Source organism: Streptomyces sp. 2131.1, assembly GCF_900105515.1.
Classification (GTDB): domain Bacteria; phylum Actinomycetota; class Actinomycetes; order Streptomycetales; family Streptomycetaceae; genus Streptomyces; species Streptomyces drozdowiczii.
On sequence record NZ_FNSY01000001.1, the window covers coordinates 2,228,053 to 2,283,801 of the forward strand.

General features: G+C 69.4%; 55 protein-coding genes, 1 pseudogene and 1 riboswitch (1 of these 57 only partly in view). Of the genes and pseudogenes, 25 read left to right on the forward strand and 31 right to left on the reverse strand.

Translation table 11 applies throughout. The annotated features are described in order from the left end of the window. Positions 1-717, reverse strand: partial view of a tyrosine-type recombinase/integrase gene (locus BLW14_RS09755; protein WP_093706282.1) — the 5' portion only. Its footprint begins 438 nt before the window's first position; 717 of the gene's 1,155 nt are visible here — the first part of the coding sequence; it begins with the start codon at positions 715-717; its stop codon lies off the left edge, out of view. A gap of 24 nt (positions 718-741) precedes the next feature. Further along, the gene (locus tag BLW14_RS09760; RefSeq protein WP_093706284.1) at positions 742-1,242 is read right to left on the reverse strand and encodes a helix-turn-helix transcriptional regulator; all 501 of its coding nucleotides are present in this window, start codon (positions 1,240-1,242) and stop codon (positions 742-744) included. A 124-nt stretch (positions 1,243-1,366) separates the two neighbouring features. Here BLW14_RS09760 and BLW14_RS09765 point away from each other — a divergent pair, with 124 nt between their 5' ends. The 4 genes from BLW14_RS09765 to BLW14_RS09780 all read left to right on the forward strand — a co-directional run bounded on the left by BLW14_RS09765 (position 1,367) and on the right by BLW14_RS09780 (position 5,938). Continuing rightward, positions 1,367-1,561: a helix-turn-helix transcriptional regulator gene (locus BLW14_RS09765; protein WP_093706286.1), complete on the forward strand. Its 195-nt coding sequence runs from the start codon at positions 1,367-1,369 to the stop codon at positions 1,559-1,561. Between the two features lie 539 nt (positions 1,562-2,100). Further along, positions 2,101-3,360 carry a DUF3631 domain-containing protein gene (locus tag BLW14_RS09770; protein WP_093706288.1) on the forward strand — a complete coding sequence of 420 codons (1,260 nt, stop codon included), beginning with the start codon at positions 2,101-2,103 and terminating at the stop codon, positions 3,358-3,360. Positions 3,361-3,675: 315 nt separating this feature from the next. After that, a complete protein-coding gene (locus BLW14_RS09775; RefSeq protein WP_093706290.1) occupies positions 3,676-4,251 on the forward strand; it encodes a MobC domain-containing protein in 576 nt (191 codons plus the stop codon). Next, positions 4,241-5,938: a relaxase/mobilization nuclease domain-containing protein gene (locus BLW14_RS09780; RefSeq protein WP_093706292.1), complete on the forward strand. Its 1,698-nt coding sequence runs from the start codon at positions 4,241-4,243 to the stop codon at positions 5,936-5,938. The genes BLW14_RS09775 and BLW14_RS09780 overlap by 11 nt, the downstream gene beginning before the upstream one ends. A gap of 125 nt (positions 5,939-6,063) precedes the next feature. On the opposite strand, the gene hemC (BLW14_RS09785) is transcribed toward BLW14_RS09780, so the two are convergent. Beyond that, positions 6,064-6,978 (reverse strand): hydroxymethylbilane synthase, encoded by a 915-nt coding sequence (hemC, locus tag BLW14_RS09785; RefSeq protein ID WP_093706294.1) that lies wholly within the window; start codon positions 6,976-6,978, stop codon positions 6,064-6,066. A 98-nt stretch (positions 6,979-7,076) separates the two neighbouring features. Between hemC (BLW14_RS09785) and hemC (BLW14_RS09790) the strand changes: the two genes are divergently transcribed. Beyond that, entirely contained in the window at positions 7,077-8,009 is a 933-nt protein-coding gene (gene hemC / locus BLW14_RS09790; RefSeq protein WP_093706296.1) for a hydroxymethylbilane synthase, read from the forward strand. On the opposite strand, the gene BLW14_RS09795 is transcribed toward hemC (BLW14_RS09790), so the two are convergent. From BLW14_RS09795 to BLW14_RS09805, 3 genes are all read right to left on the reverse strand, one after another. Further along, positions 7,996-9,015 carry a hypothetical protein gene (locus BLW14_RS09795; RefSeq protein WP_093706298.1) on the reverse strand — a complete coding sequence of 340 codons (1,020 nt, stop codon included), beginning with the start codon at positions 9,013-9,015 and terminating at the stop codon, positions 7,996-7,998. The genes hemC (BLW14_RS09790) and BLW14_RS09795 overlap by 14 nt on opposite strands. Before the next feature lie 72 nt (positions 9,016-9,087). Next, positions 9,088-9,534: a DUF6082 family protein gene (locus tag BLW14_RS09800; RefSeq protein ID WP_093706300.1), complete on the reverse strand. Its 447-nt coding sequence runs from the start codon at positions 9,532-9,534 to the stop codon at positions 9,088-9,090. Between the two features lie 429 nt (positions 9,535-9,963). Further along, on the reverse strand, positions 9,964-10,494 hold the full coding sequence (locus tag BLW14_RS09805; RefSeq protein WP_093706302.1) for a hypothetical protein: 531 nt from the start codon (positions 10,492-10,494) through the stop codon (positions 9,964-9,966). Between the two features lie 164 nt (positions 10,495-10,658). Here BLW14_RS09805 and BLW14_RS34210 point away from each other — a divergent pair, with 164 nt between their 5' ends. From BLW14_RS34210 to BLW14_RS09825, 4 genes are all read left to right on the forward strand, one after another. Beyond that, a complete protein-coding gene (locus BLW14_RS34210) occupies positions 10,659-10,964 on the forward strand; it encodes a hypothetical protein (protein WP_143051999.1) in 306 nt (101 codons plus the stop codon). A gap of 185 nt (positions 10,965-11,149) precedes the next feature. Next, positions 11,150-11,956, forward strand: a complete 807-nt coding sequence (locus BLW14_RS09815; protein ID WP_256332722.1) for a helix-turn-helix domain-containing protein — start codon at positions 11,150-11,152, stop codon at positions 11,954-11,956. Further along, positions 11,953-12,135 carry a DUF397 domain-containing protein gene (locus BLW14_RS09820; protein WP_093706308.1) on the forward strand — a complete coding sequence of 61 codons (183 nt, stop codon included), beginning with the start codon at positions 11,953-11,955 and terminating at the stop codon, positions 12,133-12,135. Before BLW14_RS09815 ends, BLW14_RS09820 begins: the two co-directional genes overlap by 4 nt. Positions 12,136-12,773: 638 nt before the next feature. Continuing rightward, positions 12,774-14,957, forward strand: a complete 2,184-nt coding sequence (locus BLW14_RS09825; protein ID WP_143052000.1) for an ATP-dependent nuclease — start codon at positions 12,774-12,776, stop codon at positions 14,955-14,957. A 215-nt stretch (positions 14,958-15,172) separates the two neighbouring features. On the opposite strand, the gene BLW14_RS09830 is transcribed toward BLW14_RS09825, so the two are convergent. The 6 genes from BLW14_RS09830 to BLW14_RS09855 all read right to left on the reverse strand — a co-directional run bounded on the left by BLW14_RS09830 (position 15,173) and on the right by BLW14_RS09855 (position 21,341). After that, on the reverse strand, positions 15,173-15,541 hold the full coding sequence (locus BLW14_RS09830; RefSeq protein ID WP_093706311.1) for a TIM barrel protein: 369 nt from the start codon (positions 15,539-15,541) through the stop codon (positions 15,173-15,175). A gap of 89 nt (positions 15,542-15,630) precedes the next feature. Next, positions 15,631-16,548 carry a myo-inosose-2 dehydratase gene (iolE, locus tag BLW14_RS09835; protein ID WP_256332723.1) on the reverse strand — a complete coding sequence of 306 codons (918 nt, stop codon included), beginning with the start codon at positions 16,546-16,548 and terminating at the stop codon, positions 15,631-15,633. A gap of 14 nt (positions 16,549-16,562) precedes the next feature. Continuing rightward, entirely contained in the window at positions 16,563-17,111 is a 549-nt protein-coding gene (locus tag BLW14_RS09840; RefSeq protein WP_218137683.1) for a hypothetical protein, read from the reverse strand. 21 nt (positions 17,112-17,132) lie between these two features. Continuing rightward, positions 17,133-18,275 carry a ferritin-like domain-containing protein gene (locus BLW14_RS09845; RefSeq protein WP_093706313.1) on the reverse strand — a complete coding sequence of 381 codons (1,143 nt, stop codon included), beginning with the start codon at positions 18,273-18,275 and terminating at the stop codon, positions 17,133-17,135. Between the two features lie 84 nt (positions 18,276-18,359). Then, entirely contained in the window at positions 18,360-20,273 is a 1,914-nt protein-coding gene (locus tag BLW14_RS09850) for a GMC family oxidoreductase (RefSeq protein ID WP_093706315.1), read from the reverse strand. A gap of 426 nt (positions 20,274-20,699) precedes the next feature. Further along, a complete protein-coding gene (locus BLW14_RS09855) occupies positions 20,700-21,341 on the reverse strand; it encodes a hypothetical protein (RefSeq protein WP_256332724.1) in 642 nt (213 codons plus the stop codon). Positions 21,342-21,640: 299 nt separating this feature from the next. On the opposite strand from BLW14_RS09855, the pseudogene BLW14_RS09860 reads away from it, so the two are divergent. After that, positions 21,641-21,922 (forward strand): annotated as a pseudogene (locus tag BLW14_RS09860) (LuxR family transcriptional regulator); the annotation flags it as partial. Positions 21,923-21,955: 33 nt separating this feature from the next. Here the strand turns inward: BLW14_RS09860 and BLW14_RS09865 are convergent. Beyond that, positions 21,956-23,410, reverse strand: a complete 1,455-nt coding sequence (locus BLW14_RS09865) for an MFS transporter (protein ID WP_093706317.1) — start codon at positions 23,408-23,410, stop codon at positions 21,956-21,958. Between the two features lie 100 nt (positions 23,411-23,510). On the opposite strand from BLW14_RS09865, the gene BLW14_RS09870 reads away from it, so the two are divergent. Beyond that, positions 23,511-24,122, forward strand: a complete 612-nt coding sequence (locus tag BLW14_RS09870; protein ID WP_093706319.1) for a TetR/AcrR family transcriptional regulator — start codon at positions 23,511-23,513, stop codon at positions 24,120-24,122. Positions 24,123-24,144: 22 nt separating this feature from the next. On the opposite strand, the gene BLW14_RS09875 is transcribed toward BLW14_RS09870, so the two are convergent. The 5 genes from BLW14_RS09875 to BLW14_RS09895 all read right to left on the reverse strand — a co-directional run bounded on the left by BLW14_RS09875 (position 24,145) and on the right by BLW14_RS09895 (position 28,176). After that, positions 24,145-24,768, reverse strand: a complete 624-nt coding sequence (locus tag BLW14_RS09875; RefSeq protein ID WP_093706321.1) for a nucleotidyltransferase domain-containing protein — start codon at positions 24,766-24,768, stop codon at positions 24,145-24,147. A 5-nt stretch (positions 24,769-24,773) separates the two neighbouring features. Then, the gene (locus tag BLW14_RS09880) at positions 24,774-25,709 is read right to left on the reverse strand and encodes an SDR family oxidoreductase (RefSeq protein ID WP_093706323.1); all 936 of its coding nucleotides are present in this window, start codon (positions 25,707-25,709) and stop codon (positions 24,774-24,776) included. After that, a complete protein-coding gene (locus BLW14_RS09885) occupies positions 25,706-26,062 on the reverse strand; it encodes a DUF952 domain-containing protein (RefSeq protein WP_093706325.1) in 357 nt (118 codons plus the stop codon). Before BLW14_RS09885 ends, BLW14_RS09880 begins: the two co-directional genes overlap by 4 nt. Positions 26,063-26,140: 78 nt before the next feature. After that, on the reverse strand, positions 26,141-27,124 hold the full coding sequence (locus BLW14_RS09890) for an NAD-dependent epimerase/dehydratase family protein (RefSeq protein ID WP_093706327.1): 984 nt from the start codon (positions 27,122-27,124) through the stop codon (positions 26,141-26,143). Between the two features lie 8 nt (positions 27,125-27,132). Next, a complete protein-coding gene (locus BLW14_RS09895) occupies positions 27,133-28,176 on the reverse strand; it encodes a LysR family transcriptional regulator (protein WP_256332726.1) in 1,044 nt (347 codons plus the stop codon). Positions 28,177-28,433: 257 nt separating this feature from the next. Between BLW14_RS09895 and snpA the strand changes: the two genes are divergently transcribed. Further along, complete coding sequence (snpA, locus tag BLW14_RS09900; protein ID WP_256332727.1) at positions 28,434-29,093, forward strand: snapalysin; 660 nt, start codon at positions 28,434-28,436, stop codon at positions 29,091-29,093. Between the two features lie 127 nt (positions 29,094-29,220). Here the strand turns inward: snpA and BLW14_RS09905 are convergent, their stop codons facing one another. The 5 genes from BLW14_RS09905 to BLW14_RS09925 all read right to left on the reverse strand — a co-directional run bounded on the left by BLW14_RS09905 (position 29,221) and on the right by BLW14_RS09925 (position 34,049). Beyond that, positions 29,221-29,580 carry a GntR family transcriptional regulator gene (locus BLW14_RS09905; protein WP_018521052.1) on the reverse strand — a complete coding sequence of 120 codons (360 nt, stop codon included), beginning with the start codon at positions 29,578-29,580 and terminating at the stop codon, positions 29,221-29,223. 2 nt (positions 29,581-29,582) lie between these two features. Beyond that, positions 29,583-30,566, reverse strand: coding sequence for a DUF1648 domain-containing protein (locus BLW14_RS09910; protein ID WP_093706333.1), 984 nt, complete (start codon positions 30,564-30,566; stop codon positions 29,583-29,585). A gap of 120 nt (positions 30,567-30,686) precedes the next feature. Continuing rightward, a complete protein-coding gene (locus tag BLW14_RS09915) occupies positions 30,687-31,367 on the reverse strand; it encodes a DUF6304 family protein (RefSeq protein ID WP_093706335.1) in 681 nt (226 codons plus the stop codon). Positions 31,368-31,462: 95 nt separating this feature from the next. Then, positions 31,463-32,506, reverse strand: a complete 1,044-nt coding sequence (locus BLW14_RS09920; protein WP_093706337.1) for a family 2 encapsulin nanocompartment cargo protein polyprenyl transferase — start codon at positions 32,504-32,506, stop codon at positions 31,463-31,465. A 136-nt stretch (positions 32,507-32,642) separates the two neighbouring features. After that, the gene (locus BLW14_RS09925) at positions 32,643-34,049 is read right to left on the reverse strand and encodes a family 2B encapsulin nanocompartment shell protein (protein WP_093706339.1); all 1,407 of its coding nucleotides are present in this window, start codon (positions 34,047-34,049) and stop codon (positions 32,643-32,645) included. Positions 34,050-34,229: 180 nt separating this feature from the next. Between BLW14_RS09925 and BLW14_RS09930 the strand changes: the two genes are divergently transcribed. From BLW14_RS09930 to BLW14_RS09945, 4 genes are all read left to right on the forward strand, one after another. Further along, on the forward strand, positions 34,230-34,679 hold the full coding sequence (locus tag BLW14_RS09930; protein WP_093706341.1) for an RrF2 family transcriptional regulator: 450 nt from the start codon (positions 34,230-34,232) through the stop codon (positions 34,677-34,679). Between the two features lie 89 nt (positions 34,680-34,768). Further along, positions 34,769-35,962, forward strand: coding sequence for a globin domain-containing protein (locus tag BLW14_RS09935; RefSeq protein WP_093706343.1), 1,194 nt, complete (start codon positions 34,769-34,771; stop codon positions 35,960-35,962). A gap of 144 nt (positions 35,963-36,106) precedes the next feature. Further along, a complete protein-coding gene (locus BLW14_RS09940) occupies positions 36,107-36,700 on the forward strand; it encodes an N-acetylmuramoyl-L-alanine amidase (RefSeq protein WP_093706345.1) in 594 nt (197 codons plus the stop codon). Between the two features lie 34 nt (positions 36,701-36,734). After that, positions 36,735-37,643, forward strand: a complete 909-nt coding sequence (locus BLW14_RS09945; protein ID WP_093706347.1) for a 1-aminocyclopropane-1-carboxylate deaminase/D-cysteine desulfhydrase — start codon at positions 36,735-36,737, stop codon at positions 37,641-37,643. Here BLW14_RS09945 and BLW14_RS09950 read toward each other — a convergent pair. Beyond that, positions 37,640-39,238 carry a Na+/H+ antiporter gene (locus BLW14_RS09950; RefSeq protein ID WP_093706349.1) on the reverse strand — a complete coding sequence of 533 codons (1,599 nt, stop codon included), beginning with the start codon at positions 39,236-39,238 and terminating at the stop codon, positions 37,640-37,642. The two genes, BLW14_RS09945 and BLW14_RS09950, sit on opposite strands and share 4 nt — an antisense overlap. A 35-nt stretch (positions 39,239-39,273) precedes the next feature. Between BLW14_RS09950 and BLW14_RS09955 the strand changes: the two genes are divergently transcribed. The 3 genes from BLW14_RS09955 (at position 39,274) to BLW14_RS09965 (ending at position 41,156) form a co-directional block, all read left to right on the forward strand. Further along, positions 39,274-39,534, forward strand: coding sequence for a UBP-type zinc finger domain-containing protein (locus tag BLW14_RS09955; RefSeq protein WP_026242526.1), 261 nt, complete (start codon positions 39,274-39,276; stop codon positions 39,532-39,534). A 231-nt stretch (positions 39,535-39,765) separates the two neighbouring features. Beyond that, entirely contained in the window at positions 39,766-40,179 is a 414-nt protein-coding gene (locus BLW14_RS09960; RefSeq protein ID WP_018105584.1) for an ATP-binding protein, read from the forward strand. After that, complete coding sequence (locus BLW14_RS09965; protein WP_371128060.1) at positions 40,176-41,156, forward strand: RNA polymerase sigma factor SigF; 981 nt, start codon at positions 40,176-40,178, stop codon at positions 41,154-41,156. Before BLW14_RS09960 ends, BLW14_RS09965 begins: the two co-directional genes overlap by 4 nt. 67 nt (positions 41,157-41,223) lie before the next feature. Here BLW14_RS09965 and BLW14_RS09970 read toward each other — a convergent pair whose 3' ends face one another. Further along, entirely contained in the window at positions 41,224-41,616 is a 393-nt protein-coding gene (locus BLW14_RS09970; protein WP_093706353.1) for a hypothetical protein, read from the reverse strand. Positions 41,617-41,828: 212 nt separating this feature from the next. Between BLW14_RS09970 and BLW14_RS09975 the strand changes: the two genes are divergently transcribed. Next, positions 41,829-42,797 carry a diacylglycerol/lipid kinase family protein gene (locus BLW14_RS09975; protein WP_093706355.1) on the forward strand — a complete coding sequence of 323 codons (969 nt, stop codon included), beginning with the start codon at positions 41,829-41,831 and terminating at the stop codon, positions 42,795-42,797. Positions 42,798-43,116: 319 nt separating this feature from the next. After that, positions 43,117-43,374 (forward strand): WhiB family transcriptional regulator, encoded by a 258-nt coding sequence (locus BLW14_RS09980; RefSeq protein WP_003953983.1) that lies wholly within the window; start codon positions 43,117-43,119, stop codon positions 43,372-43,374. Between the two features lie 161 nt (positions 43,375-43,535). On the opposite strand, the gene BLW14_RS09985 is transcribed toward BLW14_RS09980, so the two are convergent. Both BLW14_RS09985 and BLW14_RS09990 read right to left on the reverse strand, forming a co-directional pair. Beyond that, the gene (locus BLW14_RS09985; RefSeq protein ID WP_093706357.1) at positions 43,536-45,002 is read right to left on the reverse strand and encodes a sensor histidine kinase; all 1,467 of its coding nucleotides are present in this window, start codon (positions 45,000-45,002) and stop codon (positions 43,536-43,538) included. A gap of 356 nt (positions 45,003-45,358) precedes the next feature. Next, positions 45,359-46,426: an SIS domain-containing protein gene (locus tag BLW14_RS09990; protein WP_093706359.1), complete on the reverse strand. Its 1,068-nt coding sequence runs from the start codon at positions 46,424-46,426 to the stop codon at positions 45,359-45,361. A 217-nt stretch (positions 46,427-46,643) separates the two neighbouring features. Between BLW14_RS09990 and nagB the strand changes: the two genes are divergently transcribed. Continuing rightward, a complete protein-coding gene (gene nagB, locus BLW14_RS09995) occupies positions 46,644-47,429 on the forward strand; it encodes a glucosamine-6-phosphate deaminase (RefSeq protein ID WP_093706361.1) in 786 nt (261 codons plus the stop codon). A gap of 61 nt (positions 47,430-47,490) precedes the next feature. Here nagB and BLW14_RS10000 read toward each other — a convergent pair whose 3' ends face one another. The 4 genes from BLW14_RS10000 to BLW14_RS10015 all read right to left on the reverse strand — a co-directional run bounded on the left by BLW14_RS10000 (position 47,491) and on the right by BLW14_RS10015 (position 52,316). Beyond that, positions 47,491-49,026, reverse strand: coding sequence for a glycoside hydrolase family 3 protein (locus BLW14_RS10000; RefSeq protein ID WP_093706363.1), 1,536 nt, complete (start codon positions 49,024-49,026; stop codon positions 47,491-47,493). A 7-nt stretch (positions 49,027-49,033) separates the two neighbouring features. Next, positions 49,034-49,891: a carbohydrate ABC transporter permease gene (locus BLW14_RS10005; protein ID WP_093706365.1), complete on the reverse strand. Its 858-nt coding sequence runs from the start codon at positions 49,889-49,891 to the stop codon at positions 49,034-49,036. Further along, positions 49,888-50,880, reverse strand: coding sequence for a carbohydrate ABC transporter permease (locus BLW14_RS10010; RefSeq protein WP_093706367.1), 993 nt, complete (start codon positions 50,878-50,880; stop codon positions 49,888-49,890). Before BLW14_RS10010 ends, BLW14_RS10005 begins: the two co-directional genes overlap by 4 nt. A 134-nt stretch (positions 50,881-51,014) precedes the next feature. Further along, positions 51,015-52,316 (reverse strand): sugar ABC transporter substrate-binding protein, encoded by a 1,302-nt coding sequence (locus tag BLW14_RS10015; protein WP_093706369.1) that lies wholly within the window; start codon positions 52,314-52,316, stop codon positions 51,015-51,017. A gap of 281 nt (positions 52,317-52,597) precedes the next feature. On the opposite strand from BLW14_RS10015, the gene BLW14_RS10020 reads away from it, so the two are divergent. The 3 genes from BLW14_RS10020 (at position 52,598) to mctP (ending at position 55,477) form a co-directional block, all read left to right on the forward strand. Further along, the gene (locus BLW14_RS10020; RefSeq protein ID WP_093706371.1) at positions 52,598-53,368 is read left to right on the forward strand and encodes a GntR family transcriptional regulator; all 771 of its coding nucleotides are present in this window, start codon (positions 52,598-52,600) and stop codon (positions 53,366-53,368) included. A gap of 241 nt (positions 53,369-53,609) precedes the next feature. Continuing rightward, positions 53,610-53,864: a DUF3311 domain-containing protein gene (locus BLW14_RS10025; protein WP_093706373.1), complete on the forward strand. Its 255-nt coding sequence runs from the start codon at positions 53,610-53,612 to the stop codon at positions 53,862-53,864. Next, positions 53,861-55,477, forward strand: coding sequence for a monocarboxylate uptake permease MctP (gene mctP, locus BLW14_RS10030; RefSeq protein ID WP_093706375.1), 1,617 nt, complete (start codon positions 53,861-53,863; stop codon positions 55,475-55,477). The genes BLW14_RS10025 and mctP overlap by 4 nt, the downstream gene beginning before the upstream one ends. 57 nt (positions 55,478-55,534) lie before the next feature. Continuing rightward, positions 55,535-55,667: riboswitch (cobalamin riboswitch) on the forward strand. Positions 55,668-55,749: the final 82 nt, after the last annotated feature.

The following is a 55,749-nucleotide window of genomic DNA, read 5'->3' on the forward strand; positions in this document are numbered from 1 at the left end:
TTCCCCGACCGGAACCGTACGCCGGGACTTCGCGGTCTTCGGCGGGCCGACCTTCCCCGACTGGAGCCGCTGCCGCTCCACGCGAATGTTGCCGACCTTGAAGTCGACGTCCGCCACCTTCAGGCCCAGCAGCTCACCTATGCGCAAGCCTGACCCTGCGAGCACGACGACGGCTGCCCGGATGTACGGCGGCATCACGCGTGCCATGTCCTCCACCTGGGCGACGGTGGGCGGAGTGACCTCCTCGTCCGGCATGACCGGAAGGGTGATCCGGCGGCACGGAGTGGATGCGATGACCTTGTCGTCCACGGCCGCGGTCATGACGCGCACGAGGACGTCGTGGACGTTCCGGACGCTGCCGGGGCCGAGCTGGTCGGACAGGTGCTTGAAGAGCACCTGTATGTCGTTGCGGCGTATCGCCGCCATAGAGCGGGCGCCGAGCGCGGGCACGAGGTGGAGCCGTAGCGCGTTGTCGGTGATGCGCTCACCCGCCTCACTCGCAATGAGCGAGCCCTGCCACCTCTCGGCGTACTTCTCGAAGGTGACGCGGCCCGCGCGGGGGTCGACGTACTGGCCGGTGACCATGCTGGTCGTGACCTCGTCGAGCCAGCGCTGGGCATCGAGCTTCCGCTCGAAGTGGCGGGCGTGTTCCTTGCCGTCAAGGTCGCGGTATCGGGCGCGCCATTTGCCGTTGGGGCGCTTCTGTACGTTCGCCAAGTGGCTTCTCCTCTGTGCTGGTTGTCAGTAGTGGCCCCCGTCCTCGATGTCGCCGCTGAGGACGCGGGCGTCTCGCTCGTCCCCCATGAGGCGGAGGCACTGCTCGTGGATCGCCCGCGAGCTGTCCGGGTGTGCCTTGATGTGGTCGGCGACGGCGACCACGGCGCGGTGCAGGCGGTCACGGGCGTCACGGGTTTCGTAGAACGCTTCGACGGCTTCCTGGACGAGCCGTCGGCTGTCGACGTCGAGCCCTTCGAGGGGCGGCGACATCAGCTCTTCGAGGGGCAGCTCGAAGACGCGGGAGAAGGCGAGCGCTTCATCGAGGTTGATCCGCCTGCGGGGTGATCCGTTCTCGATGCGCCAGACAGCCGTCTGGTTCATCTTCACGCCCGCTCTCGTCACCCGCTCGGCCAGCTCGGTCGTGCTCCACCCTCTGACCTCGCGCTCCAGAGCCACACGGCCGGCCACGTTGCCTTCGCTGTAGAGCAGCGGCACCTCGCCACCCTCGACCATCTCGCCTGCCATCGAACCTCCATCTCCACCGTCATAGCTATCCCAATTGAAACATGAGCTTCCCGATTTGGGTAACCGCCAATCCTGGGGTACAACTTTATGCAGATCGAATCGCCATCTAGTCGAATGGGAATGCATGCGATACCTGACCACCGCCGAGGTCGCCGAGCGCTACCGCACAGCCGAGAGCACCGTCCGTTACTGGCGCCAGCTCAAGAAGGGGCCGCGCGGCATCAAGGTCGGCAAGCGGGTGCTCTACCCCGAGACCGAACTGCTGCGCTACGAGCGCGCGCTGGCCGACGGCGGAGACGAGTGGGGCCTGGCCTCATGAGCCGCAGGCAGTTCCGGACACAGCAACGGCCCCCGGCGCGCCAACGCCGAGGGCCGGAGATTCCCCTGCACATCGCCCATCCCTGAACGATCGAACCGGTGGGGGCGAGACCTTGCCCGTCTCGCCCCCACCCGAGAGGAACAGCTATGGGAGACCCTACGTCCCCCGCCACCTCGAACACATCCCACAAGGTCGTCTGGCCTGCCGCTGCGGTCCCCGGACAGGGCATCCCGTGGCACCGTCCGGACCGAGCGGACAGCCAGTCCCCCTCTCCGGGGACCGGCGACCGACCGGTCCGTGCCGCTGGTCCGGTCGGTCCGGAACCAGACCGGTCCGCGACCGAAACCCGGACCGAGGTTCCGGTCAACCCGGACCAGGTACCCGGACCGACAGAGAACGTACAGGTCAGCGGCCCATCGGACCGGACCGGGAACCCGGACCATGGACCCGGTCCGGAAGCCGAGGACCGGGCGGAGAGTTCCGGCCGGTCGGCTGGCGAACCCGGACCAACGGTCCTGGCGGACCACGGTGATCCGGGGATGGTCCGCGAACCCGGACCGGGGACCGGGGGCCGTGAGGGTGCCGGACTCACGGCAGGCGGGGACCAGGAAGGGACCGTCGTACTGGACGATCTGCGGGCGGCGATCGGCCGGTATGTGGTGCTGCCGAGCGAGGAGGCGCTGTCGGCGGTCACGTTGTGGGTGGCGGCTTCCCATATTCAGCCCGCTCTTCAGCATGCGCCGCGTCTGGCGGTGGTGGGGCCGACGAAGGGTTGCGGCAAGTCCCGTGTCCTGGACGTGCTCCACGAGACCGTGCATCAGCCGATGATGACGGTGAACACCTCGCCTGCGGTGGTCTTCCGTGTGATCGGCAAGAACCCTCCGACGCTGCTGGTGGACGAGGCCGACACCATCTTCGGTCCCAAGGCGGGGGACAAGGAGGACCTGCGCGGTCTACTGAACGCCGGGCACCAGCGCAACCGGCCGGCCTGGCGGATCTCTGGTCCGGAGCACAAGCCGACGGCGTTTCCCACTTTCGCCATGGCAGCGCTGGCGGGGATCGGTGACCTGCCGGACACGATCATGGACCGGGCGGTCGTGCTCCGTATGCAGAAGCGCAAGCCGGGCGAGCGCATCGCCGCGTTTCGCTCGCGGTACTCGGTTCCGGAGCTGAACGCGCTGCGGGACCGGCTGACCGCCTGGCTGGCTCCGCTGCGGAGCACCGCTGGGGGCCTGGTTCCTCAGATGCCGGTCGAGGACCGCGCTGCCGATACGTGGGAGCCGCTAGTGATCGTCGCCGATCTGGCCGGCGGGCACTGGCCTTCCCGGGCCCGTTCCGCCTGCCTGGCGATGGCCAGGAACGAGGTGATGCAGGACGAGCAGACGACGCTGAAGACCCGGTTGCTCCGGGATATCCGCCGCGTGTTCGAGCAGCAGGGCGGCATAGGGGCGCTGCGCAGCCACGACCTGCTCGCCGCTCTCGTCCAGGACGCCGAGGCACCGTGGGCCGAGTACGGCACCAAGGGCCTGAACGCCTACCACCTGGCCAACCTGCTGCGCGACTTCGGCGTCGCCCCGGCCAACCACCGCTTCGAGAACGGCAGGCAGGCCAAGGCGTACGCCCGCAACCAGTTCCTCGACGCCTGGGCCCGCTACTGCCCCGACCCCGCCCCACCGGCACCCGCAGCCAGCGACGCCGCGCCCGCACGTCGGGCCCAGGGCAGGCCACCGATCCCACCGACCGGCACGCCGCCCGTTGGACCGCCCGGAGGGCCTACCGGCCCCCGGCGTACTCGCTGACCCCGGCTCCGTATCCATCCGTCGCATCCGTCCCCGCGCAGGTCAGCGCGGGGACGGAGTTCCTTGCCGATACGGATCACTCCGTACCTGCAACGGTCTCCGTACCTGTTCTGACCAGCAACGGGACGGATGCGACGGACGTGACGAAGCCCCACCGCACACGACCACCGGAGCACCACCATGCCCGAACCGAGCACCGAGAACGCCCCCATCCACCGCATCAGGGGGTTGCTCGGCCTGACCCGCCGATCAGCAGCAAGCTGGAGCGAACGAGCCTCTAACGAGGCTTCGTCCGCGCTTGCCCCCGCCCCAGGGGTGGCGGAGGAGAAGGCCGGGCGCCAAGGGCCGCCCGAGCCGGAGGAGGCTGCCGCCGAGACCATCTGCCCGCCGGCAGTCGACTCCGTCGCCCCGCGCACTCAGCCGTCGACCGACGTCCCGCCAGCCGTCGAGCAGCCCTCCTGGCGGGATCTCGATGCCCCCGTCCTGCCTGCGCTGATGAACCGCAAGCGCACGGTGGAGAAGCGCGACCAGGAGAAGACCATCCGCTTCACGCGGACAGCGGTGAGCGTGATCAGCGCCGCCGCTCACCAGCGCGGTCAGAAGTTCGCCGGCTTCGTCGGTGACGCCGCCCTTGCCGTCGCCCAGGGCAAGGCCGGGCTGGTCGGCAGCCCGGAGGACGATCCCCTCCGCCCTCTGATCGAGGCTGTCGAGGCACATACCGTCGCGCTCGACCGCATCGGCAGGAACCTCAACCAGATCACTGTGGCCATCCACCGAGGGACCGTGCCCCAGCGCGCCGAGGCGGTGCTGGACCGCGTCGAGCAAGCCGCCGAGAACAGCTACCGACTGATCGACCAGCTCCTGACGTCAGGCACCACGCATGGTTCCTGACGTCTCCACCGGCTCCGACACCCGCGGGCTGATCGCCTACCTCTTCGGCCCCGGCCGACGCGACGAACACACCGACCCTCACATCGTCGCCGCCTGGGACATGGCCGGCGCGCCCGACCCAGGCCGCAACCCCGAAGCCACCTACACCCAGCTCGCCAAGCGCCTCGACGCCCACGTCGACCTGCGCACCCGCGAGCTGGGCGGCAAGAAACCATCCCAGCACGTCTGGCACTGCCCTGTCCGTACCGCGCCTGGCGATCGCTACCTCACCGACGCGGACTGGGCCGAGGTCGCCCGTCGCATCGTTCACGCCACCGGCATAGCCCCCGAAGGTGACGAGAAGGCGTGCCGGTGGATCGCGGTTCGCCATGCCGACGACCACATCCACATCATGGCCACCACCGTCCGCGCCGACGGACGCCGCCCACGCACCCACCGCGACGGCCAGCGGGCCCAGGCGGAGTGCCGCAAGATCGAGACCGAGTTCGGCCTGCGCCGTCTGAAGTCCGGCGACCTCACCGCGCCCCGAACCCCCGCCGGCGCCGAACGCGCCAAGGCCGAGCGCCAGGGCCAGACGGTCACCGCACGGCACTGGCTGCGCGAGCGGGCGTACGCGGTGGCCGCCGCCGTACACAACGAAGCCGACTACTTCACCGTGCTGCAGTCCCTCGGCATCAAGGTCAAAACCCGCATCGGCCCCGAAACCGGCGACATCATCGGCTACAGCATCGCCGCCCCCGGCGACACCAACGCGGCCGGCGAACCCGTCTGGTACGGCGGCTCCAAACTCGCCCCCGACCTCTCCATCAACCGCCTACGCGAACGCCTCCCCGACCAGGAAGTGGCGGACCGCCCCCGGCACGTGGCGGACTCCACCGCCCCATGGCGGCACACCACCACCGCCATACACGCGGCGCACACCATCCTCGACTCCGGCGACGATGCCGCCGCCCAGGGCCACCTGGCCGCCTTCGGCGACGCCCTGTACAACATCGCCAGCGCCACGACCAGCCCACACCGGACAGAACTACGAGCGGCGGCAATGGAGTTCAACCGCGCCCGCCGCTCCACCATCCGTGCCGACCACCAGGCCGCCACCGCCGTGCGCGAGGCCGCCAAGGAACTCGCCTACGCCTCCAACCAGCCGGGCGGCCTCGCCATCGCCCTGCTCTTCGCCACCGTGCACCTGGCCCGCGCCGCCGCCAAGTGGCACGAACAGCGAGGCCACGAACAGCAGGCCGCTGCGGCCGAAGAAGCCCTCCGCCACCTCCAGACGGTCTACCAGCAGGCCGCCGCCCCCGTCCTGGCTGACCTGGCCCGCCGCGCACCACGAGCCACAACCACCCGCCGCTACGAGCAAGACGTGCGCGCGGCCCTCCCCAACCACGCCAACCGGATCCTCACCGACCCCAACTGGACCGCCCTCACCACCACCCTCGCCCACGCCGAAACCGCCGGCCACAACCCCCGACGCCTCCTGGCCGAAGTGGCCGCCCAGCGTGAGCTCGACAGCGCAGAGCACCCCGCCGAAGTCCTCACCTGGCGCATCACCGCTCAACCGAACCGACGGACGCAGGCGGCCCGCAGCCGAAGCACGATCAGCGGCACGCCGCCCATGTCCGCCACACCACATCCTCCAGCCGCGCTGGTGGCCACAAAGCCAGAAGGGAACGGTCGGCGCCGTTAACGACCCGAGCGGTGGGTAAGGACGTGGCCAGGCCGTCCTCCTCTCAGCGCCGGCCGAGGTGTTCTAGCTGGATTGCGGACTTGGAGGCCCGGACAAGGTAGCTGTCCGGGCCCCGAGTACTTCCTTCAAGACCTGGCGGTCACGGTCTGGGCTCCGAGCCGCGTCAGCTCGTGGCTGACGGCCAGGGCCGCCTTCCTGGCGTCACCGCTGGTGCGGCGAACATCGACCGAAGAACCACCGTCCACCGTGAAGGATCTGGCGCGGACCGTGTAGGTGGCGGCGTCCTGTCCCCCGTTCGTTCGGCAGTACCCAGCCAGCGGGGCATTGCAGAAGCCGCCCAGCCGGCGGAGTACCAGGCGCTCGGCTTCCGCCTCCGTAGCGGTAGCCGGGTCGTGGAGGAAGTTGATGGCCTCGCTCGTGGCCTTGTCATCCTCGCGTGTCTGGAAGGCGATGATCGCGGCGCCGAGCGGAGGACAGATCACCTCCGGGCTGATCCGTTCGGTGATCAGGTGGGGCAGGCCGAGGCGTTCCATGGAGCATGTGGCGACGACCAGCGCGTCGATCCGACTGTCGGGCTCGTGCAGCGCTCGGAGGCGTTCGTCCACCGGCCCTCGTAGCGGCACGACGTTGATGTCTGGGCGATGGATGCGCAGAGCGGCGGTTCGGCGTAGGGACGCAGTGGCTACCTTCGCCCCGGCGGGGAGGGTGGCCAGCGTGACATCGGGATCGCGGGCGACCAGGCAGTCCCGGATGTCGTCGCGCCGCAGGTAAGCGGACATCGTCAGGCCGGGAGTGTCGATGGTCGGCGCGTCCTTGAGGCAGTGGACAGCGACGTCGATCTCGCCCGCCAGCAGGGCGGATTCGATCTCTTCGGAGAAGACCCCGTCCACCTCCAGCGCGGCCCGATTCACCGACCGATCCCCACCCGCCTCGGTGAAGGGGTGCAGGATGGTGGGGCCAGCGGCTGAGAGAGCGGATAAGACCGGGGCCGTCTGCATGAGGGACATCTTCGAGGCGCGAGCGCCCACGCGAAGGGTCACAAGTTTCTCCTTTAGTGACAAAGTGTCGGAATCTGCATGGTTCTGGTGCAAGTACGATTGCGAATCAACGGGACTGCTATCGCGAGGAGTTGACCTGAATGGGCGACGTGGTGCGCATCGGCTCCAGGGCTAGCAAGCTGGCGAGGACGCAGGTCAGCGAATGGCTGGCACCTCTGGTCGGGCAGTTCCCGGAAGTCGCCTTCAAGCGCGAGGTCATCCTCGAAGGCGGCGACCAGGACCGCGTCACGCCCACGCTTGCCGAGGTCGCGAAGACAGCCGGCGGGTCCGCCTTCTCCACCAACCAAGAGGCAGCCTTGGTCACGGGGAAAGTCGACGTGATCGTGCACTCCTTGAAAGACCTCCCTACGGCCGTTACCGAAGGAACGACCCTGCTGACCACGCCTGGCCCGCGTGAAGACGTACACGACGTGCTCTGCGGGGCGACCCTGGCCGATCTCCCCGAAGGGGCGACCGTGGGCACAGGGGCGCCCCGCCGCGTGGCCCAGCTCCTCGCACTCCGCCCCGACCTCAACGTCGTACCGATCCGGGGAAACGTGCCAGGGCGGCTTGCCCGCACCACCAAGGGCGCGCTCGACGCGGTGGTTCTCGCCGCTGCCGGACTGAATCGACTCAAGCTGACGCCCGAGATCCACGAGGTTCTGGACCCGCGTCTCTTCCTCCCGTCACCCGGGCAAGGCGCACTCGGAATCCAGGTCCGTACAGACTCGCTGGCCGCACGACTGCTCGCTGCGACCGGGGACAGCAACGTTGATGCCTGCGTACGGGCGGAGCGCGCCTTGCTTGCCGACCTGCATGGCGGATGCTCCGTCCCCGTCGGCGCATGGGGGCGGGTGGAGCAGGACGGACTGCTGCACTTGTCGGCCGCCGTAACGTCCACCGATGGGACTCAGCAGGTAACCGCAGAAGCCACTGGGCCGGCGGACGAGCCGGAGAAGCTTGGCTTCACCGTTGCGGCAGACCTGCTGAACCAGGGCGCCGCCGACATCCTCTCGGCGATCAGGAGCCTTTGAGCCTGCGAGCGATTTCCATCGCACCGTACGTAATGATCCGATCGGCGCCAGCCCGTTTGAGGACGGTGTACGCCTCGACCAGGCCGCTCACGTCGAGTTCCCCGTCCGGCTGGCGGTCCGTGAGGCGCAGGTACTCTCCCGACACGGAGAACGGAACCACAGGCACGGGAACCTTGTCCTTGAGGCGGACGAGGGTGTCGACGGTGTGCAGCGCAGGTTCCGTAAGGATCATGTCCGCGCCCTCACGAACCATCTCAAGGGCGAAGTGCACAGCCGCCTCCGGCTGCCGCGGATTGATCTGGAAGGCCCGCGTCCCGGACTGAGGGGTGGCCCCCATCGTTGCCCGGTAGCCCTGGTAGAGCCCGGACTCGAAGATGAGGTGCGGCATGATCGCCACGTCACGGTGCCCGGAATCGTCCAGGGCTTCGCGGACGGCCTGAACTGAGCCCGGGATCATCGCCGCGGGTCCAACGATGTCGGCGCCGGCCTCGGCTTGCATCACTGCCTGGGCCGCCAGGACCTCGGTAGTCCTCACGAGGTCCATGCCGCCGTCACGCTCGTTGGCGAGCCAGCACTCACCCGAGTCGGTGTGGGAGCACACGCAGGTCTCGGTCATGACCGCGAGCCCAGGCGCGGCCTTCTTTACGGCCACGATCGTACGGGCCATGAGCCCCGTGGGAGAGGTGGCCTGCGAGGCGTGGCCGTCCCGGAGACGCGAGCCCGCGAACACCTTGACGGACCGCATGCCCAGGTCCTGGATCATCTGCGCGTCTTCGACGGCCTCTCCCACCGTGCGCGTGGGCATTGAGGTGACTGGCCTGTCGTCGCCTTCGCGCATCAGGAAGACCATCGTGAGGTCCTGGGGGGTGAGTGCCGGCCCGCCGAGGTAGTTCCGGACCGATAAGCGTGGGGTGCGCAATGCTCCTCCTGTGGTCTGCGGGGTGTGCGGTGATGTGGGAGGGCCAGTGGTGAGGGCCCCCACCAGGTCGTGCGGTTCGAATGACATCGGCGTTTTTCTGGCTTGGGCGAGCCCGCCCGGCCGCGACCGTCAAGCAGCAGCCGGGCGGGAGATCGAGGGTCAGGCCGCGTCGGCGCGGGCCTCGTGATACGCCTCGTTCATGAGGCTGTTGAAGGCCGCGTCGTGCTTGTCGCGCGCCGTGATGCGGCGATGGTCACGAGCCTGTTCCCAAAATTGGCGGCCCACAGGGCTCCTCATGAACTCTGTGGCCACCTGACGCATGCTGTTGGGCGGCATGAAGCGCAGACGGAGCATCGTGCTCCAGAGGCTGACCCACCTGTTGGTGTGAATGAGCCTCGCGCGAGTCGGGTCGTCCAGGTCCTCCAGGTCGGGGTAGTTCGTGATCTGGTTGAACTCCGGGTTCGCGGCCGTGTCCCGGATCAGCTCGCCATGCATCTGCGCCAGCCCGAGATGCCGCACGTCGCGGTGGTGCCTGGCTGTGAGCACCAGGTGCGCAGCACCGACAGCCGTACCCAGGGCCAGGGCGAGGGGAATGGTGGACTTCATTCGTTCTTCCTTCGTGATTGGAGAGGGTGTCGGGGCCTCGGCCCGATCCGTCTGCCGCGTGGAGGAGGGGCGGACAGAGCGGGCCGAGGGCCGACTACCGCCTCCGGGGAGAGCTGTGCTCTCACCGGGACGGAGCCTTAACTTCGGCGGGCAGGACGCATCACGTCGAAGGTGCTGGGGAGCTTCCAGACGCCCGGCAGGCCGTTGATCACGGCAGCCCTTCCGCCGCGCCCGGTGCGGCGAAGATCCCGGATCGTTCGCCACGACCCCTCGCAGCGGACGAGGTCGCCGGCACGAACCTGCGCAGGGGTCACGGTGACAGTCGTAAGCACATGAGTGCCGTTCATCGGCTTGCCCGGATTCCGCCGACGAGCAGAACCGTGAGGCCCGCCAGAACGCTGAGGTAGATCCACTCGGGCGCCTGCCGGCTCACCGGGGCACCTCAGCGATAAGGGAATTGATCCGCGTGAACAGCTCAATGTCTGCGTGAGCCAGCGGCACCCACGTCTGAGGGGCGCCCGGAGCGAAGTGGCAGAGGCCGGCATGCGTGCGAAAGAGATACCGGGCCGCGACCCGCATGCGCTCACCGTCTTGAGCATCCGCGCGAGCCGCGTGAAGTTGAACAGGGTCTTCGCAACCCGGCTGAGTCCACAACTCATGAACTCCAAGGGCCCGTGCCAGCATCGAGGCAGCTTCAGCGAGGGTGTCCCACCCATCCTCGAACCGAGCCTCGGGGATCCTTACGGTGCCGCGCCCGGCCCCCAGCATCAGCACTTCCTGGTGCTCGTTGAGCACGATCGGGCTTGCCGTCACGATAGGACAGGTGCCCCGGTGGTGGCAGGTCCCCGCCTTCGCGTGCTGGGAGAGCGTCTGCCACAACGGGGCGAGCGTCAGGGTTTCCCCGGGGCGGCGGTGCATGTAGTCGCTGACCGCGCGAGCCACGGCGGCCGTGCCGATCACTGGTGCCCTCCCACCGAACGGTTCAGCCACTGCTGAGCACGCCGCATCTCCAGGACGGTAGGAACCCGGTAGGTGCCCCTGGGCCCCCCACTGCCTGGAGCTACCGCCGACGCTTCCCTCGGCTCTCGCCCCTCGCCGAGCCTCCGGTCGGTGTACTGGGCAACGTGCCGCCGCAGAACGCGGCCCAGCGCCCGCATGCGCGTCCACGTACGCCAGGCAACGTCATCCCCGGCGGGTACTTCATCGAGGAGCGGGAGGACTTCCTGGCGCTGCGCCTCGGCCTCCTCCTGGTCCTCGGGAAGACCGGCCTCGAAGAAGCAGCGGATCTGCGCCACCAGAAGTGCGACCTGGACTTGCATCGCGGGGAGCGTGGTGGTTCCGAGCTGGAGACGCAGCGTCTCGTCAGCGAGGGTGATCGCGGCTGCGGGATTCAGAGCTGGCGCCTGTTGGGCCTCGTTCGGGGGGTGTGACATAACTGCTCCTGGCTTCTCCTGTGTCCCGGCGATTCGTTGCCTTCCTTCGGCCCTCCCAAGATGCCGCCAGTAGCCCTACGATCACTAGGAGTTGAGTACCGGGCGGCGATCGGGATATCCGGCATATGACAAAGACGAGGGATGTAGACCCAAGCCAGGGGTTGGAGCAGTACATCGGGCGGATGGTTCAGGACGCCCGCCTGCGGCGACAGCAGGAGGCCAAGGAACGGGGCGACGCCAACGAGCTCAAGGCGCACCCCTGGAATCAGACCTACGTCGCCAAGCGCACGTACACGTCGCAGAGCCGGATCTCCGAGGTGGAGACGGGCGAGGTCCCGCCCGACACCGATCTGGCGCAGAAGCTCGAAGGAACCCTGGGCCTCGATCCTGATTCCCTCGTGAACCTGGTTCGCATCCTGAATCAGGAGAACGTCAACGACTACGCCAGGCCCTACATCCGTCGCCTCCCGGAGGCAACGATGCTCTACGACTTCGGCCTGATAGTCCCTGGCCTTCTCCAAACGCCGGGGTACGCCCGTGCCCTGGTGCTGGCCGGACAGGCCGGCGACCCCCGACGCATCCAGCACATCGTGGATCAACGCATGGAACGCGCTCGCCGCGTGCTGAGCGGAGAGCATCAGCCGTGGCTGACGGCGATCATCTACGAGGCCGTACTGCACTGCGACATGGGGGAACCCGAGGTCGCCCGCGAGCAGCTCGAGCACCTACTGAAGGCACAGGAGCAGCCGAACATCAGCGTCCGGGTTCTGCCGTTCACGGCCGCCATCGTCAGCGGATCGTTCACCCTCCTCACCCTCAACAGCGGCCGGCGGGCAACGTACACAGAAGGCTTCGGAACGGGTAGCTACTCTGAGGAAACAGCAACGGTCATGCAGTACCAGCGGGTCTATGATCGCCTTGCCGAGGAGGCGTTGAGCGCCCGTGACTCCACCGGCCGAATCCACGAAGTACTGAAGAGGTTCAAGTGAGCGAGCAGCCGACCTACCGCAAGTCCTCGTACAGCGGCTCCAGCAACGACGCGTGCGTGGAGGTCGCGGACAACCTGCCTCAGGTCATGGTCCGCGACTCCAAGCACAAGGACGAGGTCGGTCCGGAGCTGAACGCCTCCCGGCCGGCCTGGACGGCCTTCATCAGCTCGATGAAGTAACACCTAGAGTTCTCCGACGGTCCCCCTCGTACGAGGGGGACTTTCTGCATTGAGGGGCTTGCCACGACGGCTCCGCACCGCACTGATCAACCAGAACCGCCACAGTTGTCCGTGCTCTGCATCAGAATCCCACATGGACTTTGGCTGGGAGCGCTACAGCGGTCGGTGATGGGAGGTGTTCGCCTGGCCTCGCCTGTGGTGTTGGCCTACCGCGTCCCTACGCCGATCGCACGGCGAATCGAGCCGCTGCAGGCATGGTGGTCGGCGCGAAACGCCGGAGTCGCAAGAAGGGACATGCCGCCAACGGCCGTAATTCTCCAGCGCCTTGACCGGACACTGCCGAAGGCCCTTCATCTGTACCTTGCGCAAGGTCCGGAGGTCTACCCCAACAGGCTGGGGCGACATGTGCTGGCCCCGCTCGCAGGGAATACCCCGCCCCTCGTGCAGGCGGAGGTCTGATCAACAGCACGACCCGAGGGCTTCAGTGGCCCCTGCCCACCGCCCGCCAACGCCTGCCGCCGCTTCAGACTGAGATCAGACCCGAGGACAGCTGACTGACCTCTTGTCATGAAACGTCAGCACACCGGTCACTCCGCACCCTAGGATGTTCACACGCCTTGAACGCCCTCTGGAGCACCATGCGCCTCGAACACATCAGGATTACCAACTTTCGCGGCTTGGGGCAGGTAGACATGCCCTTCTCGCAATTCGGCTGCCTCATCGGCGAGAATAATGCCGGAAAATCTTCGATTTTCCAGGCTCTTAACCTGTTCCTGAGGTCGGGATCGACGACCGAAACAGACTTCTTGTCTCTAGCTCAACCTGTGCGAATTCAGCTTACTTTCGGCGGCATCCGAGACATCGACTTGCTGCGCCTAGAAGAAGGCCACCGAGCCCGTATCGAGCCTGAGATCAATAACGGACAACTCTCACTCGCTCGAATCTACGTGAGCCCCGGCAAGGGGACAATGCGCCTGGTCAAGAAAGTACCGAAAGATGGCAGATATCACCAAAAGGCCCTCGATGAAATTTTGAAGATTAAGAGCGACGCCGAGCTCCGAGAGGCCATCAGAGTCAATTTTCCGAATATTTACGCAGAACTTCCTACGGGACGGATCGTTCGCGCAGCCGTCAAAAGGTCTTGGGCTGAAATCGTTGCTAACCTATCGCCTGACGAACTGGTCATGGGAGATGAACCCCTGCCCACAGGTCTAGATAAGTCGGTGGCCGCCCTCCTGCCCGAGCCCATTTATATTCCGGCAGTGAAAGAACTTAATGAGGAAGTGAAGACAACCTCTACGGCCACCTTCGGGCGCCTTCTTTCTATCCTTTTCGAGGACATTGCGCATCAACTGCCTGCCCTGGAAGCTTCCTTCGACCAGCTGCGCAAACAGCTCAACGTCGTGACGGACGAGGACGGGAAGGAGTCGGATAAACGACTTCCGGAGGTGCGCCAGATCGAAGCGCACATCCAGCGCAATCTTCAGGAGTCCTTCCCCCGCGCTCGCGTACGCCTGGAGATCCCTCCACCTCGCCTGCGTAGCCTGCTCGAAGAAGCACAGATCGCCGTAGATGACGGAATCGCCGGCCCCTTCAAGACTAAAGGTGATGGCCTTCGAAGGTCGGTGGCATTCGCCATCTTGCGAGCATATGTGGATCTTAAGGTTGCCAGGCCATCCGCAGCTGACAGCGCGCAGCAGCCATGCCTGCTGCTGTTCGAGGAACCAGAAGTCTTCCTACATCCGCAGGCTCAGCGCAAACTTTTCGAAGCCCTGACCTTCTTCTCTGAGTACAACGACGTGCTAGTGAGCACACATTCCTCCGCCTTCTACGCACCGGGAGCCACTGGAACGTTCGTCAAGGTGGTGAAAGACCACACAATGAATCCACCGACCAGCCGCACTTGCGTCATCGACTTGTCAGATATGGACGCTCGCGATCAGTTCGAGATCATCACCTACGAAAACAACGAAGCCGCATTCTTCGCAAATTCTGTGCTGCTCGTAGAAGGCCCGAGCGACCAGGCGCTAGTCACTCACATCTCGCGAACTTTGAGCCCTCGGTGGGATTTCGAAAAGAACGGTGCCACCATCGCGAGGGTAGAAGGCAAGGGCAGTATCGCGCGATACCGAAATTTCTTTAGCCGCTTCGAGATGCGGGTTGCGGTCCTCGCCGACCTGGATGCCCTTATTGACGGATTCGATAAACTCGGAGCCAGTAAGGAATGCCGCGAGTTCCGCGATCGAGTAATTTCCAGGGTTCAGAAATTGGCGGAAGATGAGGACGTCGAGGTATCGAATCGAACCCTAAAAGGACTGCGTACCAGCGGTTCCGCTAGAGAGCTTTGGCAACAGGCACAAATCAAACGACAGGCGCATGCAGAAGGTCTGTGTGACTGGGAAGAGCTTGACGCAGCCGTCTCCGTATTCTTCGACCGACCGGCGTCCGGAACAGTGCGACAAATCCTCGCCGAGGCGAAGGACAACCAACTGAGAGAGGAAAAGCTGAAGCTCTTGGAAATGCTACGACAGGAAAACATCTACGTCTGGGAACTGGGAGCCATCGAGGCGTACTATCCGCCGCTCGAACCCAATCAGTCAAACAATAAGAACGTTAGAGCTCGCCACTTTTGCGAGCGCTATGTGACTGCGGACGAAATTCGCGGCCTTCCCGCCTTCAAGGGCCGGCCTGGGTGCGAATTCGATCTCATTTTTGAGGCGTTCTTTGGAACGCCTCCGACACAAAGTCTTGATGCTGCAATCCCGTCACAATCACGGCTCACGCAGATCTCAGCAGCAGACGAAGCTGCCGGGATCGATTGACAGCTAGCGTTTCTGCGGTTGAGCAGCATTGCAGGTGTGTAGTGCGGGTCATCGGTCCCTGCGGTCCGCACACAGTCCGCAGGACACCCGATCAGGACCGTCGCACCCCATCGCTGACCAACGACAAAAGGCCAGGTCAGCGGCCCGCAGGAGCGATCCCCGCAGGTCGCCGACCCGGCCCGTTACTAGGAGACCAAGAAGGCCTGATCTTCAGGTCACAGCCGTCCGCACCCGGTCCGCAGGCCGCCGAGAACGGCGTCCATCACGGACCGGGTGCGGTCGTCTTCACCGGTGTGGAGCGCGGCAACTGGTCGTCCCACCTGGGGCGATCCGGCTGTCGGCGACCTCCCGGACGCAGTGCAGGCGCTGCTGCCGAGGACGACGTGGGAGCTGTCGACGCACACACCGATGTGCGGGCCGCGTACGCCGACGAGGAAGTCGAGTACATCGCGCACCATGTCCGGGGCCGGAGTCTCCCAATGGTCGACGGGTTCGATGGTGACCTGGACGCCCCTCTCCGCCGCGTACGTGCCGAGTTCCTCGAAGAGCGGCTGTGATGTCCACCCGTGACTGGTGATACGCAAGGGCTGCCGCGCGTTCCTCGGCGATCAGCGAGGTGGGGTTGCACGCCGGCGTCGTGGCCACATTGGTGGTCAGGCCGGCCACGTCATGGCTACCACCCCAGGACCTCGGTGAGGTAGGCGCGGGCCATCTTGGCGTACTTCAGCGGGGTCGCCACCGCCGGGTCCTGCTCGGCCTCGACGACCAGCCATCCCTCGTAGCCGGCGTTCCCCAGCGTGGTGAGGATGGGCCTGAAGTCGATCATGCCTTGCGAATCCCCGGGCACGGTGAAGACGCCCTGCCGAATTCCCTCCTCGAAGGACAGGTGGTCGTCCTTCACCTTCTCGGCCACCGACTGACGGACGTTCTTGAGGTGCACGTGCTTGATCCGCTGCTGGTGCTTCTCCGCGGTGCGGAGCGGGTCGTCACCCGCGAGCCGGAGGTGCCCGGTGTCGAAGAGCAGATGCACGAGGCCCGGGTCGGTGCCCGCCATCAGCTTGTCGATGTCCTCGGCCGTCTGCACGCCCGTGCCCATGTGATGGTGGTAGCAGAGCCGCATCCCGCTGTCCGCGGCCAGCTTGCCGATGTCGTTGAGCCCGCCGGTGAGGAGATCCCAGTCCGGGCGGGTGAAGACAGGGCGGTGCTCGAATACGGGGATGGGCTGCAGATGGGACGACTGCCCGAACTCCGCGACCACGATGTCCTGGCCGCCCACCTTCTTGAGGAACTCCAGCTGCCTCTTGAAATTCTCGATGGTCCGGTCTTTTTCACCAATGGTGAAATACGTGCTCACCCAGGGCTCGGACACCTTCAGGCCGCGCAGGTCGAGCGCTTCCTTCAGAGCTGCGGGGTCCGCCGGGTATTTGTGGCCGATGCTGCAGCCCTGGAATCCCGCGAGCGCCATCTCGCTCACGCATTGCTCGAACGGGATTCCGATGTCGATCAGGGGGAAGTCGTCGTTCCACCACAGGGTCGGTGTGACGCCGAGCGACACCTTGTCGGGGCCCAGGTTCGGGACAGTGCTGGTCAATGTATTTCCTCCGCTCAGTGGTTCTCGAGTGCGGGCGGGCTGGCCCACGACCCGTAGCCCGGCGCCTTCGCACCGGACGGATGGGCGCCGATCGCCCGCCACAGCAGGCCCTCGGTGTAGGCGTCGGGCGAGACGACGAACGGGGGTGTGCGGTCTTCGCTGTCCCCCGCGAGGTCTCCCCCGGCCGTCCGTCGGCCGGGCGTGGCCTGTGGAGGCAGGTTTTCCTCGGGCTGGCTGTCATCCGGCACGGCGGGCTTCGCTCCGCTGCGGCCGGGCGCCGTCCAGGCCGCCACGTCCACGCGTCCCGTCAGTTCCGGGCCGTACCAGACACCGACGTACCAGAGCTTGATGATGCTCTTCACCACCGGATCGACGGGGACGACGGACGGATCGGACGAGATCGCCCTCTGGAGCGCGTCCGGCCCCTCCTGAGCCACGACCGTTTCGTGGTACGCCTCTGCCTGGCCGGTTCCCCACAGGTCGAACTCGCTGAAGCCGGTGACAGTGGCAGAGAACTTCACGAATTCCCGCAGTTTCTCTTCTGTGGTCACTGGTTGCGTCACGGTGTTTCCTCCTTCGGCGGTCTAGATCTCGAATGTCGGGCCGGCGTTGAATCCCCCGTGCCCGGTGAGCGGGTTGCGGATGAGCCGGTTCATGCTGTCGCGGATGCGGAACATCTCCCAGACCGCCTTGAGCAGCAGGTCGGGCCGGCCGTTGTAGGCCAGGTTGATATTGGTCAGGAATGTGGCGTAGGACCTGTTGAATTCCTCGGCCGCTGCCAGGATTTCCGGGTCTCCCGCGAGATCCGCCAGCTTGATGTCCGGCTTCACCGGATAGGCGGCTTCCCAGTCGACGTTCACATCCGGGCCGGATGGATGACCCGGTGTGTCGCCCTTCTGGTAATACCGCCCCTTCTCCAGTTGCTGGAACCTGTAGTAGTGGGCGATTTCGTCCTGGCTGTCGAAGATGCCGCCGTGCAGCCCTTCGCCCTGCTCCGCGACGAGGGTGAGCGCCGCGACCGCGGTGTCGCGCCCGGTCACCTTGATCACATCGCCGCCGCCCGAGTAGAAGTACTCGGGAGTCACCTGGCGGGCGGGATCGCCGGTGAAGATCGTCGTCCCCGCCTGCCGGGCCTGGTCCTCCAGGTGGTTGATTCCGCGGATGATCTCCTCGTAGAACTCACCGATGCTCAGGAAGCGCTGGGTGGGTTCGCCGGGGACGAGGCCGAGGATCGCGCCGGACTCCTCGAGTTGGGCCAGTTCCCCGGCAGCCGGCGTCGCTCCGGCGGGCGCCAGTCCCAGGGCCGCCCAATCCATAGGGACGAACCTGTCCTCCTCGTCGGCTGCCTGCGCCGGCTTCTCGATCTTCATGAACGTGTCGAGAGCCTCGCGCGAGAACGGCCGGAGATGCACCTCGAAGTAGTCGGGACCACACGGCAGGCGCGTCGGGTAGTCCGGTACGAAACCGGAGGTGGTGAGGTCCGGAGTTCCGCCCACCGCGTTCATGACATTGGCGACCAGAGTGAGGTGCAGCATCTCCTCGACGGCGACGACCCTGATGACGTGCCAGGCATCCGAGTTCTTCCCGGGATGCAGCGAGTAGAGGGCGGTCAGGTAGGGCGGGAGCGTCGCGTGCTCCAACTGGAGCCCCTTGTAAAGGTATTCGCGCAGTTCCTCGATGGTCTTGATCCTGGAGTCCTGGGACGGCTCCGGCTCTGAAGCGGACATGCTCCCCCAATCGTGGGCGGTGGCGGTGGCGGTGACGGTGGCGGCGACCCGGTTTCGCACGCGGGCCGCCGGGCTTGTGGCCGTCTAGCTGCGGATGGTGGCCGGGGCCTTCGCAGCGCGCAGGTGCCTGACGATGTGGGTGGAGCTGCGGAAGGCGAGCGCCGCCATGGTCAGGCTGATGTTGGACGTACCGATCGAGGGCAGGCTGCCGGGCCCGACGAGGTAGAGGTTGTCGTGGTCCCACGACCGCTGGGTGTGGTCGACCACCGAGTTCGTCGGATCGGTGCCCATGATGTGGGTGCCCGCGAGGTGGTTGCCGCCCACGATGTTGTACCACTGGCCTTCGTACTCGACGGCGCTGTAGCGGTCCCTGTCGTACTTCGTGTGCTCCTCCGCGCCCAGCTTCGCGAAGATGTCGGTCGCGAGATCGCGGGCGAAGGCGGCACCCCGCATGGTGTACGGCGGAATCGTGAGGGACACAACCGGTTTCAGGTTGTCGAGGGCATCCTTGTACCGTTCGTCCACCGTGACCGTGTTGTTCCTGTCGGGCAGCAGGTCGATCATGAAGGCCAGCAGAAGCTGCCGGGAGATCTGGTTCCCGAGGGTCCTGCGCAGCTCCTTCCCGCGCAGATCCTGCTTGTCGACGAGTTCGACCAGGTCCGTGTAGGGCGAGCCGGTCGCCCAGCCCCAGCCGTCGTTGTGGATGTCCACGCCGAATCCCGCCTGGGTACGGCGGAACCGGCCGCCGCGCAGGTCGGTGATGCCACTCGTGCAGGACGTGCCCCGCATCGTGCCGGCCGGCTCGGGCAGCAGGCCCCAGGACAGCAGGTACGCGTGGTCCATCAGGTTGCGGCCGATCAGCTTGCTGCGGCTCATGCGCTGCATGTCGGAGGCCAGCATGAGCCGGGCGTTCTCGATGGCGTGCGCGCAGAGGATGTAGACGGTGCCCTTGACCGTGTACGTCTCGTAACTGCTGGATTCGAGCGACTGGTAGTTCTTGATGGTGATCCCGGTGATCCGGCGGTCTTCCTCGTTGACCTCGACCTTGGATGCGACCGCCTGCGTCAGGAGCTTGACGTTGCCTTTCCGGAGCGCCTTGGTCAGGGTCTTTCCGGCGTGATACTTGGCCTGCACGGGGCACAGCGGAACGCAGTTGGTGTTCCCCTGGCAGCGTTCGCCCTCCTCCACCTGGTTCGTACTCACCGCACCGACCGGGACGAATCCCTTTCCGCCGTCGTAGGCGGTGTTCGGCACGCCGTTGCGGGCCTGCGGAAAACTCCGCACCCGGAGGGTGTAATCGTCGTCCGCCAGGTTGACCCGCATGCCGTCCACGCCTCGGGCGACCGTCTTGTCGAGATAGGACGGCGGCATTCGGTGCATCGGGAACACATACCCCTTCGGGAAATGCATTCCCAGATATGCCTGGTCCTCGACTTCGGCGGCCACGCCCAGTTCGGCCTCGGCCTGCCGGTAGTAGGGTTCCAGATCGTCATAGCTGAGCGGCCAGTTCAGCCCTTGCCCGTACTTCGTCTGCAGATCGAAGTCCTCGGGAAGCATGCGCAGCGCTTTCCCCTCCCAATGCATGGACGTGCCGCCGAGGACTCGGGTGAACGTGGTGTCCGAGCAGTACTCGTCCTCTTGCACCAAATAAAACTCATCCCGGGGTGTGCCCGGATTGACCGGCATGGTGTCGGTGCTCCTGGGCATCCGTGCATTCGGGTTGAACGGGTACGGTGACTGGTTGTCCTTGACGACCGCGCCATAGAACCGCGAAAGGTACGACTCGTACTCCGCGAGGTCCAGGTCCTTGCCGGGGCCGGCTTCGACGACCAGCACCTGGTAGCCGGCCTGGCTCAGCTGCTCGGCAACGATGGAGCCTGCCATGCCGCCGCCGACGATCACGGCATCCCACTCACCTCTCGCGGCCTCCGCCGCACTGGTCTGCGTCGCAGCCCCCGCCGGGAAGATCACCGGGTCTGTATCGTCGAACGACGTCATTGATTCCCCTTGTCGCCTCTGGGGGTGACCTCACCCCCCATTACTGGCCGACCAGCCCGGTGGCAATTCCCACCGGTTACCGGAACGGTTGGTGATCGAACGGCTGCCGAAGGCCCGTCACCGCCGCCGATGGCGAAAGGAGCCGGCCCGGCGGTTGTTTTCGAGCCGGGAACCCTGGCGGCGAGCGATTTTCCGCCCGTCGATGAGCCGATGAGGACTTCCTGTAATCGTCAGGAGGGCCGCCCTTCGCCATGCGATGGACCACACCTGCCGCCGCGCGCTGATCCGCCATGGATCGCGGGAAGGGCCTCGGCACGAGGTTTGCATATGACGTCGTCACTCGCTCTACCGCGGCCGGGATCTCGTCGAGAAACCCATCGATCGGGCGTAATCAGCAAGTTGATGTCAACTCATAACGTTGACAAGTCAGTTGAGCCGACTGTAGAGGGAGCCTTCGCCCGCCTCCGGCGTGACGGTGACCGCGTCCGAGCCGTCGACGTTCGCGCGGCGCACCGCGGCCCGGCCGCTGTCGGTGATGTCGTCGTCCTCGATCCAGAAGACGCCGTCGTCGGTGCTCGCGGTCTGGCCGACGCCCATGACGCCGGCGGCGACGGGCATCTGCTTCCTGGCGCCGGTGGCGGCGTCGAAGACCTCGACGCCGAGAACCATGTCGCCGTTCGCGTTCGGGGCCACCTTGGCGTAGGCGATCTCGCCGTCCCTGATGGAAGCCAGGCCCGACATGTTGTTCGGGCGGCCGTCGTCCACCAGGCCGATCTTGCCGGTCTTCATGTTGACGTACCGGACGTTCGCCACCCCGAACTGCGGGTTGACGGCGGTGTACCCGACGTAGTCGCCGTCCACGACGAGGCCGGAGACGTTGCTGTCGAAGGAGTCGACCACCTTGGCGGGGCCGCCCTTGACGGGGCGCGCCATGATGTTGATGCCGTTTGCGCCGAAGTCGGCCCAGACCACCGTCTTGCCGTCGGTGGTCGCGTAGACGTTGCAGTCACCGTTGTTGGGGCTCACCAGCTGCGGCCGGCCCTTGCCGGAGGTGTTGTCCAGCCACACCGAGTACGGCTCACCGCCCTCTTCGTCGGAGCGGGAGACGGCGTACTTGCCGACGCCGGTGCCGGCGATGTTGACCTCGGGCAGGAGGGTGGCGGTGTCGATGCCGAGCGCCTTCTCCCAGCCGGGCGTGATCCCATGGGCGCCGAACGAGCGCTTGACGATCTTCAGCTGGGCCTTGGTGGCGCCCAGTTCCTGCGCGGCGGCGATGACCGCGGCGCGGCCCTCGGTGAAGCCGTCCAGGGGGGGTCATGTACGCGGAGAGCGCGCGGTAGACGATCTGGTCCGCGAGCTCGGCGCCGAGCGACTCGCTGCTGAGCAACGCCCTGGTCCCGCTCTTCGAGGCCGTCTGGGAGCGGGCGGTGCCGATCGGTTCGGTCACCAACGGCCAGGTCACGGACGAGGACCGGGAGTTGCGGACGATGCTCTCCTCGGGCCTGAAGGACGAGGCGATGGCCCGGCGCCTGGAGATCCACGTCCACACGGTCCGCAGACGCATCAGCCGCCTGATGCGGGAGCTGAAGGCGGAGACCCGCTTCCAGGCCGGCGTACAGGCGGCGATGCGTGGCTGGCTGACGCGGTGAGCCGCGGGAGGGGCTGCCCCCTCCCGCGAGGACTCACCTGCCCCGGCGCTCCCGGAGGAAGACGCCCGCGAGTACGGCTCCGGCCAGGACCAATGCCGAGTTGACCAGGACGGCGACGGAAACCCCGGACAGGACTCCGGCCGGGCCGGTGTCGTCGAGTGCGGTCATCCGGGCGGTGGCGATCGCGCTCATGACCGGGATGCCGAGGGTGATGCCGACCTGCTGGGTCATCGTGGCGAGACCGGTGGCCAGGCCCTGCTCCTCGTCGGGGAGGCCGGAGGTGGCGGTGACCATGAAGCCGACGATCATCAGCATGTTGCCGATGCCGCCGACGAACGTGGCGGCCAGCAGGAGCCAGATCCAGGCGCCCGAACTGCCGAGCGCAACCAGCGAGAGCGTGGCCAGCGCCTGGACGACTCCGCCGGCGACGATGGTCGTCCGGTTGCCGTAGCGGCCGACCGCCCGGCCGCCGAGGGTGCCGCCGATCACGGTGCCGACGCCCAGGACACCGAAGGCCAGACCGGTGGCGAGCGGCGAGTAGCCGAGGACCTCCTGGAGGTAGAGCGTCAGCAGGAAGACCAGGGAGGTCTCGGTGACGAAGGCGATGAGCCCGGTGATGTTGCCCCAGATGACGCTGCGGCGCTTGAGGATGTGTACGGGGACGAGCGGGGCGTTCGCGCGCTTCTCGACGAACCGGAAGGCGATGAGCAGGGCGACACCGGCCAGGAGGGCGGCCAGAGTGGTGGGGGTGGCCCAGCCGGTCGCTCCGGCCTGGGTGAGGCCGTAGACCAGGAGCAGCAGTCCGCCGGTGACGGTCGCGGCGCCGGGGAGGTCGAGGCGGGGGCGCTCGGCGGGGCGGGAGTCGGCGATGACGGCCGGGGCCAGGGCGACGACGAGGGCGGCGACGGGGACGTTGACGAGGAAGGCCCATCGCCAGGAGAGCAGGTCGGTGAGGAGCCCGCCGAGGATCGCGCCCGCGGTGAATCCGGCGGACATCAGGGCGCCATTGAGGCCGAGGGCGCGTTCGCGCAGCGGGCCCTCCTTGAACGCGGTGGTCAGCAGGGCGAGCCCGGCGGGCGTGACGGCGGCGGTGGCCAGGCCCTGGAGGACGCGGGCGGTGAGCAGGACCTCCGGCGAGGAGGCGAGGCCGCCGAGCAACGAGGAGAGGCCGAGGACGGCCATGCCCGCGACGAACAGGCGCTTGCGGCCGACGAGGTCCGCGATGCGGCCGAACAGCAGCGTGAATCCGGCGGCCGTCAGGGCGAACGCGGTGGCGATCCACTGGAGGTCCCGGAGCGCGAAGCCGAGACCCTTCCCGACGACGGGCAGCGCGACGTTCAGGATCGAGAAGTCCACGGCGATCATGAACTGGGCGCCGAGGAGCAGGGTCAGGACGACCTTCTGGCGCCCGGTCATACGGGCGGAAGGCGGCGGCGGTACCGGGGCGGTGGGTGCGGGGCGTGACGGGGTACGGCTGGGCGCGGACATGGTCGTCCCTCCTCGGACGGAAACTAAACGGTTCCGTGGTTCCGTTAAGATGGAGTGACCGTAACAGAGGAATGCTCGTTAATGGAACTGGAGAACCGTTATGGCATCCGAGAGCGTGGAACCCGGCACCGTACGGCCCGGCGGCCGGACCGCCCGCGTGCGGGAGGCCGTGCTGCGCGCGGCGGGGGACGCACTGGCCGAGCACGGCTTCGACCGCCTCGACCTCGCCGACGTGGCGCGCCGCGCGGAGGTCGGCAAGACGACCGTCTACCGGCGCTGGTCCTCCCCCACGGGTCTGATCGCGGACCTGCTCGACGACATGGCCGAGCAGTCGTCGCCGCGCGCGCGGACCGGTTCGCTCGACGGCGACCTCAGGGCCAACGCCCATCTGGTGCTCAGGACGCTCACCGATCCCCGGCAGGGCGCGCTGTTCCGGTCCGTCATCGCGGCGGCGACCTGTGACCCGCGTACGGCACAGGCGCTGCACCGCTTCTACGCGGTCCGCGTCGAGGAGTGGGCCGGCTGTGTCAGCGAGGCCGTGGAGCGGGGCGAACTCCCGGCGGGGACGGACGCGGACGAGGTCGTCCGCGCCGTCTCGGCGCCGCTCTACTACCGGCTGCTCGCCAGCGGCGGCCCGCTCGACGAGGCCGCGGCCGACCGGGCCGCCGACGCCGCGGTCCTGGCGGCGAAGGCGGGGGCGTACGTGAAGTGAGGCGGCTCCGGGACCGGCGGCCTCAGCCCGCCAGAAGCGCCCGCAACCGGGCCGCCCACGGGTGGTCAGCCCCTTCGACCAGCGCGAGCGTCTCGGCCAGCCGGGCGCGTCCGTGGTCGTCGAGGACGGGCAGCACCGCCTCGAAGTCCTGCTCGTCCTTGGGCCTGCGGGACTTGGACTTGTAGAGGAGCTGGACGTCGGGGGCGAGGTACGGGACGCCCCCCTCGGAGACGCGGCCCAGCCGCTCCAGCGGGAGGCGGACCCGGGGGTCGCGGCGGAACACCCAGTCCTCGCCGTCGGTGTCGTCCAGCATGAACTGCAGGCGCCACGGCTCGTCCGCCCCCGGCCGGCACCAGATGTCGTGGACGCCGGCGGGCAGGATCTCGCCGGGACGCCAGGGCCGCAGCGTGCCCGGCGGATCGGCGGCCCACCACTCCCAGCCGGACAGCACGCGCTGCGCCTCCAGCTGGTCGCGGCGCAGCAGGAGCACGTCGATGTCGGCGTGGTCCCGGAAGGCGCGGCCCACCGCCAGCTCGACCGCGTACCCGCCGGCGATCCACCACGGGGCGCGCAGCGGGGCGAGCAGGCGGACGGCCTCGGCGAGCGGCGGCGGGTCCCAGGGGCCCCAGGGGGTCTCCGTCCGCATGGCGGTCAGTCCTGTTTCAGGAGGTGGCGGTAGCTGTCGGGGTGGGCGCGCAGATAGCCGGCCAGGTCCATGGCGGGGCGGCCGGTCAGCGTCGGCACGGCGTCCGAGACGGTGTCCATCTCCCCGGCCGCGATGGCCTCGTACGACGTGACCCAGCCGGCCACCTCCCACTCGGCCGCGCCGAACCCCGCGCGTGAGGCGTACGCCTCCTCGCGGGTCTCCGGCTCGTAGGTGACGGTGCGTCCGGTGACCCGGCTGAGCTCCTCGGCCGCCTCGGCGAGGGTGAACGCCTCGGGGCCGGTCAGGTCGTAGGTGCGGCCGTCGTGGGAGGGGCCCGTCGCGTCGGTGTCCGCGAGGAGCACGGCGGTCGCCGCGTCGGCGATGTCCTCGTGCGCCACGGCCGCCACCCGGCCGTCCCCGGCGGGGCCGCGCAGCACGCCGTCGGCGCCTGTCATGGCGGGGAGCCCGGCGAGATACCAGCTGTCGCGCAGGAAGGTGTACCGGACGTCTGTGGTCCGGATGTGCGCCTCGGTGTGCCAGTGGTCGCGGGCGAAGGTGAACACGGCGTCGGGGGCGGCGCCCAGGAAGGAGACGTACACGATCCGTTCGACGCCGGCCGCGACCGCCGCGTCCACCGCCGTGGTGTGCTCGCGGACCCGGTCGGGGCTCTCGTGCGCCGAGACGAGGAACAGCGTGTGCGCCCCCGCCAGGGCGCGCCGCATGGCCTCGCCGTCGCCGTAGGAGGCGGGCGGAGCGGGGTCGGCGCCGGGGATGCCGGGCAGCCGGGAGGGGTCGCGGCCGAGCAGCCGGACGGGGACGCCGGCCCGGGCCAGCCGGGCGGCGACCCGGCCGCCGAGCGCGCCGCTCGCACCGGTGACGGCGGTGACCGGTCCGCCGGGGACGGTCTGGGACGGGGACGCGGGGTCGGTGGTGGGGCTCACGCGGAGGTGCCTTCCTCGGTCGGCCAGGGGCGCACCTCGACGACGGCGTCGACCGGGAGCGGTCCGTAGATGTGCGGGAACTCCTCGCCGCCGGGCGCGGCGGCCTCGTAGCGCACGGGGACGGAGAGCCGGCCGGTGTCGATGACGAGCACGACGAGGTCCTGGTCGGCGGCTCCGGCCCGGCTCCCGGCGCCGTAGAGCATCTCGGCGACACCGGAGAGCTGGTGGGGCAACGAGCAGTGGATGAAGCCCTCTTCGTGCAGGGTGCGGCCGCGGGTGGACATCTCGTACGTCCCGATCCCGCGGGCCGCCTCCCAGAGCGGGCCTTCGGTGAGGTGCAGCAGTTCGGCCATGGGCCGAGGCTAACGCCGTGACGGGCCAGGGGCCGGACCCTGTGGATAACCCCTCGCCGCGTCGGCGCGTCCGGATCCTCAGCCCGCCAGCAGCTTCGCCTCCGTCTCCGGGTCGAGGCCCACGGCGGGGCGGTCGCGGCGCTGAGGCGCCGTACCGCCCAGCTCGCGCAGCCAGGTCCAGGTGTCGGCGACGGTCTCCTCGGCCGGGCGGCAGCGCAGCCCCGCCGCGTACGCGAGGCTGACGTCGCCCTGGTGCAGGGTGTCGTACAACTCCCCCGGCGGCAGCCACACCGGCAGGTCGGTCCACGGTTCGACGCCCGCGGCGAGGATCTTCTCCGCGGGGGTCCAGCGCAGTTCGGCGTCGGAACCGGTGGCGCGCACACAGGCGTCGAGCAGCCCGCCCATGGTGGTGTGCCCCGGCCGGCTGACCAGGTTGTACGGGCCGGACAGCTCGCGTTCCGCCGCGTCGAGCGCCCAGTCGGCGAGGTCGCGCGCGTCGATGTACTGGATGTCGGTGTCCGGGGTGCCGGGCGCGAGCACCGGGCCGCCGCGCGCGATCCGGTTCAGCCACCAGGGCAGCCGGCCGATGTTCTCCCAGGGGCCGAGGATCAGACCGGCCCGGGCGAGCAGGGCCCGGTCCCCGAAGGCGTCCAGCGCGGCCAGTTCGCCGCCGCGCTTGGCCAGTGCGTACGACTGGTCGTCGCCGGCGTCGGGCGAGGCGCCCGGCACCAGCGGGCCGTCCTCGGTGAGGCCCGCCGGGGCCGGGTAGTCGTAGACGGAACGGCTGGATATGTAGGTGTAGCGGGCAGCCCGTGTGGAAAGCAGCCGGGCCGCGTCGCGCACCGCGGAGGGTGCGCCGCTCCAGGTGTCCACGACGAGGTCCCACGCATGCCCGTCGGCGGCGAGCGCGGCGAGGCCGCCTTCGGCGGTGCGGTCACCGGTGAGCCCGGCCACGCCGGACGGGGGCGCGTGGTGGCCCCGGTGGAAGACGGTGACCTCCCAGCCGCGGGCGAGAGCCGCCTCGGTGACGGCCCGGCCGACGAACTGCGTACCACCCAGCATCAGAAGCCTCATGACAGTGACTCTGCCCTGGGGCGCGGCGGAGGGAAACAATCCACGCTCTCGGCTGAATCGGCCGGAACCGGGAACTCCTGGGGCGGTGCGCCGGGGGCCGGGAGGGCGAGCGGGCTGCGGTGGCGCAGCAGCCACTGGTGGTATCCGGCCACCCCCCGGGCCGCCTCCCGGTAGGCGGCCTCCAGTTCCCCGTAGACCGCCGACATGTCCGCGCCGGGCCGGGAGACCAGGAGCAGCCGGACGGCGAGGGGGTCGTCGCGCAGCGGGCGGATGGCCATGTCGTCGCGGGGGCCGGAGGTGGGCTGGCAGGGCGCGACCGCCTCGCCGAGGACGACGAGGGAGGCGGCGGTGAGGTAGTCGCCGTGCAGCACGGCGGGGGCCACGCCGGCCTCGGCGAACACCCGCCGCAGTCCGTCCCATTCGCCGTCCACCGTCGGGTCGACCATCCACCGGTCGGCGGCCAGGTCCGCGAGGTCGACGACGGGCAGCGCGGCGGCCGGGTGGTCGCGGGCCAGGGAGATGAACTGGGGTTCGCGGTCCACGAGGACTCGCTGCTCCAGCCCCTCCGGGACGGCGAGCGGGCAGCCCTCCACTTCGTGCACGAAGGCGACGTCGAGCCGGCCCGCGTCGACGGCGCGGAGCAGGGCGTGGGCGGAGACGTCCACCCGCAGCGAGATGTCCGTCCCCGGCAGCCTGAGCCGCAGGCGGCGCAGCCAGCCGCCGATGACGCGGCTCGCGGTGCAGCCGATGCGCAGCCGGGGCCCCTCGGCGGCCGCGGCCTCCGCTTTCGCGTCGCTGACCAGGGCGCTCATGCCGTCGACGAGGGGGCGGGCGCGGCTGAGGACGGCCCGGCCGAGGAGGGTGGGGCGGCATCCGGTGCGTCCGCGGCTGAACAGTTCGGCGCCGAGCGCGTTCTCGATGCGGCGCAGCTGGGTGGTGAGCGCGGGCTGGCTCACGCCGAGGGTGCGGGCCGCCCGGTGCAGGCTCCCGGCGTCGGCGATGGCGCACAGCGCCCTGAGGTGTCTCACCTCAAGCTCCATGCTGCCGAGGTTAGGGCGGCCCGCCCGGCCGCACCATGGGCCGTAACCCTGCCAAAGGCGGGCGATTCAGCGGGCGTTGGGCATGCGGACCGCGGGAGTGCACGGGATGTACACGCGGGAGCGATAGGGCCGCGTTATCACCGGCTGACATCATCCGCGCGGGCTCCGCTTCCCCGACACTCGCTGCGTACCTCCCCCGTCCGAGTCCGATCATCGGACGGGTTCCTCTGACAGGTGACTGGTAGGAGACCCCCCACATGAGACACCCCAGGACCGTGATGTCGGCCGTGCTCGGACTCGGCCTCTCGCTCGCCGCCGCGCTCGGCACCGCCCCCGCGATCGCCGCTCCCGAGGCCGCCGCACCGGCCCCGCACCAGGCGTACACCGCAGATTCCGCTTCGCACGAGAGCGCCGCCGCCAACAAGGCGTTCTTCGAGGCGGTCGTGAAGTCGGTGGCCGAGAAGCGGGCCGCCAACCCGGGCCTCCGGGCGGTGACCATCGTGTACAACGCCGCCAACGCCCCGAGCTTCCGCACCCAGATAGCCAACAGCGCGTCCATCTGGAACAGCTCGGTCTCCAACGTCCGGCTCCAGGAGGGCTCGAACGCCGACTTCACGTACTACGAGGGCAACGACTCCCGCGGTTCGTACGCGAGCACCGACGGGCACGGCAGGGGCTACGTCTTCCTGGACTACGCGCAGAACCGGCAGTACAACTCGACCCGGGTCACCGCCCACGAGACCGGGCACGTCCTGGGCCTGCCGGACCACTACTCGGGTCCGTGCAGCGAGCTGATGTCGGGCGGCGGTCCCGGCACGTCCTGCACCAACCCGTACCCGAACGCCAGTGAGCGCAACCAGGTGAACTACCTGTGGCAGTACGGCTTCGCGGCCGCGCTGACCCACGCCGGTTCCTGACCGGCACCGCTCGAAGCGGCGGGCCGCCCCGCAGGACGGGGCGGCCCTTCGCCGTATGCGGTACGCGCGTCGCCGGTCGGCGCCCCATGCGGCACGCACGCCTCAGCCGGCGCGGGTACGCACGCCCTCAGCCGGCGCCGTATTCGGTACGCACCAGGGCCAGCAGTTCGTCGCTCGTCAGGCCCAGCCCCCGGGCCTCGCCGACCGTCTCGCGGATCCGTTCGAGGAGGCGGGCGCGGTGCGGAGAGGCGCCGTCGGCGATGGCGGCGCCCCGGCCCCGGCGCAGTTCGATCAGGCCCTCCTCGCGCAGCCGCTGGTAACCGCGCAGCACCGTGTGCACGTTGACGCCGAGGGATTCGGCCAGGACCCGGGCGGCGGGCAGCCGTTCGCCGGGGGCCGCCGCGCCGTCGGCCACGGCCCGGCGCACACAGGCCGCGATCTGGTCGCCGAGCGGCACGGTGGAGGTCGGGTCGACCCGGAAGAGCATGGTCAGTGGTCCGTTCGGCGCTGGTCGATCAGGGTGTTGAGGAGCGCGGCACCCGTCGCCGAGTCGTCCACGGTCACCGCGAAGTCCCGGCCGCTCGCCAGCCGCGCCACGATGCCCTCGCCGGAGCGAATCATGACACCGGTGCGCCCGGGCCGGATGCGGTAGCCCCAGCCGCCGTACTCGGTGAGCGGGCTGATGTCGCGGCTGGACGCGGCCTCGATCCGGTCCAGCGGGACCCGGACGCGCGGCCAGGGCAGCAGCCCGGAGACGGTGATCCCGCGCCGGTCCACGGTCACGTACGGACGCGAGAAGGTCGCCAGCAGCAGCCCGAGGACGAGGGCCGGCAGGGCGGCGGGCCAGCTCGCCGTGAACAGCAGGACGACGCCGGCGCCGAGGACCAGGAGCGCGGTGAGCGGCAGCCACCAGGACCCGGCGCCGCGGGCCCAGCCGGCGACCTCCCCGGCGGCCAGCGCGATGCGCTCGCCGTTCCCGCCCGGTGCGGCGGCCTCGACCGGTTCGGGGCCGGGGCCCAGCGCGGCCGCCAGGTGCCCGATGCCGTACGCGACGGCGCCCACGCCGACGGCCACGGCGAGGTGCCACATGGGGAAGCTGACGTCCTGGCCCCGGCCCTGGGCGTCCTCGGGGGCGTCCACGTTGATGAGCAGCACGACCGCCAGGAGGTAGCCGAGGAAGCCGGCGACGGCGTATCCGAAGGCGATGGTCATGCGGTACGCCCGGTCGGTGAACTTCCCGGCCCACGCCATCACCGTCCACAGGAGGCCGGTGCCGAGCAGGACGAGCGTGGTGACGACGAGGTACGAGGTCCGGCCTGCGTAGTCGTCGGCCCGGCCGTTGCCCACGAAGTGGCTGGCCAGCTGGCCGGGCAGCCGGTCGCGGCGGGTGGCGAAGAACAGCAGGTCGACGGCGAGTGCGAGCAGGAACGGCAGGGTGGCGAGGGCCGCGCGGGCGGCGGATTTCCGGTTCATTAAAACCTCCATTGTTTGCATGCTAGTAGAACAATGGAGGTGGCGGCAACGATGCGTCGCGCAGGACGCGCTTCAACCAGTCACGCGGTCAGGTTGTCTGCCGGTGATGCGGTCGGCCGGTCAGGCCGTTTCGAGCGGGAAGGCTCCCCGGTGGCCCGTGCCGGCGCCCTCGGTCGGCCGGGGCTCGAACTCCCGGCAGCTCCAGACCTCCTGGACGAATCCGGTCCGCCGCTCCCATAGTCCGAGCACGTCCTGCTCCCCGGCCGTGCCCCGGTACTCCTCCTTGGCGCCCCGGAAGCAGGCGAGTCCGCCGGAGAGTCCGCGTCCGGGCCCCGGGTCGGGAGCCGGGAAGTAGTCGGAGAAGGCGCAGGCTATGCAGGTCCGCAAGGTGACCCCGGGCGGCAGCTCCCGCTGGATCGTGGCCAGCGCGGCCCCGAAGTCGCTCTCCGCCCGCTGCGAGCCGAAGGCCGCCCCGCCGAACCGGAGTTCCAGATAGAGATACGGGTCGGGCTTGCGCAAGGACAGCAGGCAGCTGAGGGTCGCCTGCCGCTCCACCCCCTCCGCCATGACGGGGAACGGCAGATCCCACTCCAGGACGCAGTCGCCCAGCACGCCGTCCGCCAGCGCGAACAGCTCGCTCTCCACCGGCCCGGCCGTCACCGGGCGCAGGGCGTCGAAGCTGCCGCCCTCGAAGTCCACACCCCGGACGCGCAGGCGGAGTTGCTGCCCGTCCGTGGTGAGGACGACGGCGTCGGAGCCCTGCCGGTCCCGGTACCACCCTGCCCACGACTCATCTGTCATGAGCAGGGACTGTAGCTCCCGCCTCCGACAACCCCCCTACCGCCCTCCGCTTGGCCGGTACTCCCCTTCAACACCGCACCCCACCTGGGGACTTGTCAGTGCGTGCGACGCGTGACGAACTCCGCCAAAGCGAGCAGATCGCCCGCCGCCGAGAGGTCCGGGACCGCGCGGGACAGGTGGTGCACGGCGCGCGCCATCCGGTCCCCGGCACAGCTCTGCGCCCAGTCCCGGCCGCCGGCCCGGTCCACCGCCTCCGAGGCCCGGACCACCTCGGCGCGGGTGTTCATCGCACCCCGGTAGAGCGCGGCGAGCTCCGCCGCGGCCGGGCCGCCCGCGGTGAGCGCGGCCACCACGGGCAGCGACTTCTTGTGGGCGCTGAGATCCGCGCCGACCGGTTTCCCGGTCTGGGACGGGTCACCCCAGATGCCGATCAGGTCGTCGATCAGCTGGAAGGCGAGCCCAGCCTCCCGGCCGAAGCCGTCCATGGCTCCGACGGCCCGCTCGTCGGCGCCCGCGTAGAGCGCGCCCAGCGCGCAGGCGCACCCGAGCAGCGCGCCCGTCTTCGCCGTCGCCATGGTGAGGCACTCGTCGAGCGAGACCTGCTCCGGGTCACGGTCCTCGAAGGCGCAGTCCGCCTGCTGGCCGGCGCACAGCTCGATGACGCACGTGGAGAGTCTGGCCGAGGCGCGAGGCGACATCGCTCTGCCGTCCTCGGCGAGCAGCCGCTGGGCGAGGGCCAGCATGGCGTCGCCGGCGATGACGGCGTCCGGGATGCCGAACACCGTCCAGGCCGTGGCCCGGTGGCGGCGGGTGTGGTCCTCGTCGATGACGTCGTCGTGCAGCAGGGTGAAGTTGTGGACGAGCTCCACGGCGACGGCCGCCCGTACGGCCTGTTCGGGGTCGCCGCCCAGGGCGCGGGTGGCGGCGAGGACGAGCGCCGGCCTGATCGCCTTGCCCGCGCCGCCCGCGGCCGGGCTGCCGTCGGCGTGCTGCCAGCCGAAGTGGTACATCGCGACGCGCCGGATCGAGCCGGGCAGGGAGGCGACCGCCGCCCGCAGGTGCGGGTCGACGAGGGTCCGGGTGTACTCAAGGAGCGCCGCGGCCTCGTTGCCCTCGGTCGCGGCGTCTGTTCGGGTCATGGTCAATCGGTCACCCCTGTCGTTGCCGTCCCGCCTCGGACGCTGTCGCGCCGGGGGCCGGGGACGTGGGTGGTTGCTGTGGGTGCGCGCGGGCGCGGCCGGGGCCCGGACCCTCACGGGGTCCGGGCCCGGTGGCTCACCGCCAGCGGCTGACCTCGACGTTCTCCAGGACGCCGAGGGCGTCCGGGACGAGGACCGCCGCGGAGTAGTAGGCCGTCACGAGGTAGGAGATGATCGCCTGCTCGTCGATGCCCATGAAGCGGACCGACAGGCTGGGCTCGATCTCGTCGGGGATGCCCGTCTGCTGGAGGCCGATGACGCCCTGCTCGGCCTCGCCGGTCCTCATGCAGATGATCGACGTGGTGCGGGCGTCGCTGACCGGGATCTTGTTGGAGGGGAAGATGGGCACACCGCGCCAGGCCGGCACGTGGTGGCCGCCGATGTCGACGCTCTCCGGCACGAGACCGCGCTTGTTGCACTCGCGGCCGAAGGCGGCGATGGCGCGCGGGTGGGCGAGGAAGAGCTTGGATCCGCGCCGGCGCGAGAGCAGCTCGTCCATGTCGTCGGGGCTGGGCACGCCGTCGTGCGGCTGGAGCCGCTGGCCGTAGTCGCAGTTGTTGAGCAGGCCGAACTCGCGGTTGTTGATGAGCTCGTGCTCCTGGCGCTCGCGCAGCGCCTCGACCGTGAGCCGCAACTGCTGCTCGGTCTGGTTCATCGGCTGGTTGTAGAGGTCCGCGACGCGGCTGTGGACCTTCAGGACGGTCTGGGCGACGCTCAGTTCGTACTCGCGGGGCGCGGCGTCGTAGTCCACGTACGTGTGCGGGACGACGGCCTCGCCGACGTGGCCCGCGGACAGGTCGATCTCCGCCTCGCCGTACTTGTTGGTGCGCTGCTGCGGGAGGGACAGCAGCCCGGCGAGATGGCTGCGCAGCGAATCGGCCCGCTCGGCGAGGTTGAGCACGTCGGCCCGCCGGAGCGTGAGCACCGTGCACGCCGTGACGGCACGGGCGGTGTACTCCCAGACGGCGTCGCCCTCGATGAGGGAGTGGTCCCCGAAGTAGGCCCCGTCCGCGTGGACGCCGAGCACGGTCTCGTCCCCGTAGGGGCCGGTGCCGACCTTCTCGACCTTGCCGTGCGCCAGCAGGTAGACCCGGTCGGCCGCCTCGCCCGCCGTGGCCAGGAGCTGGCCGGCGGGGATCTCGCGCTGCTCGCACCTCCGGGCCAGCTCGGCGAGCACCTCCTCGTCCTCGAAGTCCCTCAGGGCGGGGAGTTCTCCCAGCTCGGCGGGGATGACCGTCACCCGGTCCCCGGTCTGCACGAACGTCACACGGCCGTCCCCGACCGAGTAGCTCAGCCGGCGGTTCACCCGGTACGTACCGCCCTGCACCTGGACCCACGGCAGCATCTTCAGCAGCCACCGTGAGGTGATCTCCTGCATCTGCGGAGCGGACTTGGTGGTCGTCGCGAGGTTCCGCGCGGCTGCCGTACCGAGACTCTGCTGCGGCGGCACCTGCACGTTCTGAACCTCTTCACCAACGGACATCTGTCGTCCTCTCGATCTCTCGGCTGACCTGCGGGAAGAACACTTCCAGCACGAGGACGGGGCACGCCATTACACAAAAGAGTGCGACTAATCGGTCTTTGGGCGGGGCACAACGCTGCGCGACGGCCCCGCCGGGCCTTAATTTGCATATGGAATGCCAATAAACCTAGCCTGACCGTCATGCGGCTGACCAGATTCACCGACGTGGCGCTGCGCGTACTGATGCGCCTCGCCGTCGTGAAGCACGAGGATCCGCCGACCACCCGCGAGGTGGCGGCGACCATGCAGGTGCCGTACTCGCACGCCGCCAAGGTCGTGGCCCGCCTCCAGCACCTCGGCGTGATCGAGGCGCGACGGGGCCGCGGCGGCGGGCTCACCCTCACCGAGGCGGGCCGCACCGCCTCGGTCGGCGGACTCGTCCGCGAGCTGGAGGAGCCCGGGGACGTCGTCGACTGCGAGGGCTCGACCCCGTGCCCGCTGCGGGCCGCCTGTCGGCTGCGGGGGGCGCTGCGCGAGGCCCAGGAGGCGTTCTACGCCGCACTGGACCCGCTCACCGTCGCGGAGCTGACCGCCGCACCCACCGGCCCCCTGCTGATCGGCATCAGCAGCGGCCCGCCCCCTCTGGACTGACCCCCCGCCGCGCCGGGCAGGTGGCCCGGTTCCTACACTGCCCTTAAATACGCATCTAAGATGCCAATTCAAAATCCGAGGAGTCACCGATGCTCTCCGAGTCGTCCACCGCCACCGTCCGCGCCACCCTCCCCGCCGTCGGCGCGGCCATCGGGGACATCGCCGATCTCTTCTACCGCAAGCTCTTCGACGCCCACCCGGAGCTGCTGCGCGACCTGTTCAACCGCGGCAACCAGGCCTCCGGCGCCCAGCGCCAGGCCCTCGCCGGCTCCATCGCGGCGTTCGCGACCCAGCTGGTCGAGCAGCCCGACACCCGCCCGGACGTGATGCTCGGCCGCATCGCGCACAAGCACGCCTCGCTCGGTGTCACCCCGGCCCAGTACCAGGTCGTCCACACCCACCTGTTCGCCGCGATAGCCGAGGTCCTCGGCGAAGCGGTGACCCCCGAGGTCGCCGCCGCCTGGGACGAGGTCTACTGGCTGATGGCCAACGCCCTGATCACCATCGAGGAGCGGCTGTACGCGGAGCAGGGCGTCGTCGCCGACGACGTCTGGCGCGAGTGGGAGGTCGCCTCGCGCACGGAGGAGACCGACGACGTCGCCCGGTTCCGCATCCGCCCCGCCGACGGCTCGCCGGCCCCCGTGTTCCGCCCCGGCCAGTACGTCTCCGTACAGGTCGAACTCCCGGACGGCGCCCGCCAGATCCGCCAGTACAGCCTCTCCAGCGCCCCGGGCTCGGCGCTCCGCTCCCTCACCGTCAAGCGGGTGCACGGCGGCGGCGCCCCGGACGGCGAGGTCTCCCGGCACCTGCACGCCCACGTCGGCGCCGGCGACCGGCTCCGGGTCTCCGCCCCGTACGGCGACCTCGTGCTCGCCTCCGACGAGGCGCCCCTGCTGCTGGCCTCCGCGGGCATCGGCTGCACCCCGATCCTGTCGATGCTGGAGCACCTCGCCGAGGCCGGGCACCGCGCCCCGGTCACCGTCGTGCACGGCGACCGCTCCCCCGCCGACCACGCGCTGCGCACCGACCACGCGGCGCTCACCGCCAAGCTTCCCGACGCGGCCGCCCACTTCTGGTACGAGAACCCGGCCGACGGCCACCCCGCCGACCGCACCGGGCTCGTCGACCTGAGCGGTCTCGTCATCCCCTCGGGCACGCACGCCTACCTCTGCGGTCCGCTGCCCTTCATGCGGGCGGTGCGCACCCAGCTGCTCGCCAAGGGCGTCCCGGCCTCCGACATCCACTACGAGGTCTTCGGCCCCGACCTGTGGCTCGCCTCCTGACCGGGAAGCGCACCGGTAAGCACACCGCGGGTTGACCGAATCGGCTCGCACAGCATCCGAACAGGGCCCCGCCGTCGCCCCGCGACCGGTCGGGGCCCTTCCGGCCGGGTAGAACCGCTCCAACCCGCACAAAAGGAGCCGGTCATGTCCTCACCCATGTCCGCGAGCGCTTTCCTCGCCGCCCTCAAGAAGGAAGGGCTCACCGTCGTCGAGGTCGGCGACTGGCGCAGCCACAACAGGAACCACAAGGGCCCCTGGGGCCCGGTCAACGGGGTGATGATCCACCACTCCGTCACCAAGGGGACCGACGCCACCGTGAAGATGTGCCGCGACGGCCACCCCGACCTGCCTGGCCCCCTGTGCCACGGCGTCATCGGCAAGGACGGCCGGGTCCACCTGGTCGGCTACGGGCGGACCAACCACGCGGGGATGGGCGACGACGACGTCCTGCGCGCCGTCGTCGCGGAGAAGAAGCACCTCCCCCACGACAACGAGACCAACACCGACGGCAACCGGCACTTCTACGGCTTCGAGTGCGAGAACCTCGGCGACGGCGAGGACCCCTGGCCGGACGCCCAGCTCGAAGCGATCGAGAAGGTCTCGGCGGCCATCTGCCGCCACCACGGCTGGACCGCCCGTTCGGTCATCGGGCACCGCGAGTGGCAGCCCGGCAAGGTGGACCCGAAGGGCTTCTCGATGGGCGACATGCGCGACCGCATCCACGACCGCCTCAAGTGAGGCCCCGGCGGCGCCCGCCGCCACAATGGAGCACATGTCCGCCCCGTCCCCCGCGTCCCGGCTGCGCCCGCTGCTCCCGTCGCCCGTGCAGCCGGCCGACGACGAGCGCTTCGCCCGGCACGGTGTGACGCTGCTGCTCAAGCGCGACGACCTGATCCACCCGGATCTGCCGGGCAACAAATGGCGCAAACTCGCGCCCAATCTGGCGGCCGCCGCCGGGCGTCCCGTGCTGACCTTCGGGGGCGCCTACTCCAACCACCTGCGGGCCACCGCCGCCGCGGGCCGGCTCCTGGGATTCCGCACCATCGGCGTCGTACGCGGCGACGAGCTGGCCCACCGCCCGCTCAACCCGTCGCTCGCCCGGTGCGCAGCCGACGGGATGCTGCTGCACTTCGTGGACCGGACGACGTACCGCGCCAAGACCGACCCGGCGGTCCTGGCCGGGCTGCTGGAGCGGTACGGGGACTGCGAGGTCGTGCCGGAGGGCGGCAGCAACGCCCTCGCGGCCCGGGGCTGCGCCACGCTCGGCCGGGAGTTGCGTGGCGTGGCCGACGTGGCGGCGGTGGCCTGCGGCACCGGCGGCACCCTGGCCGGTCTGACCGCCGGACTCGGGCCGGGACAGCGCGCCCTCGGCATCCCGGTCCTGCGCGGCGGCTTCCTGGGCGAGGCGGTGCGGGAGCTCCAGCGCGAGGCGTTCGGCGGCCCGGCGGGCGACTGGTGGCTGGACGAGCGGTTCCACTTCGGCGGGTACGCCCGTACGACACCCGCCCTGCACGCCTTCGCAAGGGATTTCGAGGACCGCCACGGGCTGCCCGTGGAGCGACTGTATGTGGCCAAAATGCTGCACGCGCTCACCGTGCTGGCCGGGGAGGGCGCCTTCCCCGCCGGCAGCACGGTCGCGGCCGTGATCACCGGCCGCCCCGACGAGGCGGACGACGTCTAGGACGGCTCCTCGCGGTAGGCCGCCGCCTCCTCCAGGTCCAGCCGGCGCAGCAGGGTGCGCATCATCTCGTCGTCGATCCTGCGCTCGTCCCGCAGCCGTACGAAGACCTCGCGCTCGGTCTCGATCATCTCGCCGGCGAGGCGCCGGTAGGTGTCGTCCGCCGACTCGCCGGTGACCGGGTTGGCCGCGCCGAGCCGCTCCCACACGGCGTTGCGGCGGCGCTCCAGGACGGTGCGCAGCCGGTCGGCGAGGGGCTTGGGCAGCCGGTTGCGCTCGTCGGTGAGCAGGTCGTCCAGGCGGGCCTCGGCGGCGGTGGACGCCTCGTTCTGGGCCTGCGCCTCGGCGAGGGTCTCGGCCTGCCGGTCCCGGCCCGGCAGTTTCAGCACGCGCACCAGGACCGGCAGCGTGAGCCCCTGGACCACCAGTGTGCCGATGACCGTGGTGAACGTCAGGAACAGCACCAGGTTGCGCGCCGGGAAGGCCGCCCCGTCGGCCGTGACGAGCGGGACGGAGAAGGCGATGGCGAGCGAGACGACCCCGCGCATGCCGGCCCAGCCGACGATGAGCGGCGAGGTCCAGTCCGTACCGCTCTCCCGCTCCCTGATGCGCCGCGACAGCCACCGGGGCAGGTAGGTCGCCGGGTAGACCCAGACGAAGCGCACCACCACGACCGCGAGGAAGACCAGCACCGCGTAACCGAAGGCGTCCGTCACGGAGTACGTGCCGAGCCCCTTGAGCACGAACGGCAACTGGAGGCCGATCAGCGCGAACACGGCGGACTCCAGGACGAAGGCGACCATCTTCCAGACGGCGGCCTCCTGGAGCCGGGTGGCGAAGTCGACCTGCCAGGAGCGATGGCCGAGGTACAGCGCGACGACGACCACGGCGAGCACACCGGAGGCGTGGACGCGCTCGGCCGCCGCGTACGCCACGAACGGGATCAGCAGCGAAAGGGTGTTCTGGAGCAGCGGTTCCCTGAGATGGGTGCGCAGCCAGTGCAGCGGGACCATGAGCAGCAGGCCGACCCCGACACCCCCGACCGAGGCCAGCAGGAATTCGCCGGCCCCCGCGCCCCAGCTGATGCCCTCGCCCACCGCAGCGGCGAGGGCCACCTTGTACGCGGTGATCGCGGTGGCGTCGTTCACCAGGGACTCGCCCTGGAGGATCGTCGTGACGCGCGCGGGCAGCCCCACCCGGCGGGCGATGGCCGCGGCGGTGACGGCGTCCGGCGGGGCGATCACGGCCCCGAGCACCAGCGCGGCGGTCAGCGGCAGGTCGGGCACCAGCAGATACGCCAGCCAGCCCACCGCGACCGTCGCGAACAGCACGTACCCCACCGAGAGCAGCGCCACGGGCCGCAGGTTGGCCCGCAGATCGAGGTAGGAGCTGTCCACGGCGGCCGTGTAGAGCAGGGGCGGCAGCAGCAGGGGGAGCACGATGTGCGCGTCCAGGGTGTACGTCGGCACCCCCGGCACGTACGAGGCGATCAAGCCGACGGCGACCAGCAGCAGGGGGGCCGGCACCGGGGTGCGGCGGGCGAGACCGGCCGTCGCGGCGCTGCCCGCGACCAGCGCCACCAGGGGCAATGCGTCCATCTCATGATCCTCGCATCCGTCGTAACCTGGCCGGCATGAGTGTGTGCACGCATGTACCGGACCTGCCGCGCCCCGAACCCGCGCCCCTCGGTGAGACCTGCCCCGAGTGCCTGGCGGCCGGCACCCACCCCGTGCAGCTGCGTCTGTGCCTGACCTGCGGCCATGTCGGCTGCTGCGACTCCTCGCCCGGACGGCACGCGACGGGGCACTTCGAGCAGACCGGCCACCCGGTGATGCGGAGCTTCGAACCGGGCGAGAACTGGCGTTGGTGCTTTGTCGACGGTTCGATCGTCTGACGCACGGGTACGTCAAACCGGCGCCCGTTGTTCGCAATTGACCAACGCAGACCCCTAGCCACTGTGTGTACGCATGGACCTACCATGAGTGACAGCCGCGGGGAGGGGTTCCGGCGACACGGCATCATGGATCGCGATAGCGTCGCCGGACCGAGAACCGAAGACGTACCGCATGGCTCCGGGCGTTCTTCCCGGAACCTCGAATGAGTTTGTGCCACCTTGGAGGTGAGGGTGTCCCAGATCGCAGGCGAGCCCGGGAATCAGGACTTCGTAGAGGTCCGGCTGCCCGCTGCGGGTGCCTACCTGTCGGTGCTGCGCACGGCCACGGCCGGTCTCGCAGCACGCTTGGACTTCACTCTCGACGAGATCGAGGACCTTCGCATCGCGGTCGACGAGGCCTGCGCGATCCTGCTCCAGCAGGCCGTGCCCGGCTCCGTCCTCAGCTGTGTGTTCCGTCTCATCGACGATTCACTCGAGGTGACGGTCGCGGCCCCGACCACCGACGGCCGCGCCCCGGAGCGCGACACCTTCGCCTGGACGGTGCTCTCCGCGCTGGCCGGGAAGGTCGACTCCTCGGTCGCCGACGACCGGACGGTCAGCATCAGCCTGTACAAACAGCGCGGCGCGGGACCCGGGCCGGCGTGAGCAACGGGAACGGGGACGGTCCTGTGCGGGACGAGACGATCCGACCGGGGGCGGTGCGTGCGGCAGGCATCCCGGACCAGCAGGCCCTGCCTCATCCGGTGGACGGGGCCGACCTGCCCCGTGCGGTGGACGGGGCGAACGGGCCCGCCGGCATTACGGTCGCGGTGGAGCAGTCGCAGGCGGAGCGGGCAGGCCAGATGAGCGAGCACGGACACCACGATCCAAACGACCGCAGCGGGGCGCGGGCGCTCTTCATCGAGCTGCGCGGGCTTCCCGACGGGTCGCCGGAGCGCGCCGAGCTGCGCAACCGGCTGGTGCGGATGCATCTGCCGCTGGTCGAGCACCTGGCGCGGCGCTTCCGCAACCGCGGGGAGCCGCTGGACGACCTGACCCAGGTCGCCACGATCGGGCTGATCAAGTCCGTCGACCGGTTCGACCCGGACCGCGGTGTCGAGTTCTCGACGTACGCGACGCCGACGGTCGTCGGGGAGATCAAGCGGCACTTCCGCGACAAGGGCTGGGCGGTGCGGGTGCCGCGCCGACTCCAGGAGCTGCGGCTCTCGCTGACCTCGGCGACCGCGGAGCTCTCCCAGCTGCACGGCCGCTCGCCGACGGTGCACGAGCTGGCGGAGCGGCTGGGGATCTCCGAGGAGGAGGTCCTGGAGGGCCTGGAGTCGGCCAACGCGTACAGCACGCTCTCGCTGGACGTGCCGGACACCGACGACGAGTCGCCGGCCGTGGCGGACACGCTGGGCTCCGAGGACGAGGCGCTGGAGGGCGTCGAGTACCGGGAGTCGCTGAAGCCGCTCCTGGAGGACCTGCCGCCGAGGGAAAAGCGGATTCTGCTGCTCCGGTTCTTCGGCAACATGACCCAGTCGCAGATCGCGCAGGAGGTCGGCATCTCACAGATGCACGTCTCGCGCCTGCTGGCCCGCACACTGGCGCAGCTGCGCGAGCGGCTGCTCGTGGAGGAGTAGGCACCGCGGGTACGCGAGGAGGCCGCCGGGGACGTTCCCGGCGGCCTCCTCGCGCGTCGGTGGACGGTCAGGCGTCGGTGGTGTCCGCGTCGGGCGCCGCGCCCGGCCTGCGGATGCCCAGGGCCTCGATGGTGGCGGGCCTGACCAGCTGGTAGAGGGCGGTCAGCGCCACCGCCGCGAGCACGATCCCGGCCGGGATCAGCGCGCCGTGGGAGCGCAGCAGCGTCCAGGCCACCGGCAGCGCGATGATCTGCGTGATGAGCGCGGGACCCCGGCTCCAGCTGCGGCGGCGCAGCAGGCCGCGGGCGGCGAAGAGCGGGATCAGGCCGAGCGCGATCACCGTCAGACCGCCCATTTCGGCCTGCTCGGGGCTGTCGGGGCGGCCCAGCAGCCCCATCACCAGCATGTAGATCCCGCCAACGAGGAGGGCGGCGCCTTCGAGGGCGTTCAGCCCGGCCACCAGCGTGATCCTGGCGGGCTTCGCCGGGCCGGCCGAGGGGGCCGGCGAGGGCGCGTTCTGCTGAGTACTCACCCTTGCAGGTTGGCATCCCGGCCCCGGGAAAGGAAAGCCGGGGTCACCCCGTCGCAGCGCCGCGCGCGGGCCGTCACCGAGCGTGAGGTCCGACGGACAGGACTTCAGGCCTGTACCCCGCGGTAGGTAGGCTGGCAGTCATGCGCGCACTTCTTGTGGTCAATCCAGCCGCCACCACCACCAGTGCGCGGACCCGTGACGTGCTGATCCACGCGCTGGCCAGCGAGATGAAGCTGGAGGCCGTCACCACGGAGTACCGCGGGCACGCCCGCGACCTGGCGAGGCGGGCGGCCGACGGCGACGACATCGATCTCGTGGTGGCGCTCGGCGGCGACGGCACGGTCAACGAGGTCGTGAACGGGCTGCTGCACCGGGGCCCGGACCTCGACAGCCTGCCGAAGCTGGCCGTGGTGCCCGGCGGCTCCACCAATGTCTTCGCGCGCGCCCTCGGCCTCCCCAACGACGCGGTGGAGGCGACCGGCGCTATCCTGGACGCGCTGGCGAACCGGACGGAGCGCACGGTGGGCCTGGGCCTCGCGGCCGGGACGCCGGGCACGGAGGACGAGTCGGTGCCGGAGCGCTGGTTCACCTTCTGCGCCGGCCTCGGATTCGACGCCGGGGTGGTGGGCCGGGTCGAACAGCAGCGGGAGCGCGGCAAGCGTTCGACCCATGCCCTGTACGTGCGCCAGGTGCTGCGGCAGTTCCTGGACGAGCCGCACCGGAGGCAGGGTGTGATAACGCTCGACGTGCCCGGCGAGGAGCCGGTCACCGACCTCGCGCTCTCCATAATCTGCAACACGGCGCCCTGGACGTACCTGGGGAACAGGCCGGTCTACGCGGCCCCCCAGGCATCCTTCGACACCGCTCTGGACGTGCTGGGCCTGCGGAAACTCTCCACGGCGTCGGTCGGCCGGTATGCCACCCAGCTGCTCATGTCGAGCCCCGACAAGGGCCCCCGGGGCAAGCACGCGGTTTCACGGCACGACCTCACGGACTTCACCTTGCATTCAAAGGTTCCACTGCCCTTCCAGATGGACGGTGACCACCTCGGGGTGCGTACGAGTGTGACGTTCACAGGCGTACGCCGTGCACTGCGTGTGATTGTGTGAGTGGAAGGGACCAAAGTCCTTTAACTCGAACGTTTGGACTGGCTTCCACCCTCTAGAAGTACGGCTGTGACCTAGCCGACACCGAGGAATCAAAAAAAACTTTCCAGAAGGGGTTGTATCCGCCGCCGAGGTTTGCGAATCTCTACATGGCGATCGGGACGGCCCGCAACAACGGCCTCCACTGAGAGCCGGAACCCCTCCTCACTTCACAGGACCACAACCAGTTCATCTGGGCGTCGGGCCTACACCTGCGGGGGGATTCGTGAAAGCGTTCACATTCACAAGCCACAGTACGTAACACCAAGGAGAGGTAGCAGCCATGGACTGGCGTCACAACGCCGTTTGTCGTGAGGAAGACCCGGAGCTGTTCTTCCCCATCGGCAACACCGGTCCTGCGCTGCTGCAGATCGAGGAAGCCAAGGCCGTCTGCCGTCGCTGCCCCGTCATGGAGCAGTGCCTGCAGTGGGCGCTCGAGTCCGGCCAGGACTCCGGCGTCTGGGGTGGCCTCAGCGAGGACGAGCGCCGCGCAATGAAGCGCCGCGCCGCTCGCAACCGGGCGCGCAACGCCAGCGCCTGACCGACGCCACCGCTACGAACCTGAGCCAGGCGGCGCGTACAGCGCGTACGTACCACCCCGCCCCCCGAGTCGCAGCGCGCAGTACCCCCGAAGCGCATGCTTGACCAGAGAGCCCGGACCGTTCACCAACGGTCCGGGCTCTCTGCCGTGTACGGGCCCCGCTACTTCTCGTTGCGGACCGGGATGTCGAGGACCACCTGCGTCCCGCGCTCCGGCGCCGGCACCATGCCGAAGGTGCCGCCCAGCTCCCCCTCGACCAGGGTGCGGACGATCTGGAGGCCGAGGTTGCCGGCCTTCTGCGGGTCGAACCCCTCGGGCAGACCGCAGCCGTCGTCCTGGACCGTGATGAGCAGCCGCCCCTCGGCGGGCGAGCCGCCCCGGACGGCGGAGACCTCGACCGTGCCCGACTCGGCGACGGAGAAGGCGTGTTCCAGGGCGTTCTGCAGGACCTCGGTGAGGACCATCGAGAGCGGGGTGGCCACCTCCGCGTCGAGCACACCGAAGCGTCCCGTGCGGCGGCAGGTGACCTTGCCCGGCGAGATCTCCGCGACCATCGCGATCACCCGGTCCGCGATGTCGTCGAACTCCACCCGCTCGTCCAGGTTCTGGGACAGCGTCTCATGCACGATGGCGATCGAACCGACGCGCCGGACCGCCTCGTTGAGTGCCTCGCGGCCCTGCGGGGAGTCCATCCGGCGGGCCTGGAGCCTCAACAGGGCGGCGACCGTCTGGAGGTTGTTCTTCACCCGGTGGTGGATCTCCCGGATGGTGGCGTCCTTGGTGATCAACTCGCGCTCGCGGCGGCGCAGTTCCGTGACGTCACGCAGGAGGACCAGGGAGCCGATGCGGACGCCCTTGGGCTTGAGCGGGATCGCGCGCAGCTGGATCACCCCGCCGGCGCACTCGACCTCGAACTCACGGGGCGCGTAACCGCTGGCCAGTTTGACCAGGGCCTCGTCCACCGGGCCCCGGGACGGGGCGAGTTCGGCGGTGATCTGGCCGAGGTGCTGGCCGACGAGGTCGGACGCGAGGCCGAGACGGTGGTAGGCGGAGAGGCCGTTGGGACTGGCGTACTGGACGACCCCGTCGGCGTCGAGCCGGACCAGGCCGTCGCCGACGCGCGGGGACGCGTCCATGTCGACCTGCTGGCCGGGGAACGGGAAGGAGCCGGCGGCGATCATCTGCGCGAGGTCGGAGGCGGACTGGAGGTAGGTCAGCTCCAGCCGCGAGGGGGTGCGCACGGTGAGCAGGTTGGTGTTGCGCGCGATGACGCCGAGCACCCGGCCCTCCCGGCGTACGGGGATCGACTCGACCCGTACGGGGACCTCCTCGCGCCACTCCGGGTCGCCCTCGCGCACGATCCGGCCCTCGTCCAGGGCGGCGTCCAGGAGCGGACGGCGGCCGCGCGGGACCAGGTGGCCGACCATGTCGTCCTGGTACGAGGTGGGGCCGGTGTTGGGCCGCATCTGGGCGACGGAGACGTACCGGGTGCCGTCGCGGGTGGGGACCCACAGCACGAGGTCGGCGAAGGAGAGGTCGGAGAGCAACTGCCACTCCGAGACCAGCAGGTGAAGCCATTCGAGGTCGGTGTCGCTCAGGGCCGTGTGCTGGCGTACGAGGTCGTTCATGGAGGGCACGTGTGCGAGGGTACCCGTGGATGCGTGCAGGTCCGAACCGGAAGCGCCGCCCGTACGTGCGGTGAAGAAGGGCCGACATTGGCGCGCCCCATGGATGGACAGGGACTAATGGTCTAGTCCACAATGCTGGATATGGAAGCCTCCGCTCTCCCCGCACAGGAGGGCGGACCGAGGTACCCGCGCTCTCTGCCCTGACTGCGCAGGTGCCTCTCCCCGGCCGGGGGCACCGCACACCGCCGGCCGAGCCGGCCGCCCGTGAGGGCGGCCCTACTCCGGGCTGCGGTGCTGGTCGGGCTGAGGGTCCCGGCCCGGCGCCGCGGCCCGCGGGTTTTTCCGGAGCACCCGCCTCAGCGGGTCTCGGTGACCTTCGCGAGCGCGCGCGGCGCGTCCGGGTCCTGGCCCCGGGCGATCGTCACCTCGTACGCCAGCATCTGGAGCGGCAGGATCTCCAGGACCGGCTGGACCTCCTCCTTGACCCCGGCCGTCGGCAGCACGAACCCCGCGGACGCCGCGGCCACCCGGTCCTTCGTCCCGACGACGAAGAGATCGGCGCCCCGGCCGCGCAGCCGGTCCAGGACGGGCTGAAGGGCCTCGCCGCCCCGGCCGTCGGGCACCACGGCGATCACCGGCGAGATGTTGTCGACCATGGCGAGCGGGCCGTGCAGCAGGTCGGCGCCGGAGTACGAGAGGGCGGGGATGTAGCTCGTCTCCATGAGCTTGAGGGCCGCTTCCTTGGCCGTGGGGTAGCCGTAGCCGCGCGAGGTGATGACCATGCGCTCGGCGAAGCGGTACCGGGCGGCCAGGGACCGCACCTCGTCCTTGCGGGCGAGCACCGTCTCGGCGAGGTCGGGCAGGACGTCGGCCGCCGAGCCGTCGCCGCCGCGCAGCCCCTCGACGAACAGGTACAGCGAGAGCAGGGACGCGGTGTACGTCTTGGTGGCGGGCAGCGCCTTCTCGGGCCCGGCCAGGATGTCGATGTGGTACTCGGAGACGGCCGCGAGCGGCGAGTCCGGGTTGTTGGTCACCGCCAGCGTCACCGCGCCCGCCTCCCGGGCGGCCCTGGTCGACGCCACCAGGTCGGGCGAGCCGCCGGACTGGCTGACGGTGACGACCAGCACGTCGCGGAGGTCCGGCTTCGCGCCGTACGCGGTGGTCGTGGACATCGAGGCAAGCCCGCAGGGCAGCCCCATCGTGATCTCCAGCAGGTACTTGGCGTAGAGCGCGGCGTTGTCGGAGGTGCCGCGGGCGGTGAGGAGGACGAAGCGCGGGTTCCTGGCGGCGATCCGCTCGGCGGTCTCCCGGACGACGGGCGCACCGCGTTCCAGGATGCGGGCGAGCATCCCGGGCTGCTCGGCCATCTCGCCGGACATGATGCGGCCGGGCCACTCGCCGCCGGCCGGGTCATTGGCGGACATGTCTGATGCCTCCCGGGTGTCGCGATGCGTCGGACCAGTCGAACACGGGGTGCGCGGGGGCCGCCAGCGGGCGGCGGCCGGCGGGATGGCGGCGGGGCCGGGTGGGGCGTCCGAGTGCCGGTACGGGCCGTGTGTGAACGGGCCGGATCTGCTAGATTAGGAACTTGATTGGTCTATACCACATACCTCACTCTTCGATCGGATCGGCAGGCCCCGCGTGGAAGTTGTCATCGTCCCGGACGCCAAGGCAGGCGGCGAACTGATCGCGGGGGCCATCGGCGCCCTGCTGAGCCGCAAGCCCGACGCCCTTCTCGGCGTGGCCACCGGCTCTACCCCGCTGCCCATCTACCAGGCCCTCGCGGCGAAGGTCCGCTCCGGCTCCGTGGACGCCTCGCGCGCCCGCATCTGCCAGCTCGACGAGTACGTGGGGCTGCCGGCGGGCCACCCGGAGTCGTACCGCTCCGTGGTGCTGCGGGAGGTCGTCGAGCCCCTCGGTCTCGCCGAGTCCGCGTTCATGGGCCCCGACGGCTCCGCCGAGGACGTCCAGGCGGCCTGCGAGGCGTACGACAAGGCGCTCGCCGAGGCCGGCGGGGTCGACCTCCAACTGCTGGGCATCGGCACCGACGGGCACATCGGCTTCAACGAGCCGTGCTCCTCGCTCGCCTCCCGCACCCGGATCAAGACGCTCACCGAGCAGACCCGGGTCGACAACGCGCGCTTCTTCGACAACGACATCGACCAGGTGCCGCACCACGTCATCACCCAGGGCATCGGCACGATACTGGAGGCCCGCCACCCGATCCTGCTCGCGACGGGCGAGGGCAAGGCGGACGCGGTGGCGGCGACGGTCGAGGGACCGGTCGCCTCGATCGTGCCCGCGTCGGCGCTCCAGCTGCACCCGCACGCGACGGTGGTGGTCGACGAGGCCGCCGCGTCGAAGCTGAAGCTGGCGGACTACTTCCGCGCGACGTACGCGGCGAAGCCGGCCTGGCAGGGGCTGTAGTCCTGTACGTGAGAGGGCCGGGACACCGTGGTGGTGTCCCGGCCCTCTCGTGTGTCCGGGGTCAGCTTCCGGCGATGACCTCCGCCGCCGCCTGGCCGCAGACGCGGGCGGCGCCGTGGGTGGCGATGTGCAGGGCTCCCCGGGGCTCGGCCTGGGGGACGCCCATCTCGACGACGATCGTGTCCGGGCGCGCCGCGAGGAGCGCGTCCAGCGCCTCGCCCATCCACGCGTGACGGTGCGCGTCGCGGACCACGGCGACGATGCGCCGCTCCCCCGCCGCCCGCAGCGCGGCCTCGGCCGGGGCCTCGGACGCGCCGTTGTAGGTGTCGGTCTCCGTGCCGGGGACCAGCCGGGTCAGCTCGGCCGCGAGGCCCCACGGGGTCTCGTCGCCGACCGCGATGTTGGCGACGGGGGTGAACGCGGCCACGTAGGCCGGACCGGTGAGCGGCTCGGCCGTGCCGGTCACCTTCACCGCGCGGCGGGCGGCGACAAGGCCGATGTCCGTGGCGACGCCGGTGCTCCGTGCGGTGCCGGGCGCGGTCCCCTCCTGCACTGCCGCGCCCGGCTCCCGTACGGCCCCCCGGGCCTCCCGCGTCCAGGACGCGAGGGCGCGGACCCGGGCAGCGGCGTCGGCGAGCCGCTCCTCGGGAAGTTCGCCGGAGCGCACCGCCGCGACGAGCGCGTCGCGCAGCCGCAGCACGGTGCTGTCGTCGTCGAGCCCGCCGCCGACGCACAGCGCGTCGGCACCGGCCGCGACGGCGAGGACGGAGCCGCGTTCGATCCCGTACGTCGAGGCGATGGCCTGCATCTCCACGGCGTCGGTCACGATGAGGCCCTCGTACCCCAGTTCCTGGCGCAGCAGACCGGTGAGGATCTGCGGGCTGAGGGTCGCCGGGTGGTGCGGGTCGAGCGCGGGCAGCAGGATGTGCGCGCTCATCACCGACTTGGAGCCGGCCGCGATGGCCGCCCGGAACGGCACGAGCTCCCGGGCGTGCAGGGTCTCCAGGTCGACGTCGATGCGCGGCAGCGCGTGGTGCGAGTCGACCGCGGTGTCGCCGTGCCCCGGGAAGTGCTTGGTGCAGGCGGCGACGCCGGCGGCCTGGAGGCCCTCGACGTACGCGGCGGTGTGCCGGGCGACCAGGTGCGGGTCGGCGCCGAAGGAGCGGACGCCGATGACCGGGTTGCCCGGGTTGGAGTTGACGTCCGCGGACGGGGCCCAGTTGAGGTTGACCCCGCACTCGGCGAGCCTGCGGCCCAGTTCGTGGGCGACGGCCCGGGTCAGCGCGGTGTCGTCGACCGCGCCGAGCGCCAGGTTGCCGGGGAAGGAGGAGCCGTGCCGCACCTCGAGGCGGGTGACGTCGCCGCCCTCCTCGTCGATGGCGACGAGCACGTCGTCCCGCTCGGCCCTGAGCTGGGCGGTGAGCGCGGCGAGCTGCTCGGGCGTCTCGATGTTGCGGCCGAACAGGCCGACGGAGGACAGTCCTTCGCCGACCCGGCGCAGCAGCCACTCGGGCGCCGTGGTGCCGGTGAAGCCGGGCTGGAGGACGGCGAGGGCGTCGCGAGTGACGGTGTCCGTGCTGGAAACAAGGGTGGTCATGGGGGCGTTATCCCTTCACGGCGCCGGAGGTGAGGCCTGTTGCCATGTACTTCTGCACGAGCAGGAAGAAGGCCACAACCGGAATGGCGATCAGCGTGGAGGCCGCCATCAGCGCGCCGTAGTCGATGCCCCGCGAGGTCGTGAAGTTCATCAGCCACACGTTGAGGGTGTACTTGTCGTTGTCCTGGAGGACGACGTAGGCGAGCAGGTACTCGTTCCAGGCCGTGATGAGCGAGAAGATCGACGCTGCGGCGAGGCCGGGGGCCAGCAGGGGGAAGGTGACCCGCCAGAAGGCGCCCATCCGGCTGCACCCGTCGACCATGGCCGACTCCTCCAGCTCCTGCGGGATGTTGATCACGAAGCCGCGGATCATCCAGGTGGCGAAGGGCAGGGTGGAGACGAGGTAGATGACGATGACGCCCCAGTACTCGTTCAGCCCGCCGAGGTCGTTCAGCTGGATGTAGATGGGGATGAGCATCGCCGTCGGGGGCAGCAGCTGGACGACGAGCAGCACGATCATGAAGAACTTGCGACCGCGGAACCGGAACCGGCCGATCGCGAAGGCGGCGATCGTGGCGAGCAGCATGCCGCCCAGGACGGCGACGCCGCAGACGATCAGGCTGGACTCGATGGCGGTGCCGAAGTTCGGCTGCTTGATGGCGCGGGAGAAGTTGTCGAACGTGATCGACGACGGCCAGAGCGTCTGGTCGTAGCTGCGGATCTCCGCGTTGGGGCGCAGTGCGCTGATGACCAGCCAGTAGACCGGGAAGGCCATCAGCACGAAGGCGACGAGGCCCGCGATGTTGTAGCCGATGCGGCTCTTCTTGCGATCCGGACGGAGGACCTGGGGGGTGGAGGTGCTCACTCGACCTCTCCGATCTTGAGCAGCTGGCGCAGGTAGTACACGGCGACGCCGGACAGCAGCAGGACCGTGATGAGCGAGATGGCGGCGCCCTGGCTGAACGAGTTGGACTCGAATGCCTTCTCGAAGGAGTAGATGCCGAGGACGGAGTACTCCGGTTCCGGCTTGTTGCCGCGCATCAGGAAGATCTGGCCGAAGACGTTGAAGTCCCACAGCACGGAGAGGGTGGCGACCATCTGGAAGACGGGCTTGATGACCGGCCAGGTGACGTAACGGAAGATCCCGACGGTCCCGGAGCCGTCCAGCGACGCGGCTTCCTCCAGCTCCTTGGGAACCTGGGTGAGCGCGGCGTAGAGGGTGACGGAGACGAAGGGGATGGCTCCCCAGACGACGACCGCGCCGATGATGACGAAGCCCTGCTTGGGGTCGAGGAACCAGTTGTGGCCCTGCGCGTCGATCCCCAGGTACTTGGTGAGCACCATGTTGAGGACGCCGTAGTCGGAGTCCGCGAACCACCGGAAGATGGAGGTGGCGACCAGCAGAGGCATCGACCAGGCGGCGACCAGCGCGGCGGTCAGCAGCAGCCGGACCCAGGTGGACATGCGCTGCATGAGCATGGCCAGGGCGAGACCGATGGCCATGGTGGCGAACACACAGAGGACCATGAAGGCGACGGTCCGCCAGACGACGTCCCAGAACTCGCCGTCGCCGAGGATGTTGGTGAACTGGTCGAAGCCGACCCAGGGTGCGCTGGATCCGGACCACAGTTCGCGCCGGCCCACGTCCTGGAAGGACATGATGATCGTCTTGATGAAGGGCCAGACGAAGACTGCGGCGATGGCGACGAACGCCGGTGCTATGAGGAGGTACGGCAGCAGAGCGCCGGCCTTCCGCGGCCTACGGTTCACGTTCTTCGCGAGCTGAGGTTCGCCCTCAGGGGCCCGCGGGACGGACACCGGCGGGTCGGCTGCTTTCATATCGGCGGCACTCATTGTGCTTGCCTTCCGTTTCGGACCGGGTACCGGAGGACGGGGGTGGCAGCCCTTTCCAGGCCCGCCACCCCCGCAGATGATCAGTTGAGTCGGTGTCTCGGAGGTTCACCGGCTCGGACCCCGTGAGCCAGGGCTCAGGACTCCTTGTTGATCATCGCGTCGATCTCCGCGTCGGCCGCCTTGGTGGCCTCCTCGACCGACTTGCCCTTGATGATGTCGAGCAGCATGATCTCGAGCGTTTCCTTCTTCTCGATCGCGGTCCAGCCGGGGGCGATCGGGGTGAACCAGGCGTCCGGCACGGCGTTGGCGATGGCCGCGGTCTCCGGCTTGGCCTTCAGCGGCTCGAGCTGCTTGGTGTTGTTCGGAAGGATGTTCTTCGAGGCGAGAACCTCCTCCGACTTCTCGGAGGTGAACATCGAGATCCACTCCTCGCCGAGATCCTGGATCTTCGACTTGGAGATGGTGGCCAGGTCCGAACCACCGATGAAGGAGGGAAGCGCCTTGCCGTTCGGGCCGGGCATACCGGCCGTGGCGATCTTGCCTTCCAGCTTCGGGTTGCCGTTCGCCTTCGAGTCGACGACGCTGCCGGCCTCCCAGCCGTTGCCGTAGAGAAGGGCGGTCTTCTCGTTGGCCATGACGTTGGCGTGGTCCGCCTCGTCCTTGGTCTTGTCGCCGTGGTTGTACTTCTTGACCAGCTCGACGAAGTCCGTGATGCCCTTCTGGGCCTCCGGGGTCGACAGAGTGGACTTCCACTCCTTCTTGCCCTCGTCGTACTTGGCGATCTGGCCGCCCTCGGCAGCGACGTAGGACATCGCGGCGTACCAGTAGCGACCCGGCAGGTACAGCGGCGAGAACGCCTTGTCCTTGCCGTACTTCGCCGCGATCTTGTCGAGCGCGGCGGTCAGCTCGTCCTGGGTGGCGGGAAGGGTGTCCTTGCCGGTGCCGGCCTTGAACATGTCCTTGTTGTAGATCGCGACACGGGCGCCCGCGTAGTAAGGAACGCAGTACTGCTTGCCCTCGTAGGCGCAGGTGTCCTTGAGGCCCTTGATCCAGGTGTCCGAGTTCTCGTACTTCTTCGGGTCGATCTCGCCGAGCGCCCCGTTGAGGATGTAGGTCATGGTCTCGGTGTTGCCGAGCTCCACCACATCGGGGAACTTGTCGCCGGCCAGAGCGGCGTCGAGCTTCTTGGCCTTGTCGCCCCACTGCTGGTACTGGACCTTGACCGTGACACCCGGGTACTTCGCCTTGAACTGGCTGTTGACGTCCTTGACCAGTTCGGGCCACGTGCTCTGCGCGTCCGACATCAGCCAGACAGTGAGCGTTTCCTTGCGGTCCTTCGGGTCCTTCGCCGACGCCTTGTCGTCGTCCGAACCACACGCCGCGATGGAAACCAACATGCCCGCGACGCCGATCGCCGCGATGAGCTTGCGCTTCACGCCACCCTCCTCAGGGATGCTGCAACCCCCTCCCCACCGCGCGAGAACGTCGACGAGTACCTCTGGGGCTGGGACCTGGTCTTTAATGGTTTAGACCAGTACCGGGAGCTTGGCCTAGACCTTTAGGGGTGTCAAGGGTGTATAAGAAGTGCACTCGCGTCCGTTATAGGACCGACACCTGAGGGAGGGCGACCAGCCGTGACCGGACCGTGCCACCATGTGAGCCGCGACAGACGGAGGAGCCGGTGACGGCAGCAACGCAGCAGTCGGGAAGGCGGGCCATGGGTGCCGACGGGGGCAGTTCGGAGAACGGGACGGGCGCGGGCGCGGGTACGCGAACCGCGCGCGTCCCGAAGTACTACCGGCTGAAGCGACATCTCCTCGACATGACGGACACCATGCCGCCGGGCACCCCCGTGCCCCCGGAACGGACCCTGGCCGCCGAGTTCGACACCTCGCGGACCACCGTGCGCCAGGCGCTCCAGGAACTGGTCGTCGAGGGCCGGCTGGAACGCATCCAGGGCAAGGGCACCTTCGTCGCCAAGCCGAAGGTCTCCCAGGCCCTGCAACTCACCTCGTACACCGAGGACATGAGGGCCCAGGGGCTCGAACCGACCTCGCAGCTCCTGGACATCGGCTACGTCACCGCCGACGACACCCTCGCCGGTCTGCTCGACATCAGCGCCGGCGGACGCGTCCTGCGCATCGAGCGCCTGCGCCTGGCGAGCGGCGAGCCGATGGCCATCGAGACCACGCACCTCTCGGCCAAGCGCTTCCCGGCGCTGCGCCGTTCACTGGTCAAGTACACCTCGCTCTACACCGCGCTGTCCGAGGTGTACGACGTCCGGCTGGCGGAGGCCGAGGAGACGATCGAGACCTCCCTGGCCACCCCGCGCGAGGCCGGCCTGCTCGGCACGGACGTGGGGCTGCCGATGCTGATGCTCTCCCGGCACTCACTGGACGAGCAGGGCGAGCCGGTCGAGTGGGTGCGCTCGGTCTACCGCGGCGACCGCTACAAGTTCGTCGCGCGCCTGAAGCGTCCGCTGGACTGACCCACCGCACGCATGTGCCCCCCGAACGGCCCCCGGACCCGCCCCCGGGGGCCGTTCGGCGTTCCTCGGGACCGGGTTGGCCTGGACCAACCCTTGGATGTTTGCCGTCATTCCGGTCATCCCGACGGTCGGTGACGACCGTTGCCGGACCGCAATGCGGACAGGGGGTGACGGTGGCCGGATCCCTCGCCTAGATTTCCTGCGCATTACAGGTGATCAGCGAGGGGACGGAGTCGCCGCCATGCCGGAAGAACCAGAAGGAAAACCACCCACCGTGACACCGGTGCGCGTGGTCATCGCCCTGTGCCTCATCGCGCCGTTCGTGGCGATGCTCTGGGTGAGTTCGTACGCGAAGGTCGACCCGACCTTCATCGGCATCCCGTTCTTCTACTGGTACCAGATGCTCTGGGTGCTGATCTCCACCGCGCTCACGATGATCGCGTACAAGCTGTGGCAGCGTGACCAGCGCGCCCGCAAGGGGGGTGCGTCGGCATGAAGGACGGCGTGAACGGCGTCGCGCTCGGCGTCTTCATCTTCTTCTTCCTGGCCGTCACGGTCATGGGCTTCCTGGCCGCCCGCTGGCGCAAGGCCGAGAACGAGGCCAGCCTCGACGAATGGGGCCTGGGCGGGCGGTCGTTCGGCACCTGGGTCACCTGGTTCCTGCTCGGCGGCGACCTCTACACCGCGTACACCTTCGTCGCCGTCCCCGCGGCGATCTACTCGCTCGGAGCCTCCGGCTTCTTCGCGGTGCCCTACACCATCCTCGTGTACCCGCTGATCTTCACCTTCCTGCCGCGCCTGTGGTCGGTCTCGCACAAGCACGGCTACGTCACCACCTCGGACTTCGTCCGCGGCCGGTTCGGCTCGAAGGGTCTTTCGCTGGCCGTCGCGGTCACCGGCATCCTCGCCACGATGCCGTACATCGCGCTCCAGCTCGTCGGCATCCAGGCGGTGCTGGACGTGATGGGCGTCGGCGGCGGCGAGAACACCAACTGGTTCGTCAAGGACCTGCCGCTGCTCATCGCGTTCGCGGTGCTCGCCGCGTACACGTACTCCTCGGGCCTGCGGGCGCCGGCGCTGATCGCGTTCGTCAAGGACGGGCTGATCTACCTGGTCATCGCCGTGGCGATCATCTACATCCCGATCAAGCTCGGCGGCTTCGACGACATCTTCGCCTCCGCCCAGGACAAGTTCACCAAAGCGGGCGCGGGCGGCCTCGCACCGGCGGAGACCGGTCAGTGGGGGTACGCGACCCTGGCGCTCGGGTCCGCGCTGGCGCTGTTCATGTACCCGCACTCGATCACGGCGACGCTCTCCAGCCGCAGCCGTGACGTGATCCGCCGCAACACCACGATCCTGCCGCTGTACTCGCTGATGCTGGGCCTGCTCGCGCTGCTCGGCTTCATGGCGATCGCCGCCGGCGTCAAGGTGGACAACGGCCAGCTGGCCATCCCGCAGCTGTTCGAGAACATGTTCCCCGACTGGTTCGCGGGTGTGGCGTTCGCCGCGATCGGCATCGGCGCGCTGGTGCCCGCCGCGATCATGTCGATCGCCGCGGCGAACCTGTTCACGCGCAACATCTACAAGGACTTCCTGAAGCCGGACGCGACCCCCGCGCAGGAGACCAAGGTCTCCAAGCTGGTCTCGCTGCTGGTCAAGGTCGGCGCGCTCGCCTTCGTCCTCACCATGGACAAGACGGTCGCGATCAACTTCCAGCTGCTCGGCGGGATCTGGATCCTCCAGACCATGCCCGCGCTGGTCGGCGGCCTGTTCACCCGGTGGTTCCACCGCTGGGCGCTGCTCGCCGGCTGGGCGGTCGGCATGATCTACGGAACGGCCGCCGCGTACGGGGTCGCGAGCCCGACGCAGAAGCACTTCGGCGGGTCCTCCAAGGAGATCCCGGGCCTCGGCGAGATCGGCTACATCGGCCTCACGGCCTTCGTGCTGAACGTCGTGGTCACCGTGGTCCTCACCTTCGTCCTGAACGCCGTGAAGGCGCCTGCGGGGATCGACGAGACCTCCCCGGGCGACTACACCGCGGACGCGGGCGACCCGGGCGTGCAGGAGAAGCTGCCGCCGGCCACGGCGGGGGCGCCGGGCGGTCACTGACCGCACATATTCACGCACGCGACACAAGATGTGGGGGCTGCCCGATGGGGCGGCCCCCACATGTATGCTCATGCTCGCTGTCGCCGCAGGGGAATCCGGTGCGAATCCGGAACTGTCCCGCAACGGTGTATTCGGGGCGCATTCGCGCACCCGTCGAGTCCGAGGACCTGCCGACAGTGCGTCCGGCTCGACCGAACCGGACGCCCAGACGTCCGGGCCTCGTGGATGGGCCGGTGGACGCCGCACGGAGTGCCGCCCCGACCGGGCCCGCT

Excerpts from the sequence above, each read along its gene's own strand:
- BLW14_RS09760 (WP_093706284.1), bottom strand. The coding sequence starts at position 1,242 with ATGGCAGGCGAGATGGTCGAGGGTGGCGAGGTGCCGCTGCTCTACAGC.
- BLW14_RS09765 (WP_093706286.1), top strand. The coding sequence starts at position 1,367 with ATGCGATACCTGACCACCGCCGAGGTCGCCGAGCGCTACCGCACAGCC.
- BLW14_RS09770 (WP_093706288.1), top strand. The coding sequence starts at position 2,101 with ATGGTCCGCGAACCCGGACCGGGGACCGGGGGCCGTGAGGGTGCCGGA.
- BLW14_RS09780 (WP_093706292.1), top strand. The coding sequence starts at position 4,241 with ATGGTTCCTGACGTCTCCACCGGCTCCGACACCCGCGGGCTGATCGCC.
- hemC (WP_093706296.1), top strand. The coding sequence starts at position 7,077 with ATGGGCGACGTGGTGCGCATCGGCTCCAGGGCTAGCAAGCTGGCGAGG.
- BLW14_RS09795 (WP_093706298.1), bottom strand. The coding sequence starts at position 9,015 with ATGTCATTCGAACCGCACGACCTGGTGGGGGCCCTCACCACTGGCCCT.
- BLW14_RS09800 (WP_093706300.1), bottom strand. The coding sequence starts at position 9,534 with ATGAAGTCCACCATTCCCCTCGCCCTGGCCCTGGGTACGGCTGTCGGT.
- BLW14_RS09815 (WP_256332722.1), top strand. The coding sequence starts at position 11,150 with ATGGTTCAGGACGCCCGCCTGCGGCGACAGCAGGAGGCCAAGGAACGG.
- BLW14_RS09825 (WP_143052000.1), top strand. The coding sequence starts at position 12,774 with ATGCGCCTCGAACACATCAGGATTACCAACTTTCGCGGCTTGGGGCAG.
- BLW14_RS09845 (WP_093706313.1), bottom strand. The coding sequence starts at position 18,275 with ATGTCCGCTTCAGAGCCGGAGCCGTCCCAGGACTCCAGGATCAAGACC.
- BLW14_RS09850 (WP_093706315.1), bottom strand. The coding sequence starts at position 20,273 with ATGACGTCGTTCGACGATACAGACCCGGTGATCTTCCCGGCGGGGGCT.
- BLW14_RS09865 (WP_093706317.1), bottom strand. The coding sequence starts at position 23,410 with ATGTCCGCGCCCAGCCGTACCCCGTCACGCCCCGCACCCACCGCCCCG.
- BLW14_RS09870 (WP_093706319.1), top strand. The coding sequence starts at position 23,511 with ATGGCATCCGAGAGCGTGGAACCCGGCACCGTACGGCCCGGCGGCCGG.
- BLW14_RS09875 (WP_093706321.1), bottom strand. The coding sequence starts at position 24,768 with ATGCGGACGGAGACCCCCTGGGGCCCCTGGGACCCGCCGCCGCTCGCC.
- BLW14_RS09885 (WP_093706325.1), bottom strand. The coding sequence starts at position 26,062 with ATGGCCGAACTGCTGCACCTCACCGAAGGCCCGCTCTGGGAGGCGGCC.
- BLW14_RS09890 (WP_093706327.1), bottom strand. The coding sequence starts at position 27,124 with ATGCTGGGTGGTACGCAGTTCGTCGGCCGGGCCGTCACCGAGGCGGCT.
- BLW14_RS09895 (WP_256332726.1), bottom strand. The coding sequence starts at position 28,176 with ATGGAGCTTGAGGTGAGACACCTCAGGGCGCTGTGCGCCATCGCCGAC.
- snpA (WP_256332727.1), top strand. The coding sequence starts at position 28,434 with ATGAGACACCCCAGGACCGTGATGTCGGCCGTGCTCGGACTCGGCCTC.
- BLW14_RS09905 (WP_018521052.1), bottom strand. The coding sequence starts at position 29,580 with ATGCTCTTCCGGGTCGACCCGACCTCCACCGTGCCGCTCGGCGACCAG.
- BLW14_RS09910 (WP_093706333.1), bottom strand. The coding sequence starts at position 30,566 with ATGAACCGGAAATCCGCCGCCCGCGCGGCCCTCGCCACCCTGCCGTTC.
- BLW14_RS09915 (WP_093706335.1), bottom strand. The coding sequence starts at position 31,367 with ATGACAGATGAGTCGTGGGCAGGGTGGTACCGGGACCGGCAGGGCTCC.
- BLW14_RS09920 (WP_093706337.1), bottom strand. The coding sequence starts at position 32,506 with ATGACCCGAACAGACGCCGCGACCGAGGGCAACGAGGCCGCGGCGCTC.
- BLW14_RS09925 (WP_093706339.1), bottom strand. The coding sequence starts at position 34,049 with ATGTCCGTTGGTGAAGAGGTTCAGAACGTGCAGGTGCCGCCGCAGCAG.
- BLW14_RS09930 (WP_093706341.1), top strand. The coding sequence starts at position 34,230 with ATGCGGCTGACCAGATTCACCGACGTGGCGCTGCGCGTACTGATGCGC.
- BLW14_RS09935 (WP_093706343.1), top strand. The coding sequence starts at position 34,769 with ATGCTCTCCGAGTCGTCCACCGCCACCGTCCGCGCCACCCTCCCCGCC.
- BLW14_RS09940 (WP_093706345.1), top strand. The coding sequence starts at position 36,107 with ATGTCCTCACCCATGTCCGCGAGCGCTTTCCTCGCCGCCCTCAAGAAG.
- BLW14_RS09945 (WP_093706347.1), top strand. The coding sequence starts at position 36,735 with ATGTCCGCCCCGTCCCCCGCGTCCCGGCTGCGCCCGCTGCTCCCGTCG.
- BLW14_RS09950 (WP_093706349.1), bottom strand. The coding sequence starts at position 39,238 with ATGGACGCATTGCCCCTGGTGGCGCTGGTCGCGGGCAGCGCCGCGACG.
- BLW14_RS09955 (WP_026242526.1), top strand. The coding sequence starts at position 39,274 with ATGAGTGTGTGCACGCATGTACCGGACCTGCCGCGCCCCGAACCCGCG.
- BLW14_RS09975 (WP_093706355.1), top strand. The coding sequence starts at position 41,829 with ATGCGCGCACTTCTTGTGGTCAATCCAGCCGCCACCACCACCAGTGCG.
- BLW14_RS09980 (WP_003953983.1), top strand. The coding sequence starts at position 43,117 with ATGGACTGGCGTCACAACGCCGTTTGTCGTGAGGAAGACCCGGAGCTG.
- BLW14_RS09985 (WP_093706357.1), bottom strand. The coding sequence starts at position 45,002 with ATGAACGACCTCGTACGCCAGCACACGGCCCTGAGCGACACCGACCTC.
- BLW14_RS09990 (WP_093706359.1), bottom strand. The coding sequence starts at position 46,426 with ATGTCCGCCAATGACCCGGCCGGCGGCGAGTGGCCCGGCCGCATCATG.
- BLW14_RS10000 (WP_093706363.1), bottom strand. The coding sequence starts at position 49,026 with ATGACCACCCTTGTTTCCAGCACGGACACCGTCACTCGCGACGCCCTC.
- BLW14_RS10010 (WP_093706367.1), bottom strand. The coding sequence starts at position 50,880 with ATGAGTGCCGCCGATATGAAAGCAGCCGACCCGCCGGTGTCCGTCCCG.
- BLW14_RS10020 (WP_093706371.1), top strand. The coding sequence starts at position 52,598 with ATGGGTGCCGACGGGGGCAGTTCGGAGAACGGGACGGGCGCGGGCGCG.
- BLW14_RS10025 (WP_093706373.1), top strand. The coding sequence starts at position 53,610 with ATGCCGGAAGAACCAGAAGGAAAACCACCCACCGTGACACCGGTGCGC.
- mctP (WP_093706375.1), top strand. The coding sequence starts at position 53,861 with ATGAAGGACGGCGTGAACGGCGTCGCGCTCGGCGTCTTCATCTTCTTC.